At 43.9% G+C, this 57,671-nt stretch carries 53 protein-coding genes and 2 pseudogenes (1 of these 55 running past the window's edge); 8 read left to right on the top strand and 47 right to left on the bottom strand.

Annotation, left to right across the window (positions count from 1 at the left end):
- A protein-coding gene (locus ACWA2B_RS25715; protein ID WP_340885995.1) for an amidohydrolase family protein crosses the window boundary here: on the top strand, positions 1 to 997 show its 3' portion. The gene continues 314 nt to the left of window position 1, outside the view; 997 of the gene's 1,311 nt are visible here — the last part of the coding sequence; the start codon falls outside the window, past its left edge; its stop codon occupies positions 995 to 997.
- Positions 998 to 1,232: 235 nt separating this feature from the next.
- On the opposite strand, the gene ACWA2B_RS25710 is transcribed toward ACWA2B_RS25715, so the two are convergent.
- The 8 genes from ACWA2B_RS25710 to moaA form a co-directional block, all read right to left on the bottom strand.
- Positions 1,233 to 2,768: a right-handed parallel beta-helix repeat-containing protein gene (locus ACWA2B_RS25710; RefSeq protein ID WP_340885997.1), complete on the bottom strand. Its 1,536-nt coding sequence runs from the start codon at positions 2,766 to 2,768 to the stop codon at positions 1,233 to 1,235.
- 244 nt (positions 2,769 to 3,012) lie between these two features.
- On the bottom strand, positions 3,013 to 3,678 hold the full coding sequence (gene modB / locus ACWA2B_RS25705; protein ID WP_069010423.1) for a molybdate ABC transporter permease subunit: 666 nt from the start codon (positions 3,676 to 3,678) through the stop codon (positions 3,013 to 3,015).
- A 27-nt stretch (positions 3,679 to 3,705) separates the two neighbouring features.
- Positions 3,706 to 4,527 carry a molybdate ABC transporter substrate-binding protein gene (gene modA / locus ACWA2B_RS25700; protein WP_449292797.1) on the bottom strand — a complete coding sequence of 274 codons (822 nt, stop codon included), beginning with the start codon at positions 4,525 to 4,527 and terminating at the stop codon, positions 3,706 to 3,708.
- Between the two features lie 89 nt (positions 4,528 to 4,616).
- A complete protein-coding gene (locus tag ACWA2B_RS25695; RefSeq protein ID WP_029515414.1) occupies positions 4,617 to 5,690 on the bottom strand; it encodes a thiazole biosynthesis adenylyltransferase ThiF in 1,074 nt (357 codons plus the stop codon).
- 64 nt (positions 5,691 to 5,754) lie between these two features.
- On the bottom strand, positions 5,755 to 6,486 hold the full coding sequence (locus tag ACWA2B_RS25690; RefSeq protein WP_069010422.1) for a molybdenum cofactor biosynthesis protein: 732 nt from the start codon (positions 6,484 to 6,486) through the stop codon (positions 5,755 to 5,757).
- 56 nt (positions 6,487 to 6,542) lie between these two features.
- Entirely contained in the window at positions 6,543 to 6,791 is a 249-nt protein-coding gene (locus ACWA2B_RS25685; RefSeq protein ID WP_039274509.1) for a MoaD/ThiS family protein, read from the bottom strand.
- 133 nt (positions 6,792 to 6,924) lie between these two features.
- Positions 6,925 to 7,737: a formate dehydrogenase accessory sulfurtransferase FdhD gene (fdhD, locus tag ACWA2B_RS25680; RefSeq protein ID WP_039274507.1), complete on the bottom strand. Its 813-nt coding sequence runs from the start codon at positions 7,735 to 7,737 to the stop codon at positions 6,925 to 6,927.
- Positions 7,738 to 7,777: 40 nt separating this feature from the next.
- The gene (moaA, locus tag ACWA2B_RS25675; RefSeq protein WP_449292796.1) at positions 7,778 to 8,791 is read right to left on the bottom strand and encodes a GTP 3',8-cyclase MoaA; all 1,014 of its coding nucleotides are present in this window, start codon (positions 8,789 to 8,791) and stop codon (positions 7,778 to 7,780) included.
- Positions 8,792 to 9,431: 640 nt separating this feature from the next.
- On the opposite strand from moaA, the gene fdhF reads away from it, so the two are divergent.
- Both fdhF and ACWA2B_RS25665 read left to right on the top strand, forming a co-directional pair.
- On the top strand, positions 9,432 to 12,374 hold the full coding sequence (gene fdhF / locus ACWA2B_RS25670; protein ID WP_449292795.1) for a formate dehydrogenase subunit alpha: 2,943 nt from the start codon (positions 9,432 to 9,434) through the stop codon (positions 12,372 to 12,374).
- 12 nt (positions 12,375 to 12,386) lie between these two features.
- Entirely contained in the window at positions 12,387 to 12,869 is a 483-nt protein-coding gene (locus ACWA2B_RS25665) for a DUF1641 domain-containing protein (protein WP_039274499.1), read from the top strand.
- Positions 12,870 to 12,951: 82 nt separating this feature from the next.
- Here the strand turns inward: ACWA2B_RS25665 and ACWA2B_RS25660 are convergent, their stop codons facing one another.
- The 6 genes and pseudogenes from ACWA2B_RS25660 to ACWA2B_RS25635 all read right to left on the bottom strand — a co-directional run bounded on the left by ACWA2B_RS25660 (position 12,952) and on the right by ACWA2B_RS25635 (position 20,980).
- Entirely contained in the window at positions 12,952 to 13,305 is a 354-nt protein-coding gene (locus ACWA2B_RS25660; protein ID WP_069010419.1) for a hypothetical protein, read from the bottom strand.
- 130 nt (positions 13,306 to 13,435) lie between these two features.
- Positions 13,436 to 14,437 carry a 2-keto-3-deoxygluconate transporter gene (gene kdgT / locus ACWA2B_RS25655; protein ID WP_029515422.1) on the bottom strand — a complete coding sequence of 334 codons (1,002 nt, stop codon included), beginning with the start codon at positions 14,435 to 14,437 and terminating at the stop codon, positions 13,436 to 13,438.
- 48 nt (positions 14,438 to 14,485) lie between these two features.
- Positions 14,486 to 15,493, bottom strand: coding sequence for a tripartite tricarboxylate transporter substrate binding protein (locus ACWA2B_RS25650; RefSeq protein ID WP_209950167.1), 1,008 nt, complete (start codon positions 15,491 to 15,493; stop codon positions 14,486 to 14,488).
- Between the two features lie 128 nt (positions 15,494 to 15,621).
- A pseudogene (locus ACWA2B_RS25645) lies at positions 15,622 to 18,068 on the bottom strand (AraC family transcriptional regulator).
- Between the two features lie 215 nt (positions 18,069 to 18,283).
- On the bottom strand, positions 18,284 to 19,948 hold the full coding sequence (locus tag ACWA2B_RS25640; RefSeq protein WP_029515425.1) for a methyl-accepting chemotaxis protein: 1,665 nt from the start codon (positions 19,946 to 19,948) through the stop codon (positions 18,284 to 18,286).
- A 27-nt stretch (positions 19,949 to 19,975) separates the two neighbouring features.
- Positions 19,976 to 20,980 (bottom strand): BMP family lipoprotein, encoded by a 1,005-nt coding sequence (locus ACWA2B_RS25635; protein WP_029515426.1) that lies wholly within the window; start codon positions 20,978 to 20,980, stop codon positions 19,976 to 19,978.
- A 284-nt stretch (positions 20,981 to 21,264) separates the two neighbouring features.
- Here ACWA2B_RS25635 and ACWA2B_RS25630 point away from each other — a divergent pair, with 284 nt between their 5' ends.
- On the top strand, positions 21,265 to 24,441 hold the full coding sequence (locus ACWA2B_RS25630; RefSeq protein ID WP_165149886.1) for a bifunctional cytochrome P450/NADPH--P450 reductase: 3,177 nt from the start codon (positions 21,265 to 21,267) through the stop codon (positions 24,439 to 24,441).
- Between the two features lie 95 nt (positions 24,442 to 24,536).
- Here ACWA2B_RS25630 and ACWA2B_RS25625 read toward each other — a convergent pair whose 3' ends face one another.
- From ACWA2B_RS25625 to ACWA2B_RS25610, 4 genes are all read right to left on the bottom strand, one after another.
- A complete protein-coding gene (locus ACWA2B_RS25625; protein WP_165149872.1) occupies positions 24,537 to 25,124 on the bottom strand; it encodes a restriction endonuclease in 588 nt (195 codons plus the stop codon).
- A gap of 175 nt (positions 25,125 to 25,299) precedes the next feature.
- The gene (gene aspA / locus ACWA2B_RS25620; protein ID WP_029515429.1) at positions 25,300 to 26,709 is read right to left on the bottom strand and encodes an aspartate ammonia-lyase; all 1,410 of its coding nucleotides are present in this window, start codon (positions 26,707 to 26,709) and stop codon (positions 25,300 to 25,302) included.
- Positions 26,710 to 26,894: 185 nt separating this feature from the next.
- Complete coding sequence (locus ACWA2B_RS25615; RefSeq protein WP_069010415.1) at positions 26,895 to 27,440, bottom strand: GNAT family N-acetyltransferase; 546 nt, start codon at positions 27,438 to 27,440, stop codon at positions 26,895 to 26,897.
- 112 nt (positions 27,441 to 27,552) lie between these two features.
- Positions 27,553 to 27,954, bottom strand: coding sequence for a VOC family protein (locus ACWA2B_RS25610; RefSeq protein WP_029515431.1), 402 nt, complete (start codon positions 27,952 to 27,954; stop codon positions 27,553 to 27,555).
- Positions 27,955 to 28,350: 396 nt separating this feature from the next.
- Here ACWA2B_RS25610 and ACWA2B_RS25605 point away from each other — a divergent pair, with 396 nt between their 5' ends.
- Positions 28,351 to 29,514: an aminotransferase A gene (locus tag ACWA2B_RS25605; protein ID WP_029515432.1), complete on the top strand. Its 1,164-nt coding sequence runs from the start codon at positions 28,351 to 28,353 to the stop codon at positions 29,512 to 29,514.
- Positions 29,515 to 30,026: 512 nt separating this feature from the next.
- On the opposite strand, the gene ACWA2B_RS25600 is transcribed toward ACWA2B_RS25605, so the two are convergent.
- From ACWA2B_RS25600 to ACWA2B_RS25570, 7 genes are all read right to left on the bottom strand, one after another.
- Entirely contained in the window at positions 30,027 to 31,100 is a 1,074-nt protein-coding gene (locus ACWA2B_RS25600) for an ABC transporter substrate-binding protein (protein WP_029515433.1), read from the bottom strand.
- On the bottom strand, positions 31,097 to 31,918 hold the full coding sequence (locus tag ACWA2B_RS25595) for an ABC transporter permease (protein ID WP_013372269.1): 822 nt from the start codon (positions 31,916 to 31,918) through the stop codon (positions 31,097 to 31,099). The genes ACWA2B_RS25600 and ACWA2B_RS25595 overlap by 4 nt, the downstream gene beginning before the upstream one ends.
- Positions 31,908 to 32,720, bottom strand: a complete 813-nt coding sequence (locus ACWA2B_RS25590) for an ABC transporter permease (RefSeq protein ID WP_023989586.1) — start codon at positions 32,718 to 32,720, stop codon at positions 31,908 to 31,910. The genes ACWA2B_RS25595 and ACWA2B_RS25590 overlap by 11 nt, the downstream gene beginning before the upstream one ends.
- Entirely contained in the window at positions 32,710 to 33,819 is a 1,110-nt protein-coding gene (locus ACWA2B_RS25585) for an ABC transporter ATP-binding protein (protein ID WP_029515434.1), read from the bottom strand. The genes ACWA2B_RS25590 and ACWA2B_RS25585 overlap by 11 nt, the downstream gene beginning before the upstream one ends.
- 66 nt (positions 33,820 to 33,885) lie before the next feature.
- The gene (locus tag ACWA2B_RS25580) at positions 33,886 to 35,022 is read right to left on the bottom strand and encodes an N-acetyldiaminopimelate deacetylase (protein WP_209950162.1); all 1,137 of its coding nucleotides are present in this window, start codon (positions 35,020 to 35,022) and stop codon (positions 33,886 to 33,888) included.
- A 181-nt stretch (positions 35,023 to 35,203) separates the two neighbouring features.
- Positions 35,204 to 35,917 (bottom strand): 2,3,4,5-tetrahydropyridine-2,6-dicarboxylate N-acetyltransferase, encoded by a 714-nt coding sequence (gene dapD, locus ACWA2B_RS25575; RefSeq protein WP_029515436.1) that lies wholly within the window; start codon positions 35,915 to 35,917, stop codon positions 35,204 to 35,206.
- Positions 35,918 to 36,129: 212 nt separating this feature from the next.
- Positions 36,130 to 37,038 carry a hypothetical protein gene (locus ACWA2B_RS25570; RefSeq protein WP_340886005.1) on the bottom strand — a complete coding sequence of 303 codons (909 nt, stop codon included), beginning with the start codon at positions 37,036 to 37,038 and terminating at the stop codon, positions 36,130 to 36,132.
- 239 nt (positions 37,039 to 37,277) lie between these two features.
- Between ACWA2B_RS25570 and ACWA2B_RS25565 the strand changes: the two genes are divergently transcribed.
- Complete coding sequence (locus ACWA2B_RS25565) at positions 37,278 to 38,222, top strand: DMT family transporter (RefSeq protein ID WP_449292794.1); 945 nt, start codon at positions 37,278 to 37,280, stop codon at positions 38,220 to 38,222.
- 75 nt (positions 38,223 to 38,297) lie between these two features.
- The gene (locus ACWA2B_RS25560; protein ID WP_449292793.1) at positions 38,298 to 39,161 is read left to right on the top strand and encodes a sulfurtransferase; all 864 of its coding nucleotides are present in this window, start codon (positions 38,298 to 38,300) and stop codon (positions 39,159 to 39,161) included.
- A 299-nt stretch (positions 39,162 to 39,460) separates the two neighbouring features.
- Here the strand turns inward: ACWA2B_RS25560 and ACWA2B_RS25555 are convergent, their stop codons facing one another.
- The 12 genes from ACWA2B_RS25555 to ACWA2B_RS25500 form a co-directional block, all read right to left on the bottom strand.
- A complete protein-coding gene (locus tag ACWA2B_RS25555) occupies positions 39,461 to 39,820 on the bottom strand; it encodes a hypothetical protein (RefSeq protein ID WP_342444384.1) in 360 nt (119 codons plus the stop codon).
- Between the two features lie 144 nt (positions 39,821 to 39,964).
- Positions 39,965 to 40,591, bottom strand: coding sequence for a class I SAM-dependent methyltransferase (locus tag ACWA2B_RS25550; RefSeq protein ID WP_342434322.1), 627 nt, complete (start codon positions 40,589 to 40,591; stop codon positions 39,965 to 39,967).
- 21 nt (positions 40,592 to 40,612) lie between these two features.
- Positions 40,613 to 41,068, bottom strand: coding sequence for a DinB family protein (locus ACWA2B_RS25545; RefSeq protein ID WP_029515442.1), 456 nt, complete (start codon positions 41,066 to 41,068; stop codon positions 40,613 to 40,615).
- A gap of 504 nt (positions 41,069 to 41,572) precedes the next feature.
- Entirely contained in the window at positions 41,573 to 41,902 is a 330-nt protein-coding gene (locus ACWA2B_RS25540) for a protein export chaperone secb (RefSeq protein WP_449292792.1), read from the bottom strand.
- Positions 41,903 to 41,972: 70 nt separating this feature from the next.
- Positions 41,973 to 42,596, bottom strand: coding sequence for a hypothetical protein (locus ACWA2B_RS25535; RefSeq protein ID WP_029515443.1), 624 nt, complete (start codon positions 42,594 to 42,596; stop codon positions 41,973 to 41,975).
- Positions 42,597 to 42,623: 27 nt separating this feature from the next.
- Positions 42,624 to 43,208, bottom strand: coding sequence for a hypothetical protein (locus ACWA2B_RS25530; RefSeq protein WP_449292791.1), 585 nt, complete (start codon positions 43,206 to 43,208; stop codon positions 42,624 to 42,626).
- 172 nt (positions 43,209 to 43,380) lie between these two features.
- Positions 43,381 to 43,827 carry an oxidoreductase gene (locus ACWA2B_RS25525; protein ID WP_449292790.1) on the bottom strand — a complete coding sequence of 149 codons (447 nt, stop codon included), beginning with the start codon at positions 43,825 to 43,827 and terminating at the stop codon, positions 43,381 to 43,383.
- A 231-nt stretch (positions 43,828 to 44,058) separates the two neighbouring features.
- On the bottom strand, positions 44,059 to 44,580 hold the full coding sequence (locus ACWA2B_RS25520; protein ID WP_230585175.1) for a hypothetical protein: 522 nt from the start codon (positions 44,578 to 44,580) through the stop codon (positions 44,059 to 44,061).
- 206 nt (positions 44,581 to 44,786) lie between these two features.
- Entirely contained in the window at positions 44,787 to 45,317 is a 531-nt protein-coding gene (locus ACWA2B_RS25515; RefSeq protein ID WP_029515447.1) for a hypothetical protein, read from the bottom strand.
- Between the two features lie 950 nt (positions 45,318 to 46,267).
- Positions 46,268 to 46,681 (bottom strand): GNAT family N-acetyltransferase, encoded by a 414-nt coding sequence (locus ACWA2B_RS25510; RefSeq protein WP_029515449.1) that lies wholly within the window; start codon positions 46,679 to 46,681, stop codon positions 46,268 to 46,270.
- A gap of 88 nt (positions 46,682 to 46,769) precedes the next feature.
- Complete coding sequence (locus ACWA2B_RS25505) at positions 46,770 to 47,219, bottom strand: GNAT family N-acetyltransferase (protein ID WP_449292789.1); 450 nt, start codon at positions 47,217 to 47,219, stop codon at positions 46,770 to 46,772.
- 302 nt (positions 47,220 to 47,521) lie between these two features.
- A complete protein-coding gene (locus tag ACWA2B_RS25500) occupies positions 47,522 to 48,079 on the bottom strand; it encodes a TetR/AcrR family transcriptional regulator (protein ID WP_029515451.1) in 558 nt (185 codons plus the stop codon).
- Between the two features lie 240 nt (positions 48,080 to 48,319).
- On the opposite strand from ACWA2B_RS25500, the gene ACWA2B_RS25495 reads away from it, so the two are divergent.
- The gene (locus tag ACWA2B_RS25495) at positions 48,320 to 49,069 is read left to right on the top strand and encodes an SDR family oxidoreductase (RefSeq protein ID WP_449292788.1); all 750 of its coding nucleotides are present in this window, start codon (positions 48,320 to 48,322) and stop codon (positions 49,067 to 49,069) included.
- A gap of 242 nt (positions 49,070 to 49,311) precedes the next feature.
- Here ACWA2B_RS25495 and ACWA2B_RS25490 read toward each other — a convergent pair whose 3' ends face one another.
- From ACWA2B_RS25490 to ACWA2B_RS25445, 10 genes and pseudogenes are all read right to left on the bottom strand, one after another.
- Positions 49,312 to 49,767: an NUDIX hydrolase gene (locus ACWA2B_RS25490; protein ID WP_029515453.1), complete on the bottom strand. Its 456-nt coding sequence runs from the start codon at positions 49,765 to 49,767 to the stop codon at positions 49,312 to 49,314.
- 276 nt (positions 49,768 to 50,043) lie between these two features.
- Positions 50,044 to 50,433 carry a hypothetical protein gene (locus ACWA2B_RS25485; RefSeq protein ID WP_449292787.1) on the bottom strand — a complete coding sequence of 130 codons (390 nt, stop codon included), beginning with the start codon at positions 50,431 to 50,433 and terminating at the stop codon, positions 50,044 to 50,046.
- 223 nt (positions 50,434 to 50,656) lie between these two features.
- Positions 50,657 to 51,007, bottom strand: a pseudogene (locus ACWA2B_RS25480) (hypothetical protein).
- 673 nt (positions 51,008 to 51,680) lie between these two features.
- A complete protein-coding gene (locus ACWA2B_RS25475; RefSeq protein WP_449292786.1) occupies positions 51,681 to 53,402 on the bottom strand; it encodes a helix-turn-helix domain-containing protein in 1,722 nt (573 codons plus the stop codon).
- 109 nt (positions 53,403 to 53,511) lie between these two features.
- Positions 53,512 to 53,577, bottom strand: coding sequence for a hypothetical protein (locus ACWA2B_RS25470; protein WP_449292798.1), 66 nt, complete (start codon positions 53,575 to 53,577; stop codon positions 53,512 to 53,514).
- Between the two features lie 178 nt (positions 53,578 to 53,755).
- Positions 53,756 to 54,289, bottom strand: coding sequence for a hypothetical protein (locus ACWA2B_RS25465; RefSeq protein WP_449292785.1), 534 nt, complete (start codon positions 54,287 to 54,289; stop codon positions 53,756 to 53,758).
- A gap of 1 nt (position 54,290) precedes the next feature.
- Entirely contained in the window at positions 54,291 to 55,331 is a 1,041-nt protein-coding gene (locus ACWA2B_RS25460; protein ID WP_449292784.1) for an ABC transporter substrate-binding protein, read from the bottom strand.
- Positions 55,332 to 56,040: 709 nt separating this feature from the next.
- Entirely contained in the window at positions 56,041 to 56,418 is a 378-nt protein-coding gene (locus tag ACWA2B_RS25455) for a retropepsin-like aspartic protease (protein ID WP_449292783.1), read from the bottom strand.
- A complete protein-coding gene (locus tag ACWA2B_RS25450; RefSeq protein ID WP_013372314.1) occupies positions 56,419 to 56,661 on the bottom strand; it encodes a hypothetical protein in 243 nt (80 codons plus the stop codon).
- 181 nt (positions 56,662 to 56,842) lie between these two features.
- On the bottom strand, positions 56,843 to 57,481 hold the full coding sequence (locus ACWA2B_RS25445; RefSeq protein WP_449292782.1) for a hypothetical protein: 639 nt from the start codon (positions 57,479 to 57,481) through the stop codon (positions 56,843 to 56,845).
- Positions 57,482 to 57,671: the final 190 nt, after the last annotated feature.

Here is a 57,671-nt window from a genome sequence, read left to right as displayed (position 1 = left end):
AAACGTGAATGATGCCGCTGAAGTCCGTTCCGCCGGCACAGCGATCACTGCTCCAGGTGGTCATCCGGATGAATTATTGCAGGATGAGGATGAAATTCCTGAGTTCGTATTAAAGGAATTGGAGAAGTTACCCAAGAAAGACCGGGAAGCTATGCTAGCCGCTTACGCTCACGATCACGAAAAAGTGCCCCAAGTGACGACAGTGGAAGAAGCGATCAAACATGTGCATACCCAAGTGGAGAGTGGCGCCGACTTTATTAAAATCATGATTGAAGAAGGGACGGTCTTGGGTGCCCCTGGACTGCCTATTTTAAGCGACGAGATTTTAAAAGCAGCTGTGGTAGAAGCCCATAAGTTCGATAAAATAGTCATAGCCCACGTCTTGACGGCTCATTCTTCGCAAACCGCCATCGACATTGGAGTCGACGGATTGGGTCACTTATTTCTCGACAGGCCCGAATACACATCTGAGTTGGTGAAATCCATAGCGGATTCAGGCGCATTTGTTATACCGTGCTTAGTATTGAACTCATCCATTCTGGGGAATCCAGCATCAGAATTGGCGAATGATTCACGTGTTTATTCCAAATTAAGTCCGGAATGGATCGATATTTTGAAATCAAGCTTCCATACTTTCCCGCAAGGCAATTTGGAGAATAGCTTTAAAAATGTGATGGATCTCCACCGTGCCGGTGTGGATATTCTGGTCGGGACGGATGTCGCTCCCGTTCCTGTTCCCAATCTTGGCGGCCTTGCTCATGGAGCCAGCGTTCATCATGAAATGCAATTGCTGGTTGAGGCCGGATTTACTCCCATAGAAGCGCTTCAGTCGGCTACCGCGAAACCGGCCCGTTGCTTTGGGCTTAACGATCGCGGCTGTATTGCCGAAGGTTCGCTCGCTGACCTTATACTAGTAAACGGTGATCCGACAACCAACATCTCTGATACTTTGTCGATCAAATCCGTATGGTTCAAAGGTGTGCAACAACTATGTTAATCGGAGCCTATCGAACAGGAACAACTTTCTAATCTCATTTATATGACTTTCATTTTTACTTTCCGAAGATAGCTTAATCTTGTTGCCAACGCAAAAACACCTCCAAGGTTATCTCCATATCTTACGACATGGGGTTTCACTTTGAAGGTGTTTTAATTGCAAGGAACATTGTAAAAACGTACAAGCAGTGGCCTCACATCGTTTCGGTTGCACTGTTTGTCATAAAATATACGGCTTACTCGTAGGCACCGATGTTCACAGCGACTCCCTGTACTCTTGGCTTCCCGTCGATATCCAGTGTTCCAATGATGGCAAGGTCCGTGTTCCCGGCATCGATCGCAGGTGACGAAGACTGCAAATGGAAGTCGCTGTTCGCGGCACTCACGAATTTAGGATCGGCAAATAGAGAATGCGTATCGTTGCCGGTCCCCGATTTGTACGCGGAGAAACCCGTATACTCCTTATTTTTCCAGATCCAATTCGCTTCCGAGCTGCCTCTCGGAGCAAAATATAAATTATAATCCACAACATTGCCGGAATTTTTGGTGTATCCATTGGAGATCAGCATATCCGTGGAGCTGGCCACGAAAATATTGTTTTGGATCACGTTGTTTCGCGTATCATATTGAACCAAAAACTGGCCGCTTCCATCTTCAAATGTATCGTTCTTGTATAGTGTATTGTTCACGATCTTGCAGTTTACCGTGGAGCCACGCTCCTCATTGTAACCGCCCATGGCAATGCCGGTCAGTCGGTTGTTATATATCACGTTGCTGCGGACCGTAATATTGCTGGTGGCTTTACCGGCGTGCTCGGAGGCAATTTCGACGCCGATATCGTTGTTGTAGCTGTAGTTCTGCTCAATAATACTGTCCTTGCCCCCATCTACATAAATGCCCCCGGCCGAGTTGTCATCGCTCTTGTAAGATGGGTTATTTTGAACTGAATTATTATACACCCGATTGCCCTTCACCAACCCGTTCCGCGCCTGATCGTAAGTCGTATTCGGCGCGGTGCCCTCAAAGCCGATCAAATCAATCCCGATGTTGTCATTATCGTGAATGAGGTTGTCGGTCACCGCAAAGCCATCCACGTTGCCGTTTAAAACGAGCGATTCGCTGGAGCCCAGCACGAGATTGTACAGCTCATTGCCGCTGATCGTAAGATCGTGAATCGAAGCCGGAGCTTTCGTGCCGTAAACAGCGATACCGTGAGCATCCCGGCCCAGCCGATCTTTGCCGGTCGGAGTGACCATGTTTTTGATGTCATGGATTTTATTGTTGGACAGATTAATGAAGCCGCCCGAACCGTGGACATAAATACCTACAGGCACCACGTTCTTGGAAGCAGTGGTAAAATTGCGGATTTCAAACCCCCGAACAGTAACGTAATTGACATCGGCCAGTTCGATCAGCCCTTCGTTCCCGCTGACCGAAAGTCCGCTGCCATCAATAATGGCGGTCTCTGTCCCATAGTTGGTGAACACAATGGGACCCTGTGAAGCGGAGCCAGAGCGGGTGATCTTTACTTTCTGCTTGTACACGCCGCCCCGGACGTAAACCGTGCTGCCCGCAGGAGCCACGTCGGCCGCGTGCTGCAACGTCTTCCACGGCGCATCGTTCGTTCCGGCGTTAGAGTCGCTGCCGCTCGTGGCCACATAATATTCTGAACCGGCCGCGGAAGCGACGGGAGGTTGCACATTTCCGGCCACCAGACCAAGCCCGAAAACCATGGCTAAACCTACCAGAAACATTTGCCCGAATTTCTTCATGTTCCTCATCCCCCTTTGTTTTTCTTGTAAATTGTACCCTAATTCCACTAAATCTGTTCTTTGGCATCGGCCATTAGTGCAACCTAATGCGCCATACCAAGGACCAGGAGGTCACCGTAATTGCTGTCGAAAGAAACAAGAAACCCTGCGTTTTAGTAATCGCAAGGTTTCTTGGTGATCAAAGCTGCTAACGTTGCCGCAGCTACCCTGTCGGCAGACTGCGCATGTTCTTACTCCAAACGGACTAATCCTTTACCAGTCGATTAGAAAGCATCAACATGATAAAAGAGAATAAAATGATGACAGCTACCCAGCTCCAAGAGAGTGTCATATTTCCGACCTCGGACGCGGTGTAAATCGCTGTAGGCAGGGTTTGAGTCTGTTCAGGAATATTACCTGCAAGCATCAGCGTAGCACCAAATTCCCCTAACCCTCGGGCAAATCCGAGAATGTATCCTGAAATGAGGGGTCGGTAGGCAAGGGGCATCGTAATGTGGCGAAACACTTGCCATTCGTTGGCACCTTGCGCACGTGCAGCCTGCTCTACCTCCGGGTCTACAGCTTCAAAACCTGCTTTAATGGTGCGGTAAGCCAGTGGAAAAGCAACAACTACGGCCGCCACCACTGCAGCTCCCCACGTAAATACAATCGTCTGCTGGAACAGGCTTTCGAAGGCAGTGCCAATCCAGCTTTTCCTTCCCAGCAAGATGAGCAAAATAAAGCCGATAACAGTAGGAGGCAAAACGAGCGGAAGAAGTAGGACGGTCTCAATCACGCTGGTTCCCCTCCGCGACGTGCAGTTCGCCATCATCCGCGCTACCACAGTAGCTAATAAAAAGACGATGATGCTGGCGACGACAGCGACTTTAACAGATACGATAACCGGAGGAAGAAAAGCTGACCAATCCAACGGGACCCCCTCCTTTATCTGTAAATTCTATTTTCCCGTCATTTCTGTAGGGGCTGAAAATCCATCTTTACTGAACACACTCATAGCTTCATCTGTTCGTAGAAAATCAAGAAACTCTCCTGCTTCCTGGCTGTGTTTGGTTGCTTTTACAATGCCTTCAGGATACAGGATGGGTGCGTGCAATTCCTCGGGCACTTCCAGTGCTATGACCGTTTTATCGGATGATTTGGCATCCGTTAGATAGACGAGTCCTGCATCGGCGTTGCCTGTTTCAACATAATTTAATACCTGTCTTACGTCCTTGGCGAATACCATCTTAGGTTCCAGCTTGTCCCATAGCCCAGCCTTCGTTAACGATTCTTTAGAATATTGTCCGGCGGGAACGGTAGTAGGCTCCCCAACAGCCACTTTCAGGAAAGAAGGACCCATCAAGTCATTGAGCGTAATGCTTTTGTTATCTGTGCTTTTCGCCTTATCTTGCGGAACAACCACAACCAGTTTATTTTGAAGCAGCACGTTATCCTTTTCCACCAATGAAGCATCGGTTAATGCCTTCATTTGCTTCATGCCTGCCGAAATAAATACGTCAACAGGTGCACCTTGCTCAATTTGTTTTTGTAATGTACCAGATGAAGCGTAGTTAAAGGTAAGTTTGATATCTGGGTGCTGTTTCTCATACTGGCCCTTGAGCGTATTCAGACTATCTTGAAGACTTGCAGCGGCAGATACGACTAGTTCTGTCTTGGGTGCGGACTGTGCCGATTGTACAGCAGCCAGAGACGAACACCCAGCCAGAACCCATGCCAACAATCCAACGAACGTGAATATGTACCCAAATTTCTTTTTCAACTTGTTCTTCCCCTATCCTATAAATTCCAAAATGAGATAGCGAAAATAAGGAAGCATTGTACATCTCATAACGGGTCGAATCTATTGGGTCAACCCAAATATTTGTGATAAATTGATCTCGCCTCGGCGATGTCCTTCGTGCCATGAATTAAGACGCGACCATCCTGAAAAAGAACGATTCGATGCGTCCCGATAACAACGGATACCAGGTATGGATTATGCTCCACTTTGCCCCCCTGACGGGATAACAAACGTGCCGCTTCATTCAGATCACGTACAGCACCCGAAGCCGGGCGGATTTGAACCGTATCTCGTCCGCACAAGACAGCCGTTTTAGCCTGATGCTCCGATTGTAAAAAAGGATACACTGGGTGCTCACCACACGTTGGACAATCGGCTTTCTTCATGGCGCTGATTTGGATTGCCTGATGCTGATTATTCCACAGATCGAAAGAAATCAGCTTATTTTGCAAAGCCGAATCGTCCCCTGTGAGCAGCTTCAATGCCTCGGCGCTTTGATAAGCCGCTACCATCTGTACAGCCGGGCTAATCACACCGACCGTATCACAGGTTGCACCGCCGAGCGGTACAGTTCCGAGCAGGCAATGCAGGCACGGTGTCTGCCCTGGCACGATGGTAAAGGTTGTCCCATAACTACCTACACATGCCCCGTAAATCCAGGGTATTCTGTGCTTGACCGCATAATCGTTCATAAGCAAACGTGTATCGAAATTGTCAGTGGCATCTACGATGAGATCCACCCCTGCTGCGATATCGTCGATTTCCTCCAGCGAGACGTCCCGGACTAGCGCACGAATGTCCACGTCCGAATTGGTTTGCTGCAATCGCTTCTGCGCGGCCACTGCCTTGGGGATCTGATTACGGGCATCCGCTTCGTCATAGAGCTGTTGGCGCTGCAAATTACTCCAGTCTACATAATCACGGTCTACCAACGTCAGCCGTCCGATGCCCGCTCGCACCAGCATGTCAGCATTGGCAGTGCCCAGTGCGCCGGCCCCCACCATCAGCACGTGCTTACTACGGATATTTTGCTGGCCTGTCGGTCCAATTTTCGAGAATAATTCCTGTCTAGAATAACGGGCATGAGACGTATGCGCATGTGCAGCAACTTCTATTTTCTGGATCTTGTCCATTTCTGACATCGTTGATTTACGCCTCCATACTTATCCATTGAATAGCTACAAGTTGATCAGACAAGCTAAAAGCTTAGATGTCCTCGCCCTTATTTGAAAGCTTTGGGGTACTTTGAGGGTTCCAGCCACCCAGCTGATGCCCCTTCCATTCTGAGCCGTCCTCCCACACTTCCTTTTTCCAAATCGGTACGATTTGCTTTAACCGTTCAATGGCATGGCGGCTGGCTTCATAGCAAGTATCGCGGTGTGCAGCTGAGACAGCAATCACCACACTCGTCTCTCCAATTCTTACCGTGCCAAGCCGATGTGTAATCGCAGTACGTGTGGAAGGCCAACGTTCTGCAATTTCGTCACCAATCTGCTTCATCGTGTTCATGGCCATCGGGACATACGCCTCATATTCAAGCAACACCGTTCGCTGACCTTGCGTAAATTCCCGAGTCGTACCATTAAAGGTCAGCGAGGCGCCATGAGAAGGGTCGAGTACCTTTGAGGTTACTTCATCGGCATCAATCGGGTCGTACGTAATGGCAAATAAACCACATTTTGAAACGACCGTCTCCATCCCGGATGCTGACTGATGAAGAGCAATTGCATCTGATGGAAGCACAAGTTCATTTGGAGAAGCCAGCTTTTTATGATGGGTAAAAAAAGAACCTGCCAGTTGTGAAGCCACTTCCGGGTACAGCTCATTCAGCCTTTTTCGAATGTCTGCAATGGTCACCGCTTCCTGTGAAAGTTCTACCGTGATCACATCACCAAGTTGCTCCGCCATATCTGCGAATAGTTGAATACGATATTGCATATGATCTGCCCCCTTGCACCTATTCTATCGAATTCACCTATCCTATTAAATAAAATCTACCCTCCTGAAACCGGAGGAATAATCGCAATCTCATCATGTATACTCACGAGGTCCTCAGGAGCGGCGTAGGCTTGATTTCTGGCAACAAAAGAACCCTGCAACTGAGCTGCTGATTCAGGGAAACGCTCGGATAGCAAGTCTTTTAATGCGGCAACGGTCATCGTTTCTTGCTCAGTAGGCACCATAATTATAGGCCCTCCCATCTGTTCCGCAAGTCCAGCAAATACTTGAATATGATAGTTCATTTAACATCCCCTCCTTTTCAGTACAGTGACTGCCCACCACATATGTACCAAGAAAAACCAACATGAATGAATACCTCGAAAGGTTTTATTCCATGCTGGTTAACTATGACGGTGTACATTGAAGATTATTATATTATATTTTAGATTCGACCAGTTCATCAATCCGTTCGGTATGCGTATATACATTCAGAGAACGACTGCGTATAAAGCCAACGGTCGTAATCCCCAGGTCCTCAGCCAACTCAAGTGCAAGCTCTGTAGGAGCTGACTTGGACAAAACAACTTCACAGCCAATCTTCGCAACCTTCAACAAAATTTCAGACGAAATGCGTCCGCTGAATACTATGATTTTGTCTTGTAATACAATATCATGTTTTAGGCAATGCCCATAGATTTTATCTAGCGCATTGTGTCGGCCGATATCTATTCTGGATAGGATCATCCCGTTTTTATCGCACAGCGCTGCATTATGAACACCACCGGTCTCCTGAAACGTAAGTGCCGAGTTTTGCATTAAATTCATCAAACGAAAACAATCGTCAAAAGACAGCGTAACATGGGTGTCATTCATTCTTTTTGCCACTTTGGCATCATTGATAAAATAAAAGCCCTGTCTACTTTTTCCGCAACAGGAGGTAATGTACCGTTTGGAATGAAAGTTTTGATAAAACTCATTCATTCGACGGGTTTTAATATGAACAAAGCCTTCTTTTTCCTGAACCCAAATATCTTCGATATCATCGTACCGTTGAATGACGCCTTCAGAGGCCAAAAAACCTACTGCCATATCCTCCACATACTCCGGTGTACAAACCATGGTAGCAAATTCCTGCTGATTGATTTTGATGGTCACCGGATGCTCCGTCACCACCGTGTCTTCAAAACGCTTGATCTGACCGTCACGATAACGGAAAATCTCACGTTTCACCTCAGCTGGCTTTTCCATGTGCTCCACTCCCTCATTTCTGACAGGCTGGCTCTCCGGCTCACCCGCCGATGTGTGACATTTCAATTTTAGACGTTGCTTGCTGTGTATGATTCAGCCGTTCCTCTGAATAGCGGTCGGTACGGTCTCTCCAAACACGCTCAATGTAAGCTCTAATCTCGTCATCGGACTGTTCGGAACGTAGCATCGCGCGAAGCTTGTACCCTTGAGAGGCAAACAGGCACGTGTACAAGGAGCCTTCAGCAGAAATTCTCGCTCGTGTACATGTGGAGCAGAAGGCGTCCGTAACAGACGAAATAATACCGATTTCCCCGTCCCTTTCCTGATACCTGTAGCGCGTCGCCACCTCACCTTTGTACTGGGGTGCGACAGGCTCTAACGGCATATGCTCGTGAATGGCTTCGATGATCTGCTGCTTGGAAACGACCTGATCCAATTTCCAGCCATTGGTGTTGCCTACATCCATAAACTCAACAAAACGTAAAATATGCTTTTTCTTTTGGAAATAGTCGGCCATGGGAACAATATCCTGATCGTTAAAGCCCTTTTGCACGACCATATTTATTTTCACCTGCATCCCTGCTTGATCCGCAGCCTCAATACCATCCAGCACCGCCTTTACGCTGCTTCTGCCCCCGTTCATTTGGCGGAACCGATCATCATCGAGCGAATCCAGACTAACCGTCACTCTCTTCAGTCCCGCCTCTCGCAGTGCTGCAGCATATTTAGGCAAAAATACGCCGTTTGTCGTCATTGCAATATCTTCAACCCCATCGAGTTGAGTTAACGAATGAATAAGCGAGGACAAATTTTTCCTCAGCAACGGCTCACCACCAGTAATACGCAGCTTCGTAACGCCCAGCGAGACAAAAATACGGGAAAGGCGTGTGATTTCCTCAAAGGTCAATATTTTCTCTTTTGGCAAAAACGGATAGTCATGGCCAAATATTTCTTCCGGCATACAATATCGGCACCGAAAATTACATCGGTCTATGACGGATATTCTTAAGTCCCGTAACGGACGATTCCATTGATCGTCGCTCCGGTTCGCCATCCTGTTCACCTCAATCCGTCTTCATTAATAAAACTCTTTACCCTTTAAATCGGAACGGTATTTCCATTCATTTTATACTGAACCAAAAAACCGGCATCACAACAACTTCTTCGCTTATGAATATCGAAGAATCTGCTAAATGCCGGTTAATTTATCTACATCAGGATTTTACGAATCCCACATCATGCGATATAGAAAAATCAAACTAACAAGCGCTGCGACAAATAAAATATACGCGATTCCCACGTACACTCCATTTACGATTGCTCAGAAATAGACTACATTCCTATTGTTAGCAATCCTGGAACGTTTGTCAATGATTTTTCGTTTTCTCAAACGATAATCATTATCAATTAAAAAATTAGTAATGTACCGTTGAACTATCTTAAATTTTACGTTATAGTTACACGAGATAACATGCAGAAAATGACATATCTAAGTTATTCAGAAGTTATTGATATACAGACGGTGCGTACTGTTTGTTATTAATACATATTCAAATGGCGGATTGGCCTCCAGGACCTAGAGCTTGGTCACTACTCCACCATAAACACAAGTGCTGGAACATGAGCACTTGTGTTTATGGTGGAGTTTTTTTATTCCTAATTTTTAAATTTAAAATCTGAAAGGAGCCTGAACCGTGACTGATAGTACGATCAAAATTACATTAAACGGACAGGAACTGAAAACGAAGAGCAGCGCAACGATTCTTGAAGTGATTAACGAAAACAATATCGCCCATCCCCAGCTGTGTTACGTTCCCGAGGTCGATCCGATCCGTACCTGTGACACATGTATCGTGGAAGTGGACGGAAAACTTATGCGTTCTTGCTCGACATTGGCTTCGGATGGAATGAATATTCATTTACATTCGGATCGCGCGAAAGCAGCTCAAACCGAGGCTATGGACCGATTGCTGGAAAATCATCTCCTCTACTGCACCGTATGCGATAATAACAACGGTAATTGTACTTTGCATAATACAGCAGAGCTTATGGAAATTGAACATCAAAAATATCCATATCAACCGAAAGTTGACCCAACAGAAGTAGATATGTCTCATCCCTTCTACCGATATGACCCCAATCAATGTATTGCATGCGGCCAATGCGTAGAGGTATGCCAAAACCTTCAGGTTAATGAAACGCTGTCCCTCGACTGGGAGACTGAACGTCCTCGCGTCATATGGGATGACCGGGTTGCGATTAACGATTCCTCCTGCGTTAGCTGTGGTCAGTGTGTAACCGTCTGTCCATGTAATGCCTTGATGGAGAAATCTATGCTGGGAGAAGCAGGCTTCATGAGTGGCATGAGCAAGGATTTATTAAATCCGATGGTGGATTTAATAAAGGAAGTGGAACCGGGCTATAGTGGGATTTTTGCTATTTCCGAAGCCGAAGCAGCGATGCGCGAAACCCGTACGCAAAAAACGAAAACCGTCTGTACGTTTTGCGGTGTAGGTTGCAGCTTTGAGGTTTGGACCAAAGGCCGTAAAATTTTGAAGGTACAACCTACCTCTGAAGGACCTGTTAACGGTATCTCGACATGCGTAAAAGGAAAATTTGGCTGGGATTTTGTGAACAGCGATCAGCGTCTGACCTCCCCTTTAATTCGTCAAGGTGACGAATTTGTGGAAGCAACCTGGGAAGAAGCACTGAGCCTGATGGCCAGTAAAATGGGAGCTATTCAAGAAACTTACGGTGGCGAAGCACTCGGCTTTATTTCTTCGTCCAAATTTACCAATGAAGAAAACTATTTGATGCAGAAGTTGGCTCGTCAGGTCTTCCAAACGAATAACGTCGATAATTGCTCACGGTATTGCCAATCTCCTGCGTCATGGGGGCTGCAATACACCGGAGGCATCGGTGGGGACAGCGGTACGATTAAAGATATTGCCAAAGCAGGTTTGGTCGTGCTGGTCGGTTGCGCGCCGGGAGAAGGACATCCGGTGCTGGCTACGCGTATCAAACGTGCGCATAAGCTGCACGGTCAAAAGTTAATCTCGGTCGACCTGCGCAAGCATGAAATGGCAGAACGCGCAGATCTGTTCATTCGTCCGAAGCAAGGTACTGATTATGTATGGTTATCCGCTGTAGCCAAATACATCATTGAGCAAAACTGGCATGATGCAAAATTCATTGAAGAGCATGTAAACTTCTATCCTGAATATTTGAAATTGCTAGAGCGATTCACCCTGGACTTTGCCGAACAGGAAACTGGTATTTCCAAAGAGACACTGATTCAGGTAGCGACTATGATTCACGAAGCCGACGGCACTGCCATTTGCTGGGGCATGGGTGTGACGCAAAACATTGCAGGCTCTTATACTTCAATTGCGATTGCCAATCTGCTGCTGGTGACCGGAAACTTTATGCGTCCAGGTGCGGGCGCATATCCGCTTCGCGGTCATAACAATGTTCAGGGTGCTGCCGATATGGGTACGATGCCGGATATTTTCCCGGGCTATCAGCCCGTGACAAACGATGTCGTTCGTGCCAAGTTTGAAGCGGCCTACGGCGTACAAATTCCAGGTCAACGCGGACTGGACAACATCCAGATGCTGGAAGCCATTGAAACAGGTAAGCTTAAAGCGATGTATATCGCTGGAGAAGAGATGGCATGGGTGGATGCCGACTCCAACCATACCCAAGAAATGCTGGCGAATTTGGATTTCCTTGTCGTTCAAGATGTATTTCTGAGCAAGACAGCTGAATTCGCTGACGTTATTTTGCCAGCCGTACCTTCACTTGAAAAAGACGGAACCTTTACGAACACCGAACGTCGTGTCCAGCGTTTATACGAAGCACTCCGCCCTATGGGAGACAGTAAACCGGATTGGTGGATTTTCAGCCAATTTGCCAAGCATATGGGATTTGATTGGGATTACAGCCATCCAAGTGAAATTTTTGAGGAAATGGCGTCGCTCACTCCATTTTTCTCCCAATGTAATTATGACGTATTGGAAGGCTGGAACAGCTTCCACTGGGGATCGCCGGATGGTAGCAATACACCGCTGCTGCACACCAACGGCTTTAACTTTCCAGATAAAAAAGCGCGTTTGGGACTTTTCGAATATGTACCACCAAAAGAGTACCCTGTTGAATTCGATCTGACCTTAAATAATGGTCGACTGCTCGAACAGTTTCATGAGGGAAATATGACGACCAAATCGGCAGGCATTCAGCTCAAACTCCCAAAAGTATTTGTGGAAGTGTCACCTGAATTGGCTGAGGAGCGCGGAATCCATAATGGATCGCTGGTTCGACTGGAATCTCCTTATGGTGCGGTCAAGCTACGAGTTCTGGTGACAGACCGGGTGCAAGGAACTGAAATTTATGTGCCGATGCACTCTACCAGCCATGATAGTGCGGTCAATCTGTTAACTGGTGGAGCATTCGATGTGGTCACTCGCACACCGGCCTATAAACAAGCCAAAGTAAGGATGCAAATTTTGGAGGTAGACGGTCAAAATCCACTACCACGTATCAATCCGCGTTACAAAAAGCGTCATCCGCAAAATGGGGTTGAAGTGGACCGTAAGTGGAATCGTCCCGGTTACGTCGATTTGGTGGATCAAAAATAAGGAGGTCGAACCGTGGCTAAGCCTATTTCAATTGTGAGAAAACGCATTTTGACAGAAGAAGAACGGCAAAAACAATCGCTAGATCAGCTTACTGCTGATCTGGCGGACAATGGGGCGGCACTGCAGAAGACACTTGAAATCGTACGTGAGCTGCACGATAGTGGTCTTCTCGAAGCAGCCCAGTCTATGCTAAAGGCTAAAGAAAGCATCGCCAAAATCGCTGTAGGACAAGCGACGCGTAAGCCTGTGACGAACATCATCAATAATCTCATGGGAGCAGCCGGAATGCTGTCTGAGGTAGACCCCGAGCTGATGAAAAAGCTGACAAACAGCGTTACTAATGGCCTGAACGAAGCCAATGAACATCTAAAACAGAATAAAAAGACTCGTCTGCGCGATCTTATGAAGGCGATGAATGATCCAGATGTAAACCGTGCAATGGGATTTGGCATTCATTTTCTCAAAGGAGTGGGAAAAAGTTTGTCTGATAAATAACTCATAGAGTGTGAAGGTGGAAGACTAGTAACAACAGACAATAAAAAGAGCTGGCTCCGAAAACGGGGGCAGCTCTTTTTATTTATTTTTTATCCACTTGCAATAGCGTCACCGTTTTAAGAGAAACAGCATCTTTTATTTGCTCCTCTGCGATGACCTTGAGCTTAAGCAAACTGGCAATCTTCGACGTATCCGGCTTGGAAAACAAGCGCCATAGCTGCGGATCAGGCAGTGAATCATACAGCTTTGTATGATCGTATTCCTTACGGTGCTGCTGCACAATCTTGACCCGATAGTTGCCAATTTCCCAATCTGACACTTCCTTCTGCGCACAATGAGCGGTAATGTCATTACGCAAATCAGTCAGTTCACCTTCAATTTCTTTTTGCTTTTGCTTTAACTGGTAGTATCGGCGCACCTTGTTTTCCAATCCCATCACGCTCCTCTGCTTACATATGTATGTTTGCAGAAGTGTTTTAGGACAAGTTTTGTGATGTTAGGATTGAAGGCATAACTGCAAAAGCATTTCCCGGGTAATGGAAAGATTTTAGGATACTGCAAAATCCTTATTTAGATATATTCGCTCCTGGATTTACAGGCCCTGCTCCTCGGGATTTCTCCTTACGCTTCATATAATTGGCCCAGTATGCCGTCAGAATAGGTACCAAAATCGAGGTCACAATGACCGAAGCGGCAACTAAGGCCGTTGCAGATTGCGCAACAGGCAGGAACTCAGGCTTGATATTGGCGACAATGACTGGGTTCGCTACTGCTGCACCTGCTGTACTGGAAGCTGCGATTCCTGCTGTACCGTTGCCACCACCGATATATTTGTCCGCCAAAATTAGTGGAATACCTGTAACGAGAATGACAAAAATACCCAATAAAATACCGAGCATACCTGTCTGGACAATGACACTCAAGTCAATGGAACAACCAAGTGCAAAACCGAAAAATGGAATTAAGGCTTGCGTTGCGTTCCCAAAATACTTTCGGAAATCATGATCCAGATTGCCCAACATAAAGCCGATCAAAAATGGTAATACCGCCCCCACAAATGTCTGCGGTTCGAAAACGGCCAGTCCGGTGCTACCCAAAATAATCATGGTCACTAATGGACCCGATTCCAGTGACATCAGTACAAATGCTCCCGCCTCTTCCTTGGAGCCATACTGCTGCATAATGGAGGCGTATAACCCGCCGTTCGTCATATCCATAGCCGAGATCAGCGCCAGCACCGACAAACCTGCAAATAGCCCACTTTCTACACCCCCAACAGGCAGCAATCTGGATGCAATGATTGCCACTACCCACGCGACCGCGATTTTAGTCAATACGAGCGTTCCTGATTTACGCAATACAGTACCCGTCGCTCGCACATCTATAGAAGCCCCCATACAAAAAAACCACACTGCTAAAATGGGTACCGTACCTGTCATCAGCCCCTTGGTAAAAGATCCAAAATAGTCGCCTGCCCATGGAGTAAATGTATGAAAAAGCGCGCCAATAAACAGCGGCACCAGCATAATGCCCCCTGGAATTTTATCAATGTTTTGTTTGATTTTCATAACTTCGTTCAACCCTTTCGTTTTTGCCAATGCAAAAACAAGGCCGTGTCACTTGCGGCTCAAACCGAGCTCGGGAATCAGTCTCGCGAAGGTATCATGACTCTCCTTCAGTTGTCGCGCGAATGCGTCTGCATCCTGGACACGCAATCCCAACCCATGCTTACGCATTTCCTCCCTGAATTCCTCGTCTTTCGTTCCCTTGATCAGTGCATCCGTTAGCGTTTGAGCAACTGCATCCGGTGTATCCTTAGGCACAGCCAGCCCTCTCCAAGTGCCGATAAAATGTACACGCAGCCCAGTGGCTTGCTGTAGTGTCGGCACTTTTGGAAACGCTTCCGAAATAGTGTCTGACTGGATCGCCAGTATGCGAAGTTTCCCTTCGTCCACGTATTTCTTCACTTCTGCGGGACTGACGGGTACAGCATCCACAAATCCGCTCATTAAAGCGGAGACGGCTGGGCCTGCTCCCTCATAAGGGATATGGGTAAAGCGGACTCCACTTTTCTGTTCCAGCATTGCGGCAGCAAGGTGCCATATGCTCCCTGTGCCTGCATTCCCCATTTTGAGTTTGCCGGGATGGGCCTCAGCATCCTCCAGAAATGCCTCCGCTGTCTTCCATGGTGCATCCGCCCGGACCGTAATGGCAGAAGGGTCCATATTGGTTTGAAGCAGCGGCTTAAATCGCTCATAGGTGAGCGGTAGCAGTCCCAGATGAGGCAACGTAGTCAGCTCAGCGACCAGATACGTTACGGTATAACCATCCGCCTGCGCCTCAGCCCCTTCCATCAGCCCGACAGAACCGCCTCCTCCCGTTCGATTAACGACGATGATCGGCTGATCGAGATGCTTTTCGGCGGCTTTCGCCAACGCTCTCGCGGTAATATCTGTACCGCCTCCGGCTGCATAGGGAACGACAAGGGTTATTGGCTTCGTAGGAAATATACGGCTGTGATCCTGCAGGGTGCGGTGATCCACATATTCACTGATACTCAAGGCAGAAAGCATAGCTACTCCCGCCGCAACCAGCACATATTTTTGCCATGGCTTTTTCTTCATTACGTTTCCTCTTCTCAAAAATGAACTGGGCCCGTCATGCGCCCGTTTTCACCTCCAACGTTTTCGGTCTTGTTGTTTGCGTTTACATGAAGTCAATGTACCGCAACGTGGAGGGCTACAGCTATCGCTTAATCTTCGTATTTATCTTCTATTTCGCCAAGTATCAACCTTTTGACCGATCTGCATATTCATTGGAAGATTTGCTGATTTGTCTGAATTTCCCTGGGGTCACTTGCTTATGCTTGCGGAATACCCGAATAAAGCTGTTCTCATTTCGGTATCCAACCTGCTCTGCAATTTCTCCGATTTTCAAATGGGTTTCACATAGTAATGTGCATGCCTTTTTTACGCGTAATCCAGTCAAATAATCGTAAACGGTGGTCCCTGTTTCTTCCTTGAACATACTGCTCACCGAGGACACGCTCATGTGAACATGATCCGCAATTTCCTGAAGCCCGATGTTCAAATGCAAATGATGTTCCATATATTCGATCATCTCTTGTACACGCACAAAATCTTTGGACTGAATACGTCCGTGCCATTTTTCTTCAATTTCAGTCAACATAGTGACCAGCAATACCTCAATGTCTTGAAGGTCTAGCGTCAGAATCTGATTCCAGTGGTAATCAGCAAGCTGATCCGGCGGCGTCACACTCTGAGTGGCACACCATTTCAGCAAATCTTCCAGCAATTCATGAACAAACAAGTAGACCTGGGCTGGGGATGTTCTGTGGAGTCGAAGTTCTTCTACCCAGTGGCTGATTAGCTTTACACTTGCACCCGGTTCCTGCGACTCCAGGGCATGAATTATTTCCACACGCCGATCGTCCAACAATGTTGAATCCTGAATTTGCTCCTTTGACTGTTCATCCACTGTATTATCCTTTTTCACACTTATATCGCTGTCCATATTCGTATATGAACGTCCATACCCCTCATACAAACGCAAATTAAGGGCCTCTTTTCCTTTTATAAAAGATGCCCGTGCCTCTTGAATATCCGTGACCATATGACCAATCCCTATAGAAATGGTCAAAGGAAGATACTCACCGACAACCTGAATCAGTCTATCAACGCTTTTGTGAAGCAAAATACTCTCTTGGAGGGCAGTCTCCGAACCAACTTCAACTTCATTCGAACTCTCGCTGTACTGTAACAGCACAATAAAACCACTTTCCTCTTCCGGCGAGCATACTGCTTTCCAGTAAGGTTCAAGCATCTCTAGCAAAATATTGTTCAGCGCATACTTGAGCAGCATTTTATCCTCTTCTGGAAAGCTTGCAGCCCACGCAGAATATCGGTCGATGGACACGATTATGACAAACAAAGAATTACCGTCCCAATCGGAAAAATACTGTTCCCATTTCATACGCATTTCCTGTATGCCCATTCTACGCTGGATGACATCTTCCATATATTTGGAACGCAGCTCCGGCAGGCTTCGCTCTACCACCAATGATTTGCGATGAAACTCTCCAACCAGTTTGCTAATCACAGGTTCCAGGTCATACAATCCTCCTTGGCGCGTTCCCTTATTACCCGAATTCAATAGGCTATTAATTTTTTTCATGGGGCGAAAAGCTGCATAGTTGTAATAGTAAACTGCTGAGCACCCAGCCAGTATGGAGATAAAGGCCAGCCACAGCATCATATTGCGCGCCAGCTTTACATTTTTTAGCAGCTTGTCCATCGGAACGAGCGAGACTAGACGCCAGCCCGTTACATCAGAAAAGGTTTGGTTCGCCATATATTCCATATTCCCTATCTCCACATAAGCATAGGGGCTCACATCCAGCTCTTTCAAAACCCTGCCCATATCATTTAAGGGTAAGGACAATCTCAGCTTGGGATAGATCAACTCGCCCTCCAGATCATACACGTATTGCGAGTTGGATAAATGAATATATAGTTTGGAGAAAAAACGATCGTAATCCAGATTGATTAGCACCGCACCCATGACCTGACCATTCTCTACTATGGGCCTGGCCAGCGAAAGCAGCTCTAACGTCCCCTGCTCACGATCGGTGCCGTACCATCTCCGCTTAATCAACAACGGCTTTTTTTGAATGTCCTGAATCCAGGGAACCCATGTGGTATCCGGCGCCTGCTTCCAATCAGGCATGTAACCATAATTGCTGGATACGAGAGCATGATTGTCCAAAGAAATCACTTCAACCGAATAAATTTCTTCGTGTGAAGAAAGGGTTTTCAAGTATTTCTGAAGCCGATCTATGACGGAGGCGTTATCTTCCAGCGATTTCCTATCCGTTTGGACACGTACAAAAGCCTCTACATCCGGATGATATGCTGCATCCAGCGCCTTGTTATCAGACTCACGAAAAGCCCGATTGGTTACATCCAGATTGATTTGCAATAATTCTATATTGGGTGTGTTCAACTCGGTATCCAAACCTTCACGGTATCCTGAATACGATAGCAAGCCGATCACGCTAATCACGAGCGACACACACAAAGTGAGCAGTAGAATCAGTCTTGTCTGTTTATTTTTCAGTATCAATCGAAGCTTAAGTCGCAACATTCCCGTAACTTCATCCTTCCGGACTTCGTTGTCCATCTTCCTCTTGCCCATATACGTGGTGACATATTCTCCCTAAATCTATTTGACGTAAGAGTTGGAATTCCCTGCCTATGTAAATCAAACTTAATAAAACTTCATATGAGTACATCATTAAAATAAAAAAAGAAGAAGTCTCCCTGTGTTAGGTAGAACTTCTTCTTTGGCTGCTTATATTCATTATTCAGCAAAAACAGATACTCGCTTCACAGGTTTTAGCTTGTCTTTTCCACCTGAAAACGATCCAGTTCCCGCTGCATTTCCTCGCGAATCTGACGAAGCTCTTTTACCTTCTCAGCCGATTCCTCAAATGAACGCTTCTGCTCTACCGTGGAAGCTGTAATCTCTTCGCTGCCTGCGGCGGATTGCTGAGTGATTGCGCTGATATTTTCGATAGCTTGCTGCACCTGTACGCTCAATTCTCGCGATACATTCATGTCCGTTGATAGCTTGCTGACTTGGCCGGCAATTTGCTGCACTTTGCCACTAATCTCTGTAAACGATTCTCCGGTCGAGGAGGTTGCCTTCTCCTGCTCACGGAACAGCTCCTGACTTTGCGCCACAGAAGTCTTCACTTTATCCATAGCCTGCGTAATACCGTCAACTGCGGTATAAATTTTCTTTACAGCAGACTCTGATTGATTCGCCAGCTTTTTCACTTCATTGGCAACCACAGCAAAACCTTTTCCTGCTTCACCCGCACGTGCAGCCTCAATAGAAGCATTCAAGGACAACAGCGATGTTTGGCTCGCAATTTCGGATACGTATCCAGTCATGGTTGTAATCTCGGCTGCATTAGCTTCCAGCTCCTTGACTGTCTGCTCCACTTCGGACATGGCTGAACGATTTTCTGCAACAATACGCAGTTGATCGCTCATGACCCGCGTACCCTGCTCAATGACACGCAAAGCATCCTCACTATACGCGGTCGATTGAGTGGTCTCCAGCAGATTCGATTCAAACTTTTGCTGCATCTCGTCCACAACACCAACTGTCGACGACAGATCCTCAGCAATTTTCTGACTGCCTATCGCCAGTTCCTCTGTTGACGTGCTGACTTGTGTCACAATTTCCTTCATGGCCTCATTATGGTGATCAATATCCCGAGCCATCAGATCGACACGATTACCCGCCTGATCAATGGAGAGTACAATGCTGCGCAAGTTCCCGATCATTACCCGGAAAGATTCATTGAGCTCGTCCAGCTCATCGCGTCCCTTCGTTTGTGCGAGCTGAACGGTCAGATTCCCCTCGGCAATTTGCTTTGCGGCATCCGTTAACTTACGTGTTCTAAGGGCAAGCTGCCTGGAGGTGTATGTATTATATAGCCCAACTGCCACCAGAAGTAAAACTGCACCTGCTAAGGCCAATTGCCAAGTAAAACGAATGCTCTTGGTCAAATCTTCTGTGTATTGGTCATAACGTGCCTTGGTCAGCAGATCCAGCATAAAAACATCGTTCTGAATCCCCTGGGCGCGCATGGCCTCCCGCTTGGACTCCGGACTGTTTTGGGTACTCATTGCTTTCTCCGTTGCTACTTTCAATTGGCTGAATTTTGTTTTAATCGTATTCAGTCGTTTTTGCTGTTCTTCGGTCTGCATCATGCCCTGTGAAAGCAAAGCAATCGTCTTTTCAGACTGAGTCAGTTGATTTTGCACATCAGCTTTGTTGCTCTCTGTCATGGAAGCAGAATAATTTTGCAACGCCTGTCCCGACTGAATCAAATAGGCATTGAGCTGCTGTACATTCAACATAGCCGGAACCAAATTACTACTTTGCGAGTTAATACGAATTAATTCAAAAATGATATATGCCACTAAAGCCAGACAAGCGATCAAGGAAATCATCGCATTCAGCACCAGTTTACCTTGCAGTTTCATCAGCTTTCATCCTCCGTTTGCGAAAATTTATTGGGTGGGAACAGTAAGTGTGCCGGATTTGATTTTTTCCTTTAAATCATCCAACAACTTTTGCTGATCCGGACTCAGTGTCACGACACGAATAGGCGCTAAACCTACGCCATCTTCTGCAAGACCAAACACCATATCCTTCTCCGTAAATTTTCTTTGATGATCTGCAAAGCCTTTGACTGCTGTATAAATTGCAATGTCTACATTTTTAAACATCGAGGTCACTACCGCCTTTTCCGCAATAAAAAACTGGTCGCTATCGACCCCGATGGCTAATTTTTGCTGTTTTTGCGCTTCCTGTAGCGCACCTACGCCCGTTAGACCTGCGGCTGCAAAGATAACATCAATCTGATCCTGATTAATCATGTCATCTGCAATTTTCGTACCCAGTTCCGGCTTTCCAAAATCTCCTGCATACGTTGCAGTAACTTTGGCATTAGGCTTGACTGATTGCACCCCTGCGCGGTACCCAATTTCAAATTTTTTCAACAGAGGAGATTCCGCACCTCCAAGAAAACCCACCTGTTCGGTGCGACTCGTCAAACCGGCAACGACCCCAGCCATAAAACTGCCCTCTTCTGCTTTGAAGCTAATAGAGGCCACATTCGGTAAATCTGATTTCTCATCCACGATTAAAAATTTACGGTCTGGGTATTTTTTGGCAATGGATTCCATACTGTCCTTCACCATATAACCCAACCCAATGATTAAATCCGCTTTTTCTTGAGCAAGCTGCTCAAAAGCCGCATCATACGTCTTGGTCTCCGTTATTTCCCGGTATTCAAAAACAATCTTCCCCTCATCCCGTGCCTTGACCAAACCTCGAAAAGCCGCGTCGCTGTAAGATTGGTCACCCAGACCAATATCTGACAGTACGATTCCCACCTTAATGGGTTCGGCCTTGGTTTGTACGTCTGATTGCCCACATGCACTTACCAATAATGCAAAGATCGTGACAATGGGAATCCACCTAAAAGTTAATAATAGAGCTCGTTTCTTCATGACATATCACCTCAACATAAAATGCAAATCCCCAACATCTTTATATCGGTTATAAAAGCATATTTTTTCATAAGAGTTTCTGTAAATTCATTGTTAATAGAAGTGTGATAAGTGTGATGTCTTTGTTTATTATGTAAAAAATGTATATTTTGCTTTGTTTTTATTATACGAACTGTCCAAATTCATTTATTTTCGTTTATACCGGAAGAATAAAGTGTAATTTGGAAAACATAGGTACTTTGAAACCATCACCCTATTTCAATCTGAAAGGAGCAACATTTAAAATGACTTCGACCCATTTAATTCCACAACCCAAAACATATGGTCCCTTAGGAAATCTGCCCTTGATCGATACACATGCCCCTGTCCAGTCTCTGGTTAAGCTTGCTAATGAGTACGGTCCCATCTTTCGCATGGATCTGCCTGAAGGAACGAACATTTATATTTCCGATCATAAGCTGGTGGCAGATGCTTGTGATGAATCCCGTTTCGATAAGCAGGTGTGGGCTCCCTTACAAAAAGTACGAGCTTTTGCTGGAGACGGACTATTCACAAGCTGGACTGAGGAACCGAACTGGCGCAAGGCCCACCAAATATTGCTACCAAGCTTTAGCCAGCGGGCTATGAAGGGTTACCACAATATGATGCTTGATCTTGCGGTTCAGCTGGTGCAGAAATGGTCTCGGCTCAATCCAGATGAAAGTGTAGAGGTACCGGAAGATATGACCCGGCTGACTTTGGATACCATCGGATTATGCGGCTTTAATTATCGTTTTAACAGCTTTTACCGCGACCAGCCCCATCCGTTCGTGACCAGTATGACACGCGCACTGGATGAAGCAATGGGTCAGTTGCAACGCCTCAATTTGCAAAACAAGCTGATGTTATCGAAGAAAAAACAGTTTAAACACGACATCGAAACGATGTTCTCTCTGGTGGACAGCATTATTCAAGAACGCAAAACCCTGGGCAACCAAGGTGAAGAGGATTTACTGGCGCGTATGCTGGAAGGCAAGGACCCGGAAACAGGTGAAACGCTGGATGATGAAAATATCCGTTATCAGATCATCACCTTCCTCATCGCCGGTCATGAAACGACCAGTGGGCTTTTATCCTTTGCCATTTACTATTTGCTTAAAAATCCACGAACGCTAACCAAAGCCTATGAAGAAGTGGATCGCGTGCTCACCGATTCGCTGCCTTCCTATACTCAGGTGCGTGAGCTCAAGTACATAAGGATGATACTGAATGAAGCTCTGCGGCTATGGCCGACAGCGCCCGCCTTCTCGCTCTTCGCCAAAGAAGATACACTGCTCGACGGAACCTATCCGCTTAAAAAGGGCGACAGTGTAAATGTACTCATCCCGAAACTGCACCGTGATACCGAGGCTTGGGGTGAAGATGTTGAGGAATTTAGACCGGAACGCTTTGAGGACCCCTCCGCCATTCCACAAGATGCCTATAAACCGTTTGGCAACGGTCAACGGGCCTGTATTGGACAACAGTTTGCCTTACAGGAGGCCACCCTTGTGCTGGGTATGGTACTGAAACATTTTGAGCTGATTGATCATACTCATTATGAGTTGAAAGTCAAAGAGACGCTCACACTCAAGCCTGAGGGCTTCACCATTCAAGTACGACCGCGTAGCACACAGACTGCCGTCATGCTGCCGGGTGCCGCTCAAGAACTTCATGAACAGGAGGAACAAAAAGTTGCAGCTCCTCATGCCGAAAAACATGATACTTCTTTGCTGTCTTTGTACGGCTCGAATCTGGGTACAGCTGAGGGACTTGCGGGTGAACTAGCCGATTTAGGTCGGAATTGGGGTTTTAACAGTAGCATAGCAACTCTGAATGAACATGTGGACCATTTGCCTAAAGAAGGCGTGGTACTTATTACGACTGCATCTTATAACGGACATCCGCCGGATAATGCTGATGCCTTTGTAGAATGGTTGAAGCAGGTAGACGAGGGCCAACTGGCAGGCATAAGGTACGCTGTCTTTGGTTGCGGTGACCGGAATTGGGCCAGCACGTATCAGCGTATTCCAAGGATGATTGATGAGCTAATGGCTGCCAAAGGGGCAAAGCGACTGTATGATCGGGGCGAGGGCGACGCCAGTGGTGACTTCGAGAAGGATTGGGAAGTCTGGAATCGCGGCCTATGGCCGGAATTGCTGAATGCTTTCGGCATAGAGCACAGTGATACAGAACCACAGGACACCAGCAGTCTGAGCATAGAGTTTGTAAGCGACGTACTTAGCGCTCCTCTGGCGGCCAACTATGAGGCAACTACTGCCGTTGTTACCGCGAATCGTGAATTGCACGCTGCTGAAAGTGAACGCAGTACACGGCATCTGGAGATCCAATTACCAACCGGATTGTCCTATCGCGAGGGTGATCATCTGGGTGTTTTGCCGCGTAATCCTGCTTCGTTGGCGAATAGAGTAATGCAACGCTTTAAGTTACAGGATCAAGACTACATCGTATTGAGAGGCAGTGACCGGGATGCGGCGCATCTCCCCTTAGATCGGCCTGTCAGCGTAGGAGATTTGCTCACTCTCAGTGTGGAACTGCAAGAACCGGCAACGAGAGCCCAGCTACGGCAACTAGCATCCTTTACAGTGTGTCCACCGCACAAGAAAGAAATCGAAGCTTTGCTAGAGGATTCTACCTTTGATCAAGAGATACGACAGAAGCACGTCACGATGCTGGATATTCTGGAGAAGTATCCAGCCTGCGAGCTGCCATTTGAAAACTTTATCTCGCTGTTACCTCCACTCAAGCCTAGGTACTACTCCATCTCAAGCTCTCCGCTTGAATCGGAGAATTCAGCGAGTATAACCGTGGGCGTCGTGCGTGGACCAGCCCGTAGCGGACAGGGCGAATACCTGGGAATTGCCTCCAACTATTTGGCGCAGCTCCAACCAGATGATCCAATTGTCATTTTTGTGCGTAAGCCTCAGTCGGGCTTCCGTTTGCCGGAAGATCCGACGGTGCCTGTCATCATGGTCGGTCCAGGTACTGGAGTGGCACCATTCCGCGGATTCCTCCAAACCCGCCATGTACTTAAAGAAAGAGGGGAACAGCTCGGCGAGGCTCACCTATACTATGGCTGCCGTAATCCTAAGCTTGACTATCTGTACAAGCAAGAGCTGCAAGCCTGGGAGCAGGAAGGAATCGTTACGCTTCATACAGCCTTTTCACGTCTGCCCGATCAACCCAAAAGATACGTGCAGCATGTCATGAAAGAAGATGCGGACACTCTGATTCACTTGCTTGATGAAGGAGCGCATCTATATGTATGCGGTGATGGTAGCCGGATGGCTCCCGATGTAGAAAACACCCTTTGTGCTGCTTACGCGGAAGCACACCATACCAGTAAAGAAGAAGCACAGCAATGGTTGGATCGTCTCCAACAGGAAAAACGCTATGCCAAGGATGTCTGGACAGGCATCTAATGATAACAGTATAAGAACAAGCATCATGTTAAAAAATAAAAGGGACTGATTACTGGCCTTCAAACTCGTCGCCAGTAGTTCAGTCCCTTTTATGATTATCTTTCACTCCATTTGGAAGCAATCACATCTACTTTACTTTCTAATAGGTCCATAACCTCCTCGCGGTGCCTAGCCTTGAATAAATCTATGATGTCGATCAAGTCGTTGCGATCTAATAATTTAACCCCGTTGACAGCAGCAAGTGTTTTACAAGATTCCGTATAACGGCCGGAGGTGATAACGATAGACTTGTCGGCCGCATAATAACGCATAGAGGTGTAAATTTCCTGTACTGCTCCCAAGCCCACCGGATGTTGTACGCCATAACGTTTGGCCTGTATGACAACTCTGATGCCTTCACGGTCTGTAAAAACCAGATCCGCTCCAAAATCCCGGCTACTGGTTGTTTTATAGATGTCCTTATAGCCAAGCGCGGATAATAACCGTTGCAAATAAAGCTCAAATTCCGAGCCATCCTCCATACGATCTATATCCTGAATTCCAATTTTGCGTGGGTCCAGATCACGTAAAATCCGATTTCTGCGACCACGTATCAGTCCTCTGATGATGAGCGCAAACAACACCAAAAGTACAATGAGTCCTATTCCTAATTCCTTGTATGCCAATAATTTTTCTAGCAACACCCAACTCTCCCTTTTCTACCGTAAGCGTAGCCGTATCATCCTTAACAGGGGACTCCCCTATGCACGCTGGCTCCCGTATTACATCTCTCTTATCACCATAACAATAGCCCCGCCAGATTCGACGGGGCTATCTTCGTCTTGCCTCAAAGCTATCTAAATTCCATACTCCGTATCATTATTCGCGATTCAGCAAAGATTCTCCGGCAATACCAGGCTGAGTCATTTGGTACGGGTCCAATATAATGTCCAACTCTTCCTCGGTCAGTACATTATACAGCAGGCACAGCTCGCGCACCGATTTCCCCGTCGTAATTGCTTCGCGGGCAATACGTGATACTACCTCATATCCAAGGTGGGGATTGAGTGCTGTAATAATACCTACACTGTTCTCCACATATTCACGGCACCGCTCCACATTTGCTTCAATTCCTTCTACACAATGTATACGGAAAACGTGGAAGCCCTGCTTCATAATTTCCAGCGATTGCAGCAGATTGTAGACAAGCACAGGCTCCATCACGTTCAGCTCCAGCTGACCCGCCTCTGAAGCCAGGCAGATCGTATGATCATTACCAATGACCTGAAAAGCAATTTGGTTAATGACCTCACACATCACCGGATTTACCTTACCTGGCATAATGGATGACCCTGGCTGACGAGCAGGCAGACTCAGTTCTCCCAGACCTGCACGAGGTCCGGAAGCCATTAAGCGGATGTCATTTGCCACCTTAGACATATTCATCATACAAATTTTCAAGGCGGCAGACACTTCGGTATAAGCATCCGTATTTTGTGTAGCATCTACAAGATTTTCGTCAGCTTCCACAGGGAAGCCACTGACGTCTGCCAGTACCTCTGCAACACGCTGAATATAACGACGGTCTGCATTCAGGCCAGTACCCACCGCAGTTGCACCCATATTAATCGTTAACAGGTGCTGTTTGGTCGCACGCACGCGTCCGATATCACGACCCAGCACACGCGCATAAGCCTGAAACTCCTGTCCTAATCGGATTGGCACTGCATCCTGCAAGTGGGTTCTACCCATCTTAATCACACTATCAAACTCATTGGCCTTGCGGGAAAATGCCTCCTGAAGCTCACTCATGGTATCCAACAGTTTATCAATCATGCTTAATACAGCCAAGTGTACGGCTGTAGGAAAAGCATCGTTCGTCGATTGCGCCATATTAACATGATTATTAGGACTGATCTCCTGATAATCTCCGCGTTGCTTGCCAATCAGCTCCAACGCGCGGTTCGCAATCACTTCATTTGTATTCATATTAATGGACGTGCCTGCGCCGCCCTGAATGGGATCGACGATGAAATGATCATGCAACTGTCCTTGTATAATCTCATCAGCAGCCTGAATAATGGCCTCTGCTTTGGGGCGGTGTAAACGGGTTAGTTCCATATTTACCGTCGCTGCTCCCTTTTTCACGATCGCCATGGCTTTAATCAACTCAGGGTGCAGTCGTTGGCCTGTAATTGGAAAATTTTCTTTTGCCCTCAGCGTTTGTACACCGTAATAGGCATCTAATGGTACTTCCTTGGTACCTAAAAAATCATGCTCCAACCTCATATTCTCTGATTCCTCCGCTGTGTTTGCTACGTTCTTCAATTCAGTACAGCCAAATTGACATAAAAAGACCTCTTCTGATCCCCTCTTCATTATACGTTCCGATTCCCGTGCTTTACCAGTCGAATAAACGCGGAAAAAGGTTATGTAATCCTATGACAAGTTATGATTACCCGTATATACCAGGGTTATTCGGCAAATGCTCCGCTATGACTGGAATACGGATTTAATGGCTTATAATAATATCGAGTGGCATGCAGTTGACCATCGGCTGATTGAGCGTAATCCGGAATAACACCAGCTTCCACGAACCCGATCGACTCGTATAGTCCATTGGAGGGATCACCCACCCGCGTATCTAGCACCAGTAACGTTCTACCCTGACTTAGTGCCTCTTCTTCCGCTGCCTTCATTAACTGACGTGCGATCCCAAGCCTGCGCCCGGACGGATGTACCATAAGCTTTGCAATTTCCGCACGATGAATTGCGTTAGCTTTTTGAGCCAAATGAAGCTGGACCGTCCCTACAGGTACTTCGTCCTTCTCGGCAATCCACAGAACTACGCCATCCTCAAGTACATTATTCCAATAAGCTGCTGCTTCCTGATAACCTAATGGAGGTAAGAAACCTATAGATGCACCGTCTGCAACCACGTCGATTAACAGTCGACTCAGTGAATCTGTCAGGGCTTCGTTCAGAGCTTGAACAGGGTAAACTCTCACTTCGTTAGACATTGTGATTCCTCCCGGTGAGTTCGATAACATACAATAAAGAAAGTAAACTATCTTTTTAGGATAGCTTACTTTCCATGGTACTTTGTTTACTACTTAATCACCCTTACTTCTATTACTGCTCTGCCATATAAAAGAACTCCCACAAATGACCATCCAAATCCTGAAAGCTCCATCCATACATAAAACCATGATCTTGAGGTTCATTCGAGGGCTGGCCGCCTGCTTCCAAAGCCTTGCGAACGATCTCGTTCACCTTTTCTCGGCTCTCCACCGATAGAGCAACAATCGCTTCTGTGCTTTTCGTGGCATCTGAAATTTCCTTTGTAGTGAACGCTTTAAAACGTTCTTCAACCAATAGCATGACAAAAATATGCTCACTAACAACCATGCAGGTTGCATGTTCATCAGTGAACTGAGCGTTAAATTCAAATCCAATTGTAGTGAAAAAATCAATGGAGTGCTGTAGGTTTTTAACTGGTAAATTCACAAAAATTTGTTTAGCTGTTACTCCCACGATGCTTCACCTCTTCATTCTACTTTATCATACGACTTCTCCACAAAAGATAACTTAACTACCTCACAAAGTCAATCAATCTGACATTTGCAATTAAACTAACAACTCTTACCTTGTCCCTTAGCTTGCTTTACACCAAGAATAGGCTTGTACAACAAAATGGCTTCAGATGTTTTTTCATCCTGATCCACTTGATCATCCACTCTTGGATTTAGAAGCTGTTCCCTTCCCCAATTTAGCCATGATTACGCTTACAAACATATCCTATATTTAAGATACCACAAATTAGCCAATTTAGTACTTAAATTATGTAAAAATGAATTCTTCTTGCCGTAGCGTAATCAGATCATATTATTGTAAACTTGTTCTAATACAGAAAAAGGTGGCACACACGCTATGGAGCATTTGCTTAACGATCAGGTCAAAAATATTCAAATCAGCGGCATCCGCAAAATCGCAAATAAAGTTGCCGCATTACCCGGAACGCTCTCCTTAACGATTGGACAGCCGGATTTCCCTACCCCTGCGCATATTATGGAAGCTGCCCATCGGGCGATTGATGAAGGCCGGACCACTTATACACCTAATCCGGGACTGCCGGAATTACGAGAAGCCGCAGCGGCGTTTGTAGCCCGTAAATACGGCCTAAATTACCGTGGACAGGATGAGGTTATCGTAACGAACGGAGCCAGTGAAGCGCTGGATATTACCTTACGCACGATTTTGTCACCCGGTGATGAAGTCATTCTACCCGTGCCAATCTACCCAGGGTACGAGCCATTGATCCGTTTGTCAGGCGGCATTCCTGTGTTTGCCGATACCCGCAGTAGCGGATTCAAGCTCACAGCCGAGGTGCTGGAGCCTTATCTGACCGAACGGACAAAAGCAGTCATTCTCGGATATCCTTCGAATCCGACCGGGCGAGTGATGAGCCGCGAAGAACTGGAAGCGGTCGCCGATTTACTGAAGGAGCGCGATCTGTTTATCATTTCGGACGAAATATACAGCGAACTGATTTACGATACCCCCCACGTGTCCATTGCAGCTCTTCCAGGTATGCGGGAGCGCACCATCGTCATTAACGGTCTGTCCAAATCACATTCCATGACGGGATGGCGTATTGGTTTTACACTTGCACCCGCTGTAATTACACAGCACATGGTCAAAGTCCATCAGTACAACGTGACCTGCGCTAGCTCAATTAGCCAATATGCAGCACTCGAAGCCCTGACCGTCGGGGTGGATGATGCACTTCCGATGCGCGAGGAGTACCGCCGACGTCGCGACTATGTACACGGAAGACTGACTGATATGGGAATTCCACTAGAGAAGCCTGAGGGAGCCTTTTATCTCTTCCCTTCCATCGCCCATTTTGGATTAAGCTCGATGGGTTTTACCTTGAAGCTGCTGGAAGAGCATGGAGTGGCTGTAGTACCTGGAGATGCCTTTTCTTCCTATGGCGAAGGATACGTTCGCTTGTCCTATGCTTACGGACAGGATGTGCTGGAGCAAGGATTGGATAAAATAGAGAAGTTTGTTAGAGGAATGGTGAGGGGTTAAGGTGGTTAGAGGCGCTACGCAGTCCATTTGATCTTCCGATCGCTGTTGCTGGGGGATTCTTGAATTGGATAAAACATTTATAGGTAAGAATCCCGCCACAAAAGCGAACGCTGCCGCTTCTCCAGATTCAAATGACCCGCTTCGCTCACTGCCCACCTTAAAGTCCCAAAATTCTCTAACGTGTGTGTGGAGCAGCAGGATAAAAGAATACTCACCGCTTTACACGGTGAGTAAACAGAATAGGCCTCTGAGGCACCCCTACGGGTGGCTCAGAGGCCTATTCTTCCACTACTCCCACGCGCTATCGGCGTAGGGATTCATGGGTGACTAGCTTTAAGCACGGTGCAGCGGAGGGGGCGGAATGGTACTGGACAAGCGAAGCGGTCGCCTTTAAATTCCGATTTCCACCTTTATGCGGTAATCATAAAAATCGGAATTTAACAGCGATGGTAAGCACCATCCGCCTCCGCAGCGACCTCTAAAGCGCAAACCTGAATCCTCACGCCACTCCCCTACTTTAAATGCATTTTGAATTGCAGGAACAATTCGTTGTAATGAGCGAGCATGCGCTTGCCCAGATTGTCGTACACTTCCAGCTTATCTGTAATGTCGGACGGAGGGTAAAAACGCTCGTCGCCAGAGATATCTTTAGGCAGCAATTTCTTTGCATCCTTGTTTGGCGTGGAGTATCCTACAAATTCGGCATTTTGAGCGGCTACATCGGGCTGCATCATGAAATTGATGAACTTATGGGCCGCATCCACATGGGTAGCGGTTTTTGGAATAACTATATTATCAAACCACAGGTTGGAACCTTCATCCGGCACGATGTAATCGAGCTTATCGTTCTCATCCATGATTTCAGACGCATCACCGGACCATACAACCCCGGCAGCAGCTTCCTCGTTTGCCAGCAGCATTTTAATCTCGTCACCAACAACCGCTTTGACATTGGGCGCTAATTTCTCCAACTTCGTCAAAGCCTGCTGCAAATGTGCCTCATTCGTATCATTCAAGGAGTAGTGGAGACTGTTCAGCGACATGCCCATAATCTCCCTAGCTCCATCAACCAGCAACAGGTTATTACGTAACTTCGGGTCCCACAGGCCATCCCAGCTATGAAAATCAATGCCTTTCGTCAGCTCCGGGTTAAACACAATCCCGACTGTACCCCAAAAATACGGAACCGAATATTGGTTATTCGGATCAAACGAAAGGTTTAGATAATGTGAATCTACATGCTTCAAATTCGGCAGCTTGCTATGGTCCAACGGGAGCAACAAGTGCTCCTGCTTCATTTTAGCCAAAGCATATTCCGAGGGAACCGCTACATCAAACGAAGTTCCTCCCTGCTCGATTTTCGTCAGCATCGCCTCATTGGAATCAAAGGTCTGATAAATGACAGTAATCCCCGTCTCCTTCTGAAACCGTTCCAACAACTCAGGGTCAATGTAGTCTCCCCAGTTGTACACCGTCAGTGTGTTGCCACCGGAGTAGCCTTGACTGGAATTCAGCCATGCCGCCACTCCCATCAGCCCAAACGAGATGATGAAAATCGACAGAAACACGCGCACAAGTGACTTCATCTAGGCACCCCCATTTCTGCCGCAGGCTCTTTTTTACCATTGCGATTCGCCTTGCGCATAATAAAGTAGTAGCCCACTACCAACAACACAGTAAATAGGAAAATGAGCGTGGACAGCGCATTGATGGACAAGGAAACCCCTTGCCGGGCACGTGAGTATATTTCCACCGATAAAGTCGAATAGCCACTGCCTGTCACAAAAAAGGTCACCGCAAAATCATCCAGCGAGTACGTTAACGCCATAAAAAAGCCCGCATAAATCCCTGGCTTGATAAAGGGCAAAATCACCTTGGTCAGTACATCCAGCCGGCTGGCACCCAAATCACGCGCAGCATCCACCAGGGATGGACTCATTTCCTGAAGCCGCGGCAAAATCATAATGACCGCAATCGGCACACTAAACGCAATATGGGACAATAAAACGGAGTAGAAACCCAGCTTAATCCCGACCATCGTGAACAAAATAAGGAAGGAAGCGCCGATAATGACGTCCGGGTTCACGATCAATACATTATTGAGCGACAGCAGCGTATTTTTGACTCGACGGTTCTGCATCTGATGGATAGCCAGCGCACCCATAATGCCAATAATCGTAGCCAACGCAGATGACAGCAAAGCAATCACCAAGGTGTTAATGACAATAATGATCAAGCGAGTGTCTGCAAACACCTCTTTGTAATACTGGAGTGTAAAACCCTCAAACTCATGCATCGTCCCGCCGCTATTGAAGGAATAGTACATCAAATACAAAATAGGCGCGTACAAAACGAGAAAAACAATCACCAAATAAATATTTCCGAATCGGTTTTTATTTACCATGCCGCACCCTCCGTTTCGTTCCCGAGGTGAGCAGCATAATGATCCCCATCGCCAAAATCAGGAACACGGCAACCGTAGAGCCCATACCCCAATCCTGAGTAACCAGAAAATGCTGCTCTATCGCCGTCCCCAGTGTAATCACACGGTTACCTGCAATCAGGCGGGTAATCATAAACAGCGACAACGCTGGAATAAACACAGCCATGCAACCAGATCGCACACCCGCAAGCGTTAACGGAAAAATAACCCTGCGAAACGCAGTCCACTTGGAGGCTCCCAAATCACGGGCTGCGTCCAGCAATGAAGGGTTTAACCCTTCCAACGCGTTATAGATGGGCAAAATCATAAAAGGCACAAAAATATAAACCGACACAAACACAAAGCTGGAGCTGGTAAACAATAATTGCTGACCTCCCAACCCAACCATACCTAACACCGCATTCACCGGACCATAGGTTCCGAAAATCCCAATAAAAGCATACGTTTTGAGTAACAGGTTAATCCAGGTCGGCAAAATAATGAGCAACAGCCACAGCTGCTTATGCTTGGTGCGTGTGAGTAAATAGGCTGCCGGGTAAGCAACTAACAGTGAAAATACAGTGATCAGAAATGCATACCAAAACGAGCTAAGCGTCATGCTCAAATAAACAGGTGTCAGAAACTGAGCATAGTTGTTGAATGTGAGATGACCATCCACATCAAATAGTGAATAGTAAAACACAAGTACAACCGGAGCCGCCACAAACAGCACAATCCATAAATAATAAGGCAGCAGATACGCTGCTCTTGTATTACCGGACATGCTGATCCACCTCTTCATAGGCTTCCAGACGCCGATCAAATTCTTCCTCTGTTTCCCCGAACCGCATCACATGGATCGCTTCCGGGTCAAATCGCAGACCGATTTCACTGCCCAGCTCCGCCTTTTTGGTAGAATGCACGAGCCATTCCTGTCCCGAATCATCATAGCAGCTTATTTCATAGTGAACACCACGGAACAATTGGGTATCCACTTTTACACGCAGCTTGCCTTCAACAACACTCGTAATCTCCAGATCCTCCGGTCGGATCACGATTTCAATGGGCTCGTTCGGACGTAAGCCTCCGTCGACACATTCAAACTGTCGGCCGTTAAATTCCACTTGGTAATCCGCAATCATCCGTCCTGGGACAATATTGGATTCGCCGATGAAATCAGCAACAAACCGATTGATCGGCTCATCATAAATATCATTAGGCGTACCACTCTGCTCAATCTTACCTTTGTTCATGACAAAAATTTCGTCCGACATGGCCAGTGCTTCCTCCTGATCATGCGTAACGAAAATAAAGGTAATTCCAAGGCGCTGCTGCATTTCGCGCAAAATGTACTGCATTTCAGTACGCAGCTTTAAATCCAATGCAGACAACGGTTCATCCAACAAGAGAACGTCAGGCTCATTAACGATAGCCCGTGCGATGGCAACACGCTGACGCTGTCCTCCGGACATCTCAGAAATTTCCCGCTCGCCGTAGCCTTCCAGATTGACAAAGGACAACGCCTGTGTCACCTTCTCTTGGATGTCCTTTTTATTCATCTTTTTGATTCGCAGACCAAAGGCTACATTTTCAAACACATTCAGATGCGGAAATAGCGCATAATCTTGAAAAACCGTATTGACCTGCCGCTCATTGGCTGGAACACGATTAATGAGTTTTCCATTTAAATAAATAGAGCCTTCTGTCGGCTCCGCAAAACCTGCAATCATACGCAGAATCGTCGTTTTACCACAGCCGGAAGGCCCCAGCAGTGTATAAAATTTACCACGCTCAATTTCAAAGCTGACGTCCGCCAGCACTGGGGGATCGTTGTCATATTGCTTGGTCACCCGTTCAAATCGGATGATGGTTTGCTCTCCCATAACACCCTCCTTCAAAAATTCGACTTCATTCCATTTTATTAAACATAATTATTCAGGGCGCCTCATTTACCCTTGAGACTTCCATGTAAAATAGTCTGTCAGCACACGAATGGCTACACCAATCGCTTCTTCCGCAGGCTCCAGCTTCGCATGATGCAAACCATAAGGCGTATCAACGCCAAGCCAGAACATCAGACCGGGAATTCGCTCCAGAAAATACCCGAAGTCTTCTCCGGTCATCGCTTCTCCGCATTCAATAAGCTGCACATCCTGCCGGTTACTGACCCAGTTCATAAATTCCTCGGTCACCTGAGCTTCATTGTACACTTGCAAATAATTGGAGCCATAATGAATCTCGGCATGGCATTCAAACCCAGCTTCCACACCGCGCACCAGCGCTTCGATCCGCGATTTAACCAGCGCCATCGTATCGGCAGACAACGTTCGGATCGTACCCTCCAACCGGGCGGTTTCTGCGATAATATTTTGCTTCGTGCCTCCGCTAACCTTACCCACAGTAATGACTGCTGCATCGAGTGGATTCACATTACGGGCTACAACCGTTTGTAATTGTCCCACCAGTTGGCAAGCAGCCACTACCATATCATTCGCCTTGTGTGGATACGCAGCATGCCCGCCCGTACCCTTCAGGTCGATGAAAAGCTCCGACGTATTGGCAAATAGGATGCCCGGGCGAGTCGCAATGGTACCGACAGGATATTCAGGTGCAACATGCAGCGCGACAATTTCATCGGGTATCCAGTCTGCCAGCTCTGTGCTGTCCCGCATAGGCAAGGCTCCTCCCGGCCCTTCCTCAGCCGGTTGAAACAATACAACCAGATCATCCTTAATCGGATGGCTTGCAAAGTGAGTAACAATTCCCAATCCAATCGTCATATGTAAATCGTGTCCACAAGCATGCATATAGCCGGGATGGGTCGAACGGAAATCGTAACCTGTCTCTTCTTCAATCGGTAAACCATCCATATCACAACGATATCCATAGCGGCGTTCAGGAGCTGATCCATGAATGAACACTAACACGCCCGTACGCCATGTACGAATGTCCAACCGCTCCTGAGGGAGCGTTTCCAAATAATCCAGCAAATATTGTTGTGTTTTGTACTCCTCAAAACCCGGTTCGGGAATTTGGTGTAAATCTCTTCGTATTTGGACAAAAGAACGATAGTCGACCGTACTCATTGCTGCCACGCCTCCTCTTTATAGCTCATCAGCTCTTATCGGGCAAAAGAACAAAAGGACAAAAGCCCGGCGCAGCCGCCGAGCCTTGTCCGTTGTGCTTCGTCCCTAAGTTATGCTGTCAGTGCATCATGCTTCTGACAAGGAATCGTTCACCTTTGGTACATAAAAAACTTCTGCATTCTTACAGAACGCGCAGTTCTTTCAAAATCTCAGTTTTAGATTTGGTCTTATCGTCGACCTGTTTGATCACACGTGCAGGTGTACCCGCCACTACGGAGTATTCAGGCACATCTTCAGTTACAACCGCTCCGGCTGCAACAACTGCACCTTTACCAATGCGTACGCCTTCCAGTACAACCGAGTTCGCACCGATCAATACTTCGTCTTCTACGATAACAGGCTGTGCGGACGGTGGCTCAATGACACCCGCCAGGACAACGCCTGCACCGATGTGGCACATGTTGCCTACTTTAACACGACCGCCCAGCACAGCATTCATATCAATCATCGTGCCTTCACCAATGGTGACACCGATGTTAATCACTGCACCCATCATGATGACTGCGTTGTTACCGATGCCAACCATATCACGGATATATGCGCCTGGCTCAATGCGTGCATTAATGCCTTTCAGATCCAACATTGGAACAGCGGAGTTACGGCGATCATTTTCCACCACATAATCTTCTTCTTTAGCGTTTGCGCTATCCAGTACCGGCTTGATATCAGCCCAATCACCAAATACAACACCACTGTCTCCAGAAATAAAAGCTTGAACATTCTCGCCAAATGATGCGGAAGCCAAAGCTCCTTTTACATATACTTTAACAGGCGTCTTTTTCTTGCTGTTTTTAATCACGTTGATGACTTCTTGTGTATTCATTTCGATGGACATAGTAAATCTAACAACTCCTTCATCGCTTCATACGACTTCGCAAGCCGGAATGATCTTATTCTCTCATCCTTTATAGCACAAAAGTGCAGGTCTCGCAATTATAGATTAGACCCTTATAGCTCTAACCTAGCCCTTAAAATAACCATTTTCAGCGGCATGACTGCCTTAAATTCATGATTGTAAGCCGCCGATCATCCCGCATCAAAGTAGGGTTATTTATTAGCTTGCAGGCTCTCCAGCGATGTATAAATGTAGGATTGGAATCCTTCAGCAGGTTCACCTTGTGGAATGTTCACTTTCACGATGAAACCGCCTGTTTTATTTTCTACAACTATATATTGCTGTGTCATCTTCGAACTGCTCGCTTGTAAGAACAGACGGCTACTGGATAACGCTTCAGGTATGGCTGCTTTGTCCAGCTTTTGCACCTTACCGATGGAAGCTAGATCCTTTTCGCCTTCTTTTTGAAGTTCGTCCAGATTAAAATCGGAGGGTAGCTTCGTAATTTCAGCATAATAGTTATCATCTACAGCCAAGGCAACACGGTTTTGATCAGGAAACAGGGACATCGGATCAAACACATACAGCGAATATCCCTCTCCTTTTGCTAATGTCGCAGTCTGCTTTTCCTTTTTTCCCTCAAGGGTGAGATCAAAAGTTTGAGTCTTTGTGCGTTCTCCGCCTACTGCTTGACCAGCTCTTCCGTTTTGATTGCCATCTGTTGCAGCCTCTGTTTTTTGTATTTTCGTTAAAGTCAGTTGCTTCGCCGTCGCGTCGCCCTCTACTGCTTTTTCGGTGTATTCAAACGCTACTGTATCGCCTTCCTTAAGTCCAGCTATTACCGTGTCCAGTCCGTCCCCCAATTGGAAGGATTGGGCTTCGCCATTGGTTCCAATCTCTACCGTATGCGGGTCAGCAGCTCCATTGTATACACCTGTGCCTTTTTTAACCTCCGACTCAGCGATTGTCTCCGGTTTAACTTGCGGCTGCTGTTGCGTTTGCGGTTGGTCTGACCCTTGAGGTGCGGTGCTATTGGTTTGCGGTTTCGTTCCACAGGCTGACAGAGCCAGCACTGCCACTACAGTCAGTAGTATGATTGAAATTGTGTTTTGTTTTTTCATAAAATCCACCTCCACTATGATAGACGAGCTTGTGCAGCAAAAGTTCTACGCAGCATCTCACTTAAAATCCAAAATCCTACCTCCTGCTCCCGTTTATTATATTCTCAGGATTTTGCAAAATCCTAATACCACGGGAATGTTAGGTACGGTATAATGGGCTGTATTAACCTAATTTTCGAGATACCGCTTGGAAGGAACATAGACGTATTTATTTTCCCCCATACGGATGGAGCTGCCACGTGAATCAAGCACACAAACCGTCGTTTTCCTTTGAATTATTGTACATCATAGGTATTATCGCTATTTCGTTCTCCTCGATCTTCGTAAGATGGTCTGAAGCCGAGGTGTCCGTCATCGCTATGTACCGTTTGTACCTAACCAATCTGATCATGCTGCCTTTGGTCTGGAAGTACCGCACTGAGCTGTTTAGCCTGACCCGCAAGCAGTGGATGCTGATCCTCTGGTCCGGTATTGCGCTGGGGCTGCATTTCTTGCTCTGGATGGGCTCACTGCGACTGACCACCGTTGCAAGCTCTACCGTTATTATGACATTGGAGCCGATCCTTGTCATGCTCGGTTCATTTTTGTTTTTCCGGACGGGCACGAATCGCGCTATGCTCATCGGGATGGGTATGGCTTTTATCGGCTCGCTGGCCATCGGAGCTGGAGACTTCCATGTCTCAGGACAAGCCCTGCTCGGGGACGCACTGTCCTTCTTGGGTATGGTAGCCGTGTCTATCCATATGCTAATGGGCAAGCACCTGCGCGAGCATTTGAGCGCATTTGTCTATAATTTTTGGGTTTTCGCGATCGCAGCCACATCACTTGCGCTGTATAATGTGGTCAATGCCATTCCTTTTACCGGATACGCTCCACGGGAATGGGGACTGTTCCTGCTGCTAGCCATTGTGCCTACGCTGTTCGGACATTACCTGTTTAACTGGCTACTCAAATACATTAACGCCACTGCGGTGTCGATGGCGGTACTCGGTGAGCCCGTTATTTCTTCCCTGCTGGCTTGGGTGTTGCTCGGGGAAAGGCTGTCTACCTTACAATTTGGTGCAGGCTTTTTCATCCTGTTTGGGGTATGGATTTTTATCCGATACGGAGCGGATTTTAAAAAGAAAGTCATTCATCAAAGTGAATTGCCCGACACTGAGCACCCCCTGAGGGCCAGCTCTTAACTTATTTACCCCATTTTCATAAACCATACTCAATGGATTAAATTTACTGTTAAATAAAGGAAGGCGGAATCCTCTATGAAATCCATCGTATCCAAACGCTGGCTGTTGGCCCGATTGTATGAGCCAGACATGATCATTGTCGACTGCCGTTCCCTGCTCGGACAAGCCGGAGCTGGACGGACTCAATTTAATGAAGACCATATTCCAGGGGCGGTTCACTTCGATTTGGAAGAAGACCTTACTGCTCCTCTTGGTAAGCATGGTGGTCGCCATCCATTACCTGATGTGGATACACTTGCTGGACGTCTAAGTCGTGCCGGAATCAATGCTGCTTCGCGTATCGTCGCTTATGATGACCAAGGCGGTATGATGGCTTCCCGCTTTTGGTGGCTCCTGCGCTATCTTGGACATGAGCAGGTATATGTGCTGGAAGAAGGCTACAGCGCTTGGAAGGAAGCGAAGTTCCCCGTGACGGCAGACCAGCCGATTCGCATTCCCTCGACCTTTGTAGCAAATGTTCAGCCGCAAATGCTCTCAAGTATGCAAGAGGTGCACCGTGTATCCGAAGATTCTGTTCCTGTTGGCTCCTATATCGGTTTTTCACCTATATTAATCGACTCCAGAGAGCGGCCTCGCTACCTGGGGCTGGAGGAGCCCATTGATCAAGCAGCGGGACATATCCCCGGTGCAGTGAATTTCTTCTGGAAAGAGATCTTGGACGAAAAAGGCAGCTTTAAAAATGCGGAACAATTGCAGCAGCACTTTGCCGATCTTGATCCAAACGCAGAAATTATCGTGTATTGTGGTTCTGGCGTATCCGCCTGTCCCAATGTACTGGCCCTGAATGAAGCTGGATTTAGTAAGGTCCGTTTATATCCGGGAAGCTGGAGCGACTGGATCAGCTATGAGGAGAATCCGGTGGCGACCGGAGAGGAATAAAAAGTTTCAACGGATATACAGGTTCAAAAGACAAATAAACTGCCTTAAGCGATTTGGCTCATGGCAGTTTATTTGCTTTGTTAAAAAGTACATAAAAAATCAACTTGAGCCGAGTGAAGCGACCTTATATAGAATTCCAAAGCTGATTTTTTTCTACGTCCTGACGATTTGGCGTAAGTTTCTGACTGGTTCCACATCTCCCGAAATTCTTCTACCAGATTGAGATGATAGCCGGTACAAAAATACGTTGTTAACTGGAACTTATTTCGCCTTCGAATAGCATCGCATTGCTCTATGCACTATACGTTCACCTCATCCCATCTATAAATAACATAGCCGAGTTGACATATAACTAGTAATAAATAAATTACGTTTATACATAGATATATTTTAATTTTTTTCTTGTATTTATGTAAATCTACTTCTTCGTTCACTTCTCTTTTCTTTATTTTCTCTCTCCAACTCATTAATCTTGAGAATTCTACTGCGCCTAATACTCCCCATAGCAATGTAAATACTAAAAATACGGCATTTACTAGAGACAATAATATCCCCATTCCTACATCCATTGTTCTTATTGATCTAAAACAAATGTGCACCACTAGTGTCAGACTAAATAATCCCAAGCCTATAATACTTACTATCGGTTTATCTTGCATCCTCATTTTTTATTCCCTTCGGTTCCAATTACATATAACGTTTCTTTATTCACGATGTCCCAGCGCTTTAAGATTAACAGTCCGGCTGCCACTTGCGGCAGCTAAGCGATGGGACATGTCTGTTGAATTACTTCCTCGAAATAGCTATCCAATATTTTGAACAACTATATATCTTAATTCATATTCTTTCTGTTGTTTCTCTGCATGTATCAGAGTTTCTCTCATGGAACCCGTTTCTAATATATTCAAATCATTAAAATGTTCTTTTAAATCTTTTTCAGTAAAGAAGTGAGCATATTTCCCTTTCTTGTATTCATATGTTCCTTCCTCAACTTTCCTACCCACACCATTATTAGAATCACGGTCAGAAAAACACGTAAAATACATCACTCCCTGTTCCTTCAAATGCATCACACAATTCTGTATCAATTTTTTTCGGTCTTCTAACAAAAATAAATGTAATAAATCATAACAATATATGCCGTCATACCTTTTGCTTGTACTAAACTCTAACACCGATTCTTGAATAAAATTCGTTCTTAAATCCCATTCTTTTGCTAGATCTATAGCTGAACTAGATATCTCAATTCCATCAACCTGAAAATAAGAAGAAAACATCTTGGTATTTCTCCCATACCCAGAACCGGGAACCAAAATATTATGTGCATTATTCTTTTTGAACAAATCTATAGCTTGGGTTACAGTTTGACTTGGTTCACAACCCCAAATCATTCCTTCTTCAGCAAACCTTTTGTTCCAATAATCTCTCATATTATTCACCCGCCTATATACTCACATAGCTCTTCTTTTAAGCTCATCAATCTGTCTGATATGATGTTGATCATGCCAGATAAAATCTCTTAAATATGATATTACAGTAAACTTCCCGTCAGCATATTCTTTAGTAAACTTGTCGTCTTCAAAACTCTCTATACTCTCCAATATCATGTTACGGTACTGAATAGTCATTTTAATTAATTCTTCTTTCGTTTTTGTTTTTCCATATTCAACAGCATCCTGATTAAATTGTTCAAAATCCATATGTGTTAATGTCAAAGGCGCATCGTTTAATATCGGATTTATGGCTACTTCATAAAAGTATTTATCCCACAGTAATATATGACTTACGATATCGTGAACTGACCATTTATCTTCAGCAATCTTTATTTTCCAATCCATTTCACGAATCTCAGAAACAAAACGTATCCATTCCTTGAACTCCTCTAGTAACCGCGACCTCTCATTCATGGTTTCCGACTCCTCTTTTCAAATTTGAGTTAGTTAGAATAACGTATTTGTATTCATGAACCCCAAAGGGGTTGCCTTCTGAAAATCTTTTTTATGAATTCTATAATAATTATATCTTTCAGCATCTATTTCTATCTCTCCTACAAACTTAAAATTACTTTTTTGAATAACTTATTTGATGCTGCATTCTCAAGTAATGCAATTGCGTTTAATTCTTTAATCCCGTATTTTCAAATTAATACTGTATTACTCCCTGAACCGCTTGAGTCGTATATCCTCTACTTCTATAATCTTTTGAGATACCATACATGATTTCTCTATTGGTTGCTGGAAGCTCGTCTTTTATTCCTGAACAACAACCATCCGATGGATTCTCCCGTTTCTTTAAGTTACTCAATTCAACTTCCCTTCAGGGCTCTACTTGAACTAATAATTCTTCCATAGTCATTTCTGGAGTTATAATTATCGTTTTGTTTAGTTTTCGACTTAGGTCTTTTAGGAAGTTCATGAGTACATCTTTTTTTTCTCTGAATTTATCTGTATTGGTGAAACATCAAATTCAATAACGCTTCCTTCATAAAAATATCCACAAATATCAATTTCACTATATTCAATAGTTATTCCAATACTTGCTTCTTTTTTAATTCTTAACAACTCAGCAATATCCCTAATTTTAGTTATTAGCCCATCTATAGTCACTCGATAATTAATTCTATCACTTTCCAAATAATCAAAAATTAAAGCCCATACTTGGATGTCTGTATCCAATACATAAATATCCCTTAGACTTCCACCTTTAAAGAATACTTCATTCATTACTTCATCGTAATTCATGCAAACCTCCTAACACTCCGCATTTCATCTAACGTTCTTGTATCTCCGAGCTCTCACCATCTATTAGCTTCTAATCTTCATTCATTCTATCTGCTCGTATCCAACTCATTTCCTCAATGTTTAATAATTCTTTAAACTCTTCTACTAACTGATGCTTAGATTCCAGTTGTATATAGTAATTATTATTCAAAATATCGTCTAATTGTTTTATTCGCTCATTATCTAGTTCAAAAAATCTAAATGTTTTTAGATTGCAATTTGTAAACTGTTTTGCTATTTTCTCATTGTATTCATTAGATCTCAGGACTTCTTCAATTAATTCAGTTCTGATTTTGTCCCCTCTAGGGTCGACATATAAAAATTCAATGTGATCTTCCTCTGGATATCTTTCTTCTGCAAGCTTAATAATTGAAGTATCTAATAACACATATGATATATGAAGACTTGCTATCTCTTGTGAATTGTAAACTACCCGGTATCCCCAACAGTGATCTTCAAAATTATAAAAATATAACACTGGGATTTTTTCTGAAATTTGAAATAAACTTTCTGGAATTTCTTCACTTTCTTCTGTATCTTTGGTTATGAAAACAAACCATTTGTCATTTAAATCCTCCGCGTATATAGGATCATGCTCAAGAAGTGCTTCTTTATATTTCAATAGTGATAAGCTTCCTGAAGTCAATTCACTCATTTGTTTTGGCTCCTTTTTATTCATATTTCACTGATATTCTTCAAATTTATATTTTGTTAATTTATTTATTTCAATTACTTGTTCTTTATTAAAATAGCCCATTAGGCAACCTTGATCTAAAATTGAAATATACAATTTCATGGATTGTTCAGTCTTTATTAGTTCGTTAAATTTCTTGAATATCTCCATATCCAACCAATCATCATATACTTTCATTTCCCATCTGATAAGTTCATTCATATATTCAAAAGAGACCCATGCAGTACCATTCTGAATATCTACGTAATCCGTTATATTATTTAAATTAAGTTTTGTCATATTCTCTAATCGTATTATTATTCTTGCATAGTCTCCATGGTCCTCAATACATTCAGTATCTAAATACCAAATTTCCTCAGATACATTTATAAATTCACCATTCACTTCAACTTCTCCACCTAAAGTAAGTAGTAGCAAGTTGTAGGGATCTTCTTCATATTCATTTCTCGAAAATTCTTCCAAAAGTAATTCTTTTTTTAAATCTGCACTCATGAAGATGCCCAATTCAGAAAGTTTGTTTAGTTGATCTTCAAATATTATTTTCTTCTTAAATAAACCAAACAACTTAAACACCTTCTTTTTATGGTTTGCGTCCCTTTTCTATAACGCTTGTATTCATGAGCTCCGTCAGGGGTTGTCTGCTGAAATGCCTTCTCGAAATCTATCTCGCAGACTAAGGCACCGTAGGAGCTGCTACTTGAATATGATGTTAAGTGATGTCTTTGCTTCTTCGAAGCAGTGTGCATTATTGTTTTTCTATTATTCCAAAAGTATCATTAATGACTCTTTCATAGTTTGCCCATTCAAAATAAAAGGGACCTATATTTATTGGTTTGTTCTCATGCTCCAACTTGAAATCCTTCCATATTACAATTTCTTCTTCCCTGTCAATTTTCACTGAGATATAACCACACTCTTCATCTCCACACCAGGGACATACCAATATTGGAAATCTATAGTATATATACTCATGTGGTTTCTTTAGCAAAAAGTATTGAATCATTTCTTTTTGGTGATCTTCGCTTCCCCATCCTAAGGATGGAACCAGATCGTGTTTCTTGAGCATTTGGTAAAGTGATTTTCCATCAATAATTAAATCTGCAAATTTTGTGTTCTTATTCTCATCTCGTTCTGGGTCAAATTCATCATATCGGCTGGAAAGTTTAGTTTGTAGAGTATTTATCGTTGTCATTGGTTTCTCTCCTTGTTGATTATCATATATAGATTTCACTTAACGTTGATGTATTCACAAACCCTCACCGACTTAAAGGCCGAAGGCCTGGCGTGATGCGGTTAATCAGTTCAGGGCTGTCCCGACAGTCACTTCATCGCCTGATGCTTCTTGGACCGATGGTCGACTTGCCTCGGCCCTTAGCATAGAATAAATTGTTAGGCGAAGCATTGTAACATCTTTGAATTTTCTTTAATTTTTATTCTGATCTGCTCGCTCTTTTATCTCTTTAATTATTTCTCTATATCTTTCTACATCATATTGAAAATTTAAGCCATGCGTAATCATTATGCTCTTTAGATCATTAAATTTATGTATTAATTCTTCCAAAAAATAGATTATTTGGTTCCAAGAGAAAGCAAATTTATTAGAAGTCTTAACGAATTGTTCCTTAAAAGGCGATTGCTCAGTTAACCAAAACAATCTATCATCCTCATGACTGACTTCAACATAGTATCCCCCACAACCAAATATACCGCAAGTACAAGTGAACATAGGATACTTTCCTGGACAAATTAATGATTTTAAAAATTCGTCTTCTACAAACACTTCATCTTCGTGCAACTTATTTCCGTTTATATATAAAGCTATCCTCCAATCAATAACATGGACCATTCGCCCAGAATGTCTTGTAATATTTTTGTATTCTTTTCTTATGTCAATTTCCATATCTACTGACAGTACATCAAGTTTATTTTCATCTGCTTTTTTCAAGAAAATCCTCATCGCTCTCCCCGAACTTCATTGTATGATCACAATATTTCGCCCAACGTTTCTGTATTCATGAACTCCCTCAGGGATTGTCTATCTGCTCCAGCCTCTTCGAAATCCCTCTGCAGACCAAGGGCACTGCATGACCCGAAGCTTGAATATTATGTTATATTGCCATCATCTTCTATGAAATACCTACAGTCCTTAATTCAGCTTCCATTATTGCAAAGTATACATCCATGACAATTTAAATAGATATCATGTTTTTCGCATTTGGGATAACCTCTTGGAATTGTAGGGTTATCATCCCCCTCTTCAATTTCTGACCATTCTGTATAATTATTCATGTCAAAATCTTCTTTATTGAATGCTTTAATCATTAAGCCAAATTGATTCAAACAATTAACAACCCAATCTTGCCGTGGTTTATAGCTTAATTTCTCCCACCCTAAGCCATCTGCTGCATTTGAAATAGTATCTAGTATAAAATCTTTCTCGCTTTCAAAGGAGTCTATAGTCCAAGGCATTTCATCAATATCAAAACCAACTGTTCCTATTCCAACTACAGACTGATCCCTTTGTGCTAGCCAAATAATTAATTCTTTTTCTCGATTCGTTTTAGCTAGTACTGATCCACTAATAGCTAGAACTTCAATAAAGACTGATGTTAATCCATTTGACATACCTATGGGTTCAACTACATCATTTAATTGTTTTGGTAATGAAATGGTGTTCGCCATACTATGCTCCCCACTTTTCAACTTGGTTTATATGGTGATTTTCTCTAACGCTTCTATATTCATGAACCCTATCAGGGGTTGTCTGCTGAAATTCCTCTTCGATATCCAGCTCGCAGACCAAGGTTCCATAGGAGCTAACGAAACATAACTTCTTCGATTCACTTACAAAATCAGCCCTTTATCATCCTCGCCTTCGAGCTGTTTATAATTCTCAATAAAATATCTATAAGCAATTCTCTTAATCGTAGACAAAATTGCTTCGCATGAAAATGCCAACATTTATTTGTAATCATAATCCCTTAATGATAGTTCTTGAACAATTTTTCTACTGTCCTTTATTCTTAGAATTTGCTTCGGTTTATCATATATCCAAGCAAGCTTTATACAATATTCAATTAATATGGATTTTATTAAAGGTCTATATAAGTTAATGTAATAACATTCTTTCCAGTCGAAAGAAATTTCAATAAAAGAAGTTTTATACTTCCTTGAATAAGCTCTAAACAATACCTCATAAGGTTTCTCGTCAACAATGCAAATGAATTGATAATGTCTAACAATGATTGGGATTGCTTTTTTTTGAAATACTTTCATCATTCACCTCAACATTACTTTATCAGCAATTATGTCTAATAGCTTTCTTGTGTTCCTGAACCCGAGAAGCTTAAAGAAGCGTAGCGACCGGCTAGCTTCGGTTCTTAGCCTCGCAGGATTGTCTACCTGACTTTCACTTTCAGGAAAACGATGTTATGTGATACCTCTAGTTCTTATTTAATATATTCTTCAATCCTTGTTTAATATTATTTGGTCTCGTCTATTCTAGATTACTCTATTAGAAAAATCTCTGTAGTCTAAAGTCAATTCCTTTTTTAGTTCTATATTGGAAGAAATACACCACATATTATTAGCACTCTCTTCTTAAAATGCTTTTTACATTGATTTCCTCAACGTCAATTTTTGTTTAAAACCTTTGTCAGTATTATTTCCAGAGGTTCATTCTCAAACATTAAACATCCAGCATCTCTATATCCAAGCTTCCTATAAAAATGTTGAGCTTCTTCATTCGAAAGTGTTGAGGTCATAACCATTTCAAAACCTTTTTGTTTCATTAATTCCTCCCAATAGTGGACAACTTTTTTACCAATACCTGTTCCTCTATACTCCTCATCTATCCATATCATATTCATAAATGGTGTGTTGTCCCAAAAAAATCCGTATCTCATCCAACCTATTTCTTGATTGGATTCTCTGATTATTAGGATTTCATTTTCTTTTATTTTTGGTCTTATAAGTGTCTTATGTATGTGCTTGTCTCTTAACAAGATGTACTCATAATCTGATTCAATCGCAAAATCAATCTGCATTGTAATCCTCCCTTTCACTCTTTTCATCGAATATCTTCTTTGTAACACTCAGCACTGATGTCTCATAACGTTTGTACATTACATAAGTTTATAAAGTCTTTTTAAAAATGTATAAGTCACCTTCTTCTCTAACCTTAGTAAACCCACACTTTGAATAGAAGTGATGATTCTTCACACTCCAGCTAGGAGTATCCAGCCACCATTTAGTGCTGTCCGGAAATTTATTTTCAATTTTCTCCATCACCTTCGTTCCGATTCCTAGATTTTTAAAATTTGGATCAATAAAGATCCTTCCTAGATTATGCACTTGATTACATTCTACAAATATCATAGTTCCCCCGATTATTTCTCCATTAAAGAGCACCTTGAAATATTCGCAATTTTGCATCATCTCTTCTTGCCAACTTATGGAGTCATATCCTATGGGCCCAACGGTTTCGTTATTATTAAAATGCTTTGATTCATCCTCAAAACTGGCCTTTTGTATTTCAGCAAGTCTTTGCGCATCATTTTTTCTAGCTTTTTCTAATGTCAGCACCAAACATACCTCCATTATCTTTTTATTTTTTCCAGGGTTGTCTGCTAAATTGCCCCCCCCAAACTCTATACCAGCAGGTCAAGGCTCCGTAAGGATTCGATGCTTGAATATTATGTTATCAGAAGTTACCGAACTTCTTCATTATGCATTCAAAATCAATCTGCAATTTTTTTATCAGCGAATTTTCTTATATGGTCTTTTTTTATTTTGTAATTTGATTATTAGTTCATCTGCATCTCTTTCACTTTTTTGAGCTTTTAGTGACTCTTCTTCTGTTATTTCTATTTCTATCATTTGAACCACTATTGTTCGTGTCCCTCGACACCACGGTTCAGCAAATTCCAAAATTGTTCGACCATGACCGATGCCGGATATGGCATTGAACGGGTAATCCACCATTCCAATACCCCCACTGCCGCTGAAATTAAAAATTGCACCGTAATGTCCCTGTTCATATCCTGATCGAGGTTGATCGAATCCAGATGCTCGCACAGACTTTGCCGGAACATTGTCTCTATTTGGTTTCGAAAAACCGTACTTCCCTTGTTCGTCAGCATTATTGAGTAGAATGAAGCATGCTGCTCCAAATATTCAAACGTACGCAGTAGTGCGGTTTTGGAAGGGAGATGAAAGAAGTTATCTTCAGACATACAATTGCGTAGTAACTCTTTAATTTGAGCTTCCATGCATTGATCGCGCAGATCGTACTTATCAGCAAAATGCAAATAAACCGTTCCGCGATTGACATTCGCTTCCTCAGCAATTTGATTGATCGTAATTCTCTCGAATTCCTTTTCTGACATCAGCCTCATAAAAGCATCAATAATGGCTTGCCTCGATTTTTGAATACGCCTGTCCATATCCTTCTCCCCTTTGTGCTATCCGAAAAAATGAACACTTCGAAGTCCTCTGTTGAAAAATCAACAACCACGCTTGTTTTAACCATTGAACCCCATATACCGCTCTGATACATTCACTTTATAAAATTTATGTTGATGATTCAACATATGTTCAATTTTAGTGGAGCTGTAATCATGAAATCTATTGTTTTACAATCTTTGGAATGATTTAAATCACATTGAATTAGGAGGGTTTAAAAATTGAAACTTACAGGAAACACGATTTTTATTACAGGCGGCGGTTCGGGAATTGGACGTGCGTTAGCAGAAGCTCTCCACAATCTTGGAAACAAAGTTATTATCGCCGGTCGACGTAAAGAGCGTCTGGAGGAGACGATCAAAGCGAATCCCGGCATGTCCGCAGTGGAATTGAATGTACAAGACCCTGCCAGCATAAAGGCGGCCGCCAAGCGGTTAATCAAAGAATACCCGGATGTTAATGTCTTGATTAACAACGCCGGCATCATACAGTCCGATGACGCGGCGGGCGTGATCGATGAGGATGTTTTGATTTCGACTGTCACGACAAACTTTCTAGGTCCCATTCGGTTGATTTCTGCATTCATCGAGCATTTGAAGTCCAAAGAAGAAGCCGTTGTCATCAACACGACTTCGATACTTGGATTTGTACCATTAGCGACAACTGCTGTATACTCCGCGACAAAGGCAGCACTTCATACCTATACGCTGTCCCAAAGGTACATGCTTAAAGACACATCGGTAAAAGTAATAGAAATTGTACCCCCATGGGTTCAAAGCAACAACGATGAACCGCGTGCGATGCCACTTGATTCATTCATTGATGCAACAATAAAGATACTTGGCACGGATACAGACGAAGTTCTGGTGGAAGAAGCGAAAATGTTTCGAAATAACCCTGGCCCGAACGAAGGTGTTTTTGTGACTCAGCTTAACGATACGATGAATTCTGAACCTCCACAAATCCATTGATCCACCTGTAATTCAATTTGCAAAAATTTAGGCGAACATGAAGTAGACACTCAGCTCCGTCTACTTCATGTTCATTTTATTGCAACTTGCTCGTGAAGTAAGAAAAAGCGCCTAGTGGTCACACCCATGTTTACCTCTTAAATAATTTCGTTGATTTCACATAATGTAGGGAATTCCCGAAGTTCAAACAGCCCTTTGTTAGGTGATGTCGGGGACATCCTTGATTTACTAAAAAAATGTTTTCATGATCTTACTTCATTTAAAAATCTTGTTATTATCGGTAGGTCGGGAGGACTTATTTGATTAGGTATCTTGTTTAAATCAAAAAATCGTATATCTTGTACTTCAGCTTTATCACCTTTAATTATTCCACTGTATTCTTTACATATATAAGCTGCAACTACGTTATATACTTCATCTCCATGCGGATATCGATAGTAGAGTTCCGGGCCTGAAAATATATCAAGTAATTCTAACTCTTCGGCTTCTAAGCCTACCTCTTCAAAAAGTTCCCGGCTTGCAACCTCCTTCATATTCTCACCAGGCTCCATTGAACCTCCTGGTAATCCCCATAGACCATTGTCAGTTCTTTGCTGCAATAGTAATCGTCCCTCATCATCTATGAGAATCACACATGCTCCTGCCATAATTATAGGTCGGGTACCTACTAACTCTCTTAATTCTCTTATGTAATTCAATATCTTCACGCCCCTTTGAGATCCTTCAACAGACCAAGGCTCCGTTAGGAGCCACTGCTTGAATTTAACGTTATATGACGGATTCACTTCTAAAATCTACTTTCGTCAATGGATAAGGCACGTAGTCCGGGTGGCTCTGCTACTTAGCCGGCTGAATGTTTCCGTTGAATCCGCCCTTCCGAAATGCATCTTCCGGGCTAAGGGTCGGGCTTGTCCCGGCCAGATGAGTTGAATGCTATGTTATATAACGTTGACTTTTTTCGAGTTAAGTAATTATTATTCTCGTTTCCATTTATGTGTTTCGAGTAGTTTTCCAGTTTCATAAAAATACTTTATTACTTCAAGCATAGGAATTAATTCTACACAAATGTTATCGCAATAATTGCCTAACTGGCCACCAGCAACCAGATGAATTTCACCGTTTCCCTGTTTATTGTTCATAAGAGTATATATATTACCATCAATTGTAATAGACACTATAAAATATTCCGGTCCGCCTCCAACCAATGCTGAATCTGTATCTGATACCTCAAAAAAAACTAATGTAAATTTATCTCCGTCGAGTTTTATTAAAAAACTTAAAGTGTCTGCCCATGTAGGATTCATAACTATTTCTTCGTTGAATGTGGTCCCATTCCATTCATCGATACTAATAGATTTTATCATTTTTTCTTTTCATCCTTTTTAGATGGTTTTATTTATTTGGGTGCTTTCATCTAACGATTCTACATTCACGATCCCAGCGAGTGCTCAGGTGTCCTACAGTGATCTCCTTTTCCAAAATCCTTCTGCCGAACCGAGGAACGAATGCGACGATGCTTGGATGTGATGTTATACAAAGGTACCATGAATTCATTGAATCTACTTAGAAATCCTGTTTAATTCACCATCACCATTCTCTCCATTCTTCTGTAATATCTTGATCCTCCTCAATTTCTAATCCAGCTAGTCTTGCTGCCTTATCTATAAATTCAGCCAGTTCTTCACGTTCCATCGTTTCAATAAAATAGTGTTCTTTTCATTCAATTCATTAAACGTAATTACAATTTCTTCTACAGCCTTCATAATACTTTCAGGATGTTTAGTTTCTTGTAATAATATTAATTGGTTTAGATAGTTATCCAGGACTTTATCACACATTAATAATCTCTCTTCTGTAAAAAGGTCATCTCCGTATTCAACCATTCTTTTGTTTTTACAATTGAGTTGGTTTTTCATTAAATAGGTCCTGTAATGTCATTGGGCACATCCCTCATTTTCTTGTTTTTGTTTTAATAGATTTTTAAAATTGTTGCATAGTATTTCGCATATGAGTTTGCTTACTAACTTGCTTTTCACTTATCTTATTTTTTCTTTAATTCATCTTTTTTCATCTGTTAGCACACTTAAAGAAAGACCAATTACGGTCAACATCTGGTCATTACAATTGGCTTGGAGGGTTTATTCCCTTCTAAGTCTCAGATAATAAAAACCCACCTTCGGCTCTTAACCTTTAGGTGATTTTTCACCTTCTCTTGTTGTTATTGATGTATGTTAAAAATGCAAGAATAGATGTCCACAATAGTAACATTAGAGTCACCGCATCTTTTACATCCATGGTCTCACTTTTCGAAGGAAAACCATGCCCACCCAAGAGTCAATTGTATCTATATTTTACCTGTGTTCACGATGTTCCTCTGACTTATGCGAACGAAATGAGCGGCCGCCGTGCGTATGTGTCCGCCTACCCCTCCCTGGCAATCCTCTTTGCCGGACCGAGGAACCGCCAGGCTCCGATGCGTGGATATGATGTTATCTGATGGATTGGCCATAAAAAAACAGTTCAACTTTCCCTCTATGACATAAGGCAAAGATGAACTGTCTTTAGTTCCTGTTAAAATCTCTATGCGCACAAGTAGCAACTTCTTCTCCCATCAAGCCAACAAAGCCTGAGCGATCTGATCCACAATGCCATTGATGCCTGTGGGTCCATAACAGCCGATCCATGTCGCGGCATCGACCGAGTGTATGTGCTGGCGCTCAACGGTATCAAGCATTCCCCAGACACGTTGCTCTGTCGCGGATATTCCCTCCTGCATGAGTTCATGGCTAAGCAAGAAGTAATGGCTGGCATGTACAGCCGGTAGTCTGTCAACTGAGATGTGATAGGCCGTGTCGGAGGTATCTGCCACAAATAACGGAACAGGCAGACCTAGATCATGGTACAGCACAGCCCCTGTACGATGAGAGGCAGAATGCACGCGAACCAGAGAATCCAGCGGACGGATCAGTGCCACGCTCTTGCCTGCCAGAACGCGAGCAAGTTCTTCGGACAGCAATGTGGTTCGTCGGTGATAATCCGCTATAATACGCTTTGCCTCTTCTCGTTTGCCTGTCAATTCACCGAACAGAGTCAGAATAGTCTGCCAGTTTTCATTGCGCTTAAACATGAGAACTGGAGCGATCCGGCTTAACTGTTCATAGTGCGGCTCATGTACCTCGGTGCAAATAATTAGATCCGGAGACAGTCGTTCCACTGCAAGCAGGTCGGGGTACTCATATGTTCCGAGTAATTCAGTATTCTGAAGTCCTGCCCTGATCGTTTGAGGGAAATGTAACACTGCATTGCCTAGTCCTACACTACCTGCTGGAAAGAGCCCCAGCGCAAGCAAATGATCGGCATATTGCACATCGAGTACAGCGATACGCTTCGGAGATCCGATAACATAGTATTCCCCTCGCATATGGCATATCACCGAGCCTTGGGCCGACTCATATGAAGAAGCTGTGCGGTTCCGCTGCAAGGAATGGGCATAGTCTATATCTGTTTTCGAAGCGGCATCAAGCCTATAACGCAGCGGAGGGATGCCATAATATTTCTTAAACGCCCTACTGAAATAATACATGTCGCGATAGCCCATTCTGTCAGCAATTTCACCGATGGGAGCATCCGTGTGACGCAGCATCCGCGATGCACTCTCCATGCGCAACTGAATGACATACTCAGTCAGTCCGAGCTGCTTCTCTTGTTTGAATCGTCGCTGCAGCTGTCTTAAGCTGCATCCAGCAAGGGCTGCCAGCTCTTTAAGCTCCAGATTCTGGCGATAATGCGACGCTATATATGAAGCGACAACATCCACCATGTCAGATGCTTCTCCTCCCTGATCACGTTCGTAATCCATGATCAGTTCGTAGATCATGCCCTGAAGCAACGCATTGGCATGAAAACGTTCCATCCCTTCGCCACGACGCCATTTGGCAACGATTTTTTCTGCATTCTCGATCCATTCTGCTTGGGTTACCGAATTTTGCACAAATGAAGTGCGCAACGGATGTTTTCGATATGAAGGCAAAACAAGAGAGGCTCCCTCCATAGAAGAAGCCTTGTACATGATCACGATATAATAAATGTCGTCTGATCTGGCCGTCAGCGTTAAGGATGTCCCCTTAACAACATGACCAGCAAAAGAAGCTCCAATGTGGCAAACCTCACCATTCATTGCAAGCTCCCCTTCCCCTCCGTATGCCAGCAACAACACATTCGAAGTTAATTCCGTTTCGCGAAGAACACTGCCTGTCTGCAAAGTACCGCTATACTCGTCAAGCATCTTGATCGTTGTATCACTCCATAGATTTGTCTGTTCTTGTAGCGGCATTTCTCTCATCTCCTGACAATAGCATCCTTTGCTAGAGTGACTCTCATGACTGGGCTTAACCAATTAACTACAATCAGGCCTGTTAGCAAAAGTAAAATTGTTGCTGTTGTCATTTTAATTGAGATTTATTCTCATTGTCAATTTTCGGACATTTTCTGCAATATTCCCCTGACATCTCGTAATAAAAACAACAGGTGGTACGCTTGCTTTTCACGGCTGGAATGCTGTCCTTATTTTTTGTGAACCGGGTGAACGGATTTATTTTTACACCGAACAAATGCCCAGGCGCTCCTTGCGTCAGATATGAAAAATCTGCCTGGATGTGCTGACTTTCTTGGTCAGCATTGTCTACTTCAGGAGTATATAATGGGACAATACGTATCATGATATTCTCCCAAAGGATACTCATCGAAAGAGGAGCAATCGCAGCAAGCGTCTTTAACAGCGGTGCAAGGTGTAACGCAAACATCTCCTTTACCACCTTTTCCCGCCACACTTCCCTGTCTCCAGTTAGTGCTTCTGCCCGAAGCCCGTTCATAGCTAGAAAAGGAAAATGCGTCCCCCCCCTCGTTAGCTGTGAGCGTCGGATGATAGAGAAAGCTGTTGTCTAGCCGAAAAGAAACATGCTGATGATGAACGGTCATCGCGATCAGCAACGGAGCAATCCACAGGTAGCCGATTCGCTTAGCTAACATTGAAGCAGCTACCCTCATGTCAGGCGCACCAATATACTCTTGAAGCCAGCTTAAATACTCTCGGCATGCAGCTTCTTCATGTAGTTGGCTCAAAGCAATAATACGGACATTATCTTCAGACGGCTCACCAAGCCGAATCGAGTGTTCATCCACCGTTTGCTGCCATAAGTCAGTCGATAGATAATGGTCCATTTTAATTCGATCCCAACAGTGCTTCCGATGCCTGATCTACAATAATATTAATTGCAAGTGGGCCATAATAAGCGATCCAAAGTGTAGAATTAACATCATATGCACGGTTATTTTTGACTGCATCAAGGGATTTCCATACTGAACTGCTATCCAAAGCCTCTGCCTCTGCCGCAAACAACTCATCAGACAGAACAAAATAATGATCTGCACCAATCTCAGGAACTTTCTCCATCGAGATTTCAACGGAGGTATCATTTTTGATCTTCTGGACTAATGCAGGCATTTTTAAGCCCAAATCCTCATACAGAATGCCGCCTGTTCGATGCTCAAGACCATGAACACGAATGCCTTCTTTTCTCGGACGAATAAGTGCTACCGTTTCCTCTCCCAACTTCTCCGACAGCTTCTCCTTCAGTCCTGCAATTTTGTCCTCATAAGCCTTACGCACAGTTTCTGCCTCTGCCTGCTTACCTGTGATCGCAGCCACCGTAGCTAACGTATCTCGCCAATCCTCGTAGAAGTCAAGTACGATTGTGGGTGCTATTTTGCTTACACTCTCATACTCTTTCTCTTGAAAATCAGTCATTAAAATAAGATCCGGGTCCAATGCTACAATCGCTTCCAGATTGGGCTTGTCCCGTGTACCTAAAACCTGTACGTCACCCGGCTTATCGCCTAAATATTCCGGAAATGTGGTATTGCCTTCAGCGATAACACTGCCTGCCGGCTGCTCGCCAACGGCTAGCAATTGATCCAGAAATTTGACATCAAGCACAGCAATTTTCTTTGGTTTCTCGTTAAGCGTATACTGACCCTTCATATGCGAGATCGTAACCGGGAAGGCTCCGGCAGTCTGAGACGCTCCATTCGAAGGCGTGTCCGTTGGAGTTGTAGCAGACTCATTGCCGCCATTTGTACCTGCTCCGGCACCGCAAGCCGTCAGTACAAGAACAAGGGCCAGCATCCAGCCCATTAAAAATCGTGATTTATGGTTAGCATGTGCCATGCTTCCGGCAGCTTGCCTCTTTGTTCCTTTATTCATGGTGAATCCTCCTTATGTATGATAATGATTTTCATTATCGAAATATAAGGCGAGTATAATATATCTCCACATCGCGTTACCATGTACTTTTGCGACATTTCAGCCGGACTAATGCGACATGTAAACCGCTATATCTTCATTTACAATTCTATCAGCTCTTTTACTAATTACTGCATAATCATCGTCTAATGTATCAAGCCAATAAAACCAAGAATCTCCCATTTTTTCTTTCCATTCATTTGGGAGTTCCGTTATTTCTAATCTAGCAACAACTATTTGATCTTCATTTTCTTCAAAAGAATATTTTTCTTTTCATTGATTTCTACCTCTTGCGTCAATGTACATTCCATATCCATTTGTTCCATTGAAACTACAACAGAGGTTTGTATGATAAATTTGTGGATGCTCTTCATTAAATTCTGAATGTGGAAACTCATAAAATGTTCCTTTGGATTCATAAGCCATATTCGGTGAAACATCTATCTTTAATACCCTTTCGTCCGCAGATATTTCTAAAACATTTTGCTTTCTCCTTTTATCAAGTATCTCCTATAACGTTCTTGTATTTATGAACCCGTTAGGGGGTGTCTGCTGAAATTCCTCTCCGAAACTCATCCCGCAGACCAAGGTTCCATCGAAAACATAGTGTAAATATTTTGTTAAGTGAAGTTCAACTTTTTTTTGAATAACCTTTTTAAATTTAATGGCTTTATGAACGAGAGAGTTTAAAGTTCTCTAGATCTACATTGAATTTGCCTTTTACCAATATGTCTAATCCCAATAATCCGTTGATATTGTGATATTTAAATGAAGTAAAGTCTATGAGTACATCTCTTAAAATAAAATCTCCTACCTGTATTCCCTTGATCCGTTTGGAAAATGCGTGTTCTTTCCCTCCAATTCCGTAACTTGTTATGATTTCGTCATCCATCCCGACCAGAATCCCAATATCATCTACTTCATCCTGTGAAATCAATGTATGGCTTGCTCCTGTGTCAATAACTATGTTATTTATGACTTTCTTTTCTCCATTAAAATGGACTGTTATTTCGGTGAACAACAGCCCATCCCTATATTCAATTTTCATTTATAGATTTCTCCTTAAACCAACATTCTTCCGAACCTTCACAATGACCTGGTCCTTAGAAGTATGATAAACCAAGGTTTTGTCTCGGCTATTCAACAACTCTCTTGTTGCTTCTTCGTCACTTACAGGACCAATCACAGCGACGTCATCTATGATTTCTTTATTTTCTGTCTCTTCGAAATGAAGAATTTCAAACTTTACAAATTGATTCGGGAAGATTTGTTGTACTTCTTGCCACTTCACGTTAATCCCTCCTGTCCTTTTTATGGTTACATTATATCATTTAATTAGAATTTCACTTAACGTTCCTGTATTCACGACCCTAGCGAATGCTGGGATGTCTGGCCTCTGCCGGACCGAGGGTACATGCCCGGTGCGTGAGTATATTGTTTAAGTAAAGTCACTTATCTTCGAGTTATATTCGTCACGATTTAGAAAAATTCTCAATATAATGTTTCATAAAAATTATATAATTATCATGACTTGAATCAATATTAAATATCTGTCTATCTGTTACACCTTTCTCTCTTACTTCTATTTTTATGTTTCTTTGGTTACGTTTAAACTTGATATCTAGAAAAACTTCTTTTATTAAACCGTGTTCTATTTGACTATCTCCCGGGAAATTAAAAATATGTTTTTCTGTACTTGCATTGAATAGTGCAACAATATCTATAAAGTCTGACACTTGTTCTTTATTTGGAACAACAAATTCATGTTCAACTAAATTCCTTACAGAATTTATTTTATTTAATATTCTAGGAGCAATAATTCCTAAGTTTTTTAAAGTCTCTATCTTCTTAGGTACATTCCATTTTTTTGAATTTCCAAAAAAACCGAATGCAATCATCAAACAATCAATTTGGCAGTCAAGAGATCTCTTTGCATTTGAGAGAGCATTTATTAAACTGTGTTTTTCAGTTCCCGATTCTAAATCAAATTCAGCAAAGGACAAGTATTCTGAAGGCGTAACATCAAATGGTATATCTATTTCTTCATGTCCACGAGAACTCCAATAACTATTATCATTACTTAGAAAATCAATCACCTCAGAAAATCCCATAAGATCAACTCCAATTTAGTATTTAGGTGATTTCACTTAACGTTTTTGTATTCATGAACCCCGAAGGGGTTGTCTGCTGAAATGCCTCTCCGAAATCCTTCTCACAGACCTAGGCTCCAACGGGGCCGCAGCTTGAATATTATGTTATGTGTAGTTATCACTCCATTGATTGACATTCTAATTTACGCCT

The sequence above is a fragment of the Paenibacillus sp. CMM36 genome, from assembly GCF_053570945.1.
The sequence above is the reverse complement of the archived record's forward strand: the minus strand, read 5'-3'. Positions and strand labels throughout refer to the sequence as shown.

What these genes read in the sequence shown, in the direction of transcription:
- ACWA2B_RS25510 (WP_029515449.1), bottom strand. Translation starts at nt 46,681, where the DNA reads ATGCAGATTGATTTTGCGATTGAATCAGATTATGAGTACATCTTGTTA.
- ACWA2B_RS25545 (WP_029515442.1), bottom strand. Translation starts at nt 41,068, where the DNA reads ATGAATGAGAGGTCGCGGTTACTAGAGGAGTTCAAGGAATGGATACGT.
- ACWA2B_RS25635 (WP_029515426.1), bottom strand. Translation starts at nt 20,980, where the DNA reads ATGAAGAAACGAGCTCTATTATTAACTTTTAGGTGGATTCCCATTGTC.
- ACWA2B_RS25485 (WP_449292787.1), bottom strand. Translation starts at nt 50,433, where the DNA reads ATGATAAAATCTATTAGTATCGATGAATGGAATGGGACCACATTCAAC.
- ACWA2B_RS25515 (WP_029515447.1), bottom strand. Translation starts at nt 45,317, where the DNA reads ATGGCGAACACCATTTCATTACCAAAACAATTAAATGATGTAGTTGAA.
- ACWA2B_RS25685 (WP_039274509.1), bottom strand. Translation starts at nt 6,791, where the DNA reads ATGAACTATCATATTCAAGTATTTGCTGGACTTGCGGAACAGATGGGA.
- ACWA2B_RS25710 (WP_340885997.1), bottom strand. Translation starts at nt 2,768, where the DNA reads ATGAAGAAATTCGGGCAAATGTTTCTGGTAGGTTTAGCCATGGTTTTC.
- ACWA2B_RS25585 (WP_029515434.1), bottom strand. Translation starts at nt 33,819, where the DNA reads ATGGGAGAGCAAACCATCATCCGATTTGAACGGGTGACCAAGCAATAT.
- ACWA2B_RS25605 (WP_029515432.1), top strand. Translation starts at nt 28,351, where the DNA reads ATGGAGCATTTGCTTAACGATCAGGTCAAAAATATTCAAATCAGCGGC.
- moaA (WP_449292796.1), bottom strand. Translation starts at nt 8,791, where the DNA reads ATGGCGAACCGGAGCGACGATCAATGGAATCGTCCGTTACGGGACTTA.
- ACWA2B_RS25475 (WP_449292786.1), bottom strand. Translation starts at nt 53,402, where the DNA reads ATGCCGCTACAAGAACAGACAAATCTATGGAGTGATACAACGATCAAG.
- ACWA2B_RS25465 (WP_449292785.1), bottom strand. Translation starts at nt 54,289, where the DNA reads ATGGACCATTATCTATCGACTGACTTATGGCAGCAAACGGTGGATGAA.
- ACWA2B_RS25590 (WP_023989586.1), bottom strand. Translation starts at nt 32,720, where the DNA reads ATGTCCGGTAATACAAGAGCAGCGTATCTGCTGCCTTATTATTTATGG.
- ACWA2B_RS25690 (WP_069010422.1), bottom strand. Translation starts at nt 6,486, where the DNA reads ATGCAATATCGTATTCAACTATTCGCAGATATGGCGGAGCAACTTGGT.
- ACWA2B_RS25560 (WP_449292793.1), top strand. Translation starts at nt 38,298, where the DNA reads ATGAAATCCATCGTATCCAAACGCTGGCTGTTGGCCCGATTGTATGAG.
- ACWA2B_RS25640 (WP_029515425.1), bottom strand. Translation starts at nt 19,948, where the DNA reads ATGAAACTGCAAGGTAAACTGGTGCTGAATGCGATGATTTCCTTGATC.
- ACWA2B_RS25460 (WP_449292784.1), bottom strand. Translation starts at nt 55,331, where the DNA reads ATGAATAAAGGAACAAAGAGGCAAGCTGCCGGAAGCATGGCACATGCT.
- ACWA2B_RS25500 (WP_029515451.1), bottom strand. Translation starts at nt 48,079, where the DNA reads ATGGACAGGCGTATTCAAAAATCGAGGCAAGCCATTATTGATGCTTTT.
- ACWA2B_RS25595 (WP_013372269.1), bottom strand. Translation starts at nt 31,918, where the DNA reads ATGGTAAATAAAAACCGATTCGGAAATATTTATTTGGTGATTGTTTTT.
- ACWA2B_RS25525 (WP_449292790.1), bottom strand. Translation starts at nt 43,827, where the DNA reads ATGACAACGATAAATACTCTACAAACTAAACTTTCCAGCCGATATGAT.
- fdhD (WP_039274507.1), bottom strand. Translation starts at nt 7,737, where the DNA reads ATGGAAAAGCCAGCTGAGGTGAAACGTGAGATTTTCCGTTATCGTGAC.
- dapD (WP_029515436.1), bottom strand. Translation starts at nt 35,917, where the DNA reads ATGTCCATCGAAATGAATACACAAGAAGTCATCAACGTGATTAAAAAC.
- ACWA2B_RS25445 (WP_449292782.1), bottom strand. Translation starts at nt 57,481, where the DNA reads ATGGGATTTTCTGAGGTGATTGATTTTCTAAGTAATGATAATAGTTAT.
- kdgT (WP_029515422.1), bottom strand. Translation starts at nt 14,437, where the DNA reads ATGAAAATCAAACAAAACATTGATAAAATTCCAGGGGGCATTATGCTG.
- ACWA2B_RS25550 (WP_342434322.1), bottom strand. Translation starts at nt 40,591, where the DNA reads ATGAGAGATTATTGGAACAAAAGGTTTGCTGAAGAAGGAATGATTTGG.
- ACWA2B_RS25580 (WP_209950162.1), bottom strand. Translation starts at nt 35,022, where the DNA reads ATGAGTACGGTCGACTATCGTTCTTTTGTCCAAATACGAAGAGATTTA.
- aspA (WP_029515429.1), bottom strand. Translation starts at nt 26,709, where the DNA reads ATGAGGTTGGAGCATGATTTTTTAGGTACCAAGGAAGTACCATTAGAT.
- ACWA2B_RS25535 (WP_029515443.1), bottom strand. Translation starts at nt 42,596, where the DNA reads ATGAGTGAATTGACTTCAGGAAGCTTATCACTATTGAAATATAAAGAA.
- ACWA2B_RS25695 (WP_029515414.1), bottom strand. Translation starts at nt 5,690, where the DNA reads ATGTCAGAAATGGACAAGATCCAGAAAATAGAAGTTGCTGCACATGCG.
- ACWA2B_RS25555 (WP_342444384.1), bottom strand. Translation starts at nt 39,820, where the DNA reads ATGCAAGATAAACCGATAGTAAGTATTATAGGCTTGGGATTATTTAGT.
- ACWA2B_RS25540 (WP_449292792.1), bottom strand. Translation starts at nt 41,902, where the DNA reads ATGAATTACGATGAAGTAATGAATGAAGTATTCTTTAAAGGTGGAAGT.
- ACWA2B_RS25630 (WP_165149886.1), top strand. Translation starts at nt 21,265, where the DNA reads ATGACTTCGACCCATTTAATTCCACAACCCAAAACATATGGTCCCTTA.
- ACWA2B_RS25455 (WP_449292783.1), bottom strand. Translation starts at nt 56,418, where the DNA reads ATGAAAATTGAATATAGGGATGGGCTGTTGTTCACCGAAATAACAGTC.
- ACWA2B_RS25650 (WP_209950167.1), bottom strand. Translation starts at nt 15,493, where the DNA reads ATGAAGAAAAAGCCATGGCAAAAATATGTGCTGGTTGCGGCGGGAGTA.
- ACWA2B_RS25660 (WP_069010419.1), bottom strand. Translation starts at nt 13,305, where the DNA reads ATGGGATTGGAAAACAAGGTGCGCCGATACTACCAGTTAAAGCAAAAG.
- ACWA2B_RS25570 (WP_340886005.1), bottom strand. Translation starts at nt 37,038, where the DNA reads ATGAAAAAACAAAACACAATTTCAATCATACTACTGACTGTAGTGGCA.
- ACWA2B_RS25615 (WP_069010415.1), bottom strand. Translation starts at nt 27,440, where the DNA reads ATGTCTAACGAAGTGAGAGTTTACCCTGTTCAAGCTCTGAACGAAGCC.
- ACWA2B_RS25600 (WP_029515433.1), bottom strand. Translation starts at nt 31,100, where the DNA reads ATGAAGTCACTTGTGCGCGTGTTTCTGTCGATTTTCATCATCTCGTTT.